Annotated in this window: 62 protein-coding genes (1 of these 62 only partly in view); 38 read left to right on the forward strand and 24 right to left on the reverse strand. The window is 75.1% G+C overall.

Annotation, left to right across the window (positions count from 1 at the left end):
- Positions 1-563 precede the first annotated feature (563 nt).
- Positions 564-1220 (forward strand): MarR family winged helix-turn-helix transcriptional regulator, encoded by a 657-nt coding sequence (locus BMZ33_RS14730; protein WP_169064357.1) that lies wholly within the window; start codon positions 564-566, stop codon positions 1218-1220.
- A gap of 7 nt (positions 1221-1227) precedes the next feature.
- Positions 1228-1479: a GNAT family N-acetyltransferase gene (locus tag BMZ33_RS23360; protein ID WP_169064358.1), complete on the forward strand. Its 252-nt coding sequence runs from the start codon at positions 1228-1230 to the stop codon at positions 1477-1479.
- A 157-nt stretch (positions 1480-1636) separates the two neighbouring features.
- Here the strand turns inward: BMZ33_RS23360 and BMZ33_RS23365 are convergent, their stop codons facing one another.
- Positions 1637-1777, reverse strand: a complete 141-nt coding sequence (locus BMZ33_RS23365) for a hypothetical protein (protein WP_169064359.1) — start codon at positions 1775-1777, stop codon at positions 1637-1639.
- Between the two features lie 437 nt (positions 1778-2214).
- Between BMZ33_RS23365 and BMZ33_RS14735 the strand changes: the two genes are divergently transcribed.
- From BMZ33_RS14735 to BMZ33_RS24150, 3 genes are all read left to right on the forward strand, one after another.
- Positions 2215-2448: a hypothetical protein gene (locus BMZ33_RS14735; RefSeq protein ID WP_136697304.1), complete on the forward strand. Its 234-nt coding sequence runs from the start codon at positions 2215-2217 to the stop codon at positions 2446-2448.
- A gap of 79 nt (positions 2449-2527) precedes the next feature.
- Complete coding sequence (locus BMZ33_RS14740; RefSeq protein WP_169064360.1) at positions 2528-3376, forward strand: sensor histidine kinase; 849 nt, start codon at positions 2528-2530, stop codon at positions 3374-3376.
- A gap of 36 nt (positions 3377-3412) precedes the next feature.
- Positions 3413-3508 carry an ATP-binding protein gene (locus tag BMZ33_RS24150; RefSeq protein WP_244524292.1) on the forward strand — a complete coding sequence of 32 codons (96 nt, stop codon included), beginning with the start codon at positions 3413-3415 and terminating at the stop codon, positions 3506-3508.
- Positions 3509-3523: 15 nt separating this feature from the next.
- Here BMZ33_RS24150 and BMZ33_RS14745 read toward each other — a convergent pair whose 3' ends face one another.
- From BMZ33_RS14745 to BMZ33_RS14755, 3 genes are all read right to left on the reverse strand, one after another.
- On the reverse strand, positions 3524-5656 hold the full coding sequence (locus BMZ33_RS14745) for a SpoIIE family protein phosphatase (protein WP_091111970.1): 2133 nt from the start codon (positions 5654-5656) through the stop codon (positions 3524-3526).
- 387 nt (positions 5657-6043) lie between these two features.
- Positions 6044-6721, reverse strand: coding sequence for a response regulator (locus BMZ33_RS14750; protein WP_169064361.1), 678 nt, complete (start codon positions 6719-6721; stop codon positions 6044-6046).
- Complete coding sequence (locus BMZ33_RS14755) at positions 6718-7905, reverse strand: sensor histidine kinase (RefSeq protein WP_091111973.1); 1188 nt, start codon at positions 7903-7905, stop codon at positions 6718-6720. Before BMZ33_RS14755 ends, BMZ33_RS14750 begins: the two co-directional genes overlap by 4 nt.
- A 195-nt stretch (positions 7906-8100) precedes the next feature.
- Here BMZ33_RS14755 and BMZ33_RS14760 point away from each other — a divergent pair, with 195 nt between their 5' ends.
- Together BMZ33_RS14760 and BMZ33_RS14765 are read left to right on the forward strand one after the other, a co-directional pair.
- On the forward strand, positions 8101-8763 hold the full coding sequence (locus BMZ33_RS14760; protein WP_091111975.1) for a hypothetical protein: 663 nt from the start codon (positions 8101-8103) through the stop codon (positions 8761-8763).
- Between the two features lie 191 nt (positions 8764-8954).
- Positions 8955-10190: a PP2C family protein-serine/threonine phosphatase gene (locus BMZ33_RS14765; RefSeq protein WP_091112661.1), complete on the forward strand. Its 1236-nt coding sequence runs from the start codon at positions 8955-8957 to the stop codon at positions 10188-10190.
- A 22-nt stretch (positions 10191-10212) separates the two neighbouring features.
- Here the strand turns inward: BMZ33_RS14765 and BMZ33_RS14770 are convergent, their stop codons facing one another.
- Entirely contained in the window at positions 10213-10644 is a 432-nt protein-coding gene (locus tag BMZ33_RS14770; RefSeq protein WP_091111978.1) for an ATP-binding protein, read from the reverse strand.
- A 174-nt stretch (positions 10645-10818) separates the two neighbouring features.
- Between BMZ33_RS14770 and BMZ33_RS14775 the strand changes: the two genes are divergently transcribed.
- A complete protein-coding gene (locus BMZ33_RS14775; protein ID WP_169064363.1) occupies positions 10819-12378 on the forward strand; it encodes a phospholipase D-like domain-containing protein in 1560 nt (519 codons plus the stop codon).
- Here the strand turns inward: BMZ33_RS14775 and BMZ33_RS14780 are convergent.
- Complete coding sequence (locus BMZ33_RS14780) at positions 12335-12631, reverse strand: hypothetical protein (protein WP_091111983.1); 297 nt, start codon at positions 12629-12631, stop codon at positions 12335-12337. The two genes, BMZ33_RS14775 and BMZ33_RS14780, sit on opposite strands and share 44 nt — an antisense overlap.
- Before the next feature lie 147 nt (positions 12632-12778).
- Between BMZ33_RS14780 and budC the strand changes: the two genes are divergently transcribed.
- From budC to BMZ33_RS14795, 3 genes are read left to right on the forward strand one after another with little or no spacing between them, the layout of a single operon-like run.
- Complete coding sequence (budC, locus tag BMZ33_RS14785; protein ID WP_091111986.1) at positions 12779-13552, forward strand: meso-2,3-butanediol dehydrogenase; 774 nt, start codon at positions 12779-12781, stop codon at positions 13550-13552.
- 2 nt (positions 13553-13554) lie between these two features.
- Complete coding sequence (locus BMZ33_RS14790; protein WP_169064364.1) at positions 13555-14091, forward strand: class I SAM-dependent methyltransferase; 537 nt, start codon at positions 13555-13557, stop codon at positions 14089-14091.
- 33 nt (positions 14092-14124) lie between these two features.
- Complete coding sequence (locus BMZ33_RS14795; protein ID WP_091111988.1) at positions 14125-15300, forward strand: acyl-CoA dehydrogenase family protein; 1176 nt, start codon at positions 14125-14127, stop codon at positions 15298-15300.
- Here the strand turns inward: BMZ33_RS14795 and BMZ33_RS23370 are convergent.
- The 4 genes from BMZ33_RS23370 to BMZ33_RS14810 all read right to left on the reverse strand — a co-directional run bounded on the left by BMZ33_RS23370 (position 15297) and on the right by BMZ33_RS14810 (position 17754).
- A complete protein-coding gene (locus BMZ33_RS23370; protein ID WP_169064365.1) occupies positions 15297-15464 on the reverse strand; it encodes a hypothetical protein in 168 nt (55 codons plus the stop codon). The two genes, BMZ33_RS14795 and BMZ33_RS23370, sit on opposite strands and share 4 nt — an antisense overlap.
- 83 nt (positions 15465-15547) lie before the next feature.
- Positions 15548-16252 carry a DUF3618 domain-containing protein gene (locus BMZ33_RS14800; RefSeq protein ID WP_091111990.1) on the reverse strand — a complete coding sequence of 235 codons (705 nt, stop codon included), beginning with the start codon at positions 16250-16252 and terminating at the stop codon, positions 15548-15550.
- Between the two features lie 39 nt (positions 16253-16291).
- A complete protein-coding gene (locus BMZ33_RS23375; RefSeq protein ID WP_169064366.1) occupies positions 16292-16906 on the reverse strand; it encodes a phage holin family protein in 615 nt (204 codons plus the stop codon).
- Positions 16907-16908: 2 nt separating this feature from the next.
- Complete coding sequence (locus BMZ33_RS14810) at positions 16909-17754, reverse strand: hypothetical protein (RefSeq protein ID WP_091111993.1); 846 nt, start codon at positions 17752-17754, stop codon at positions 16909-16911.
- Between the two features lie 301 nt (positions 17755-18055).
- Between BMZ33_RS14810 and BMZ33_RS14815 the strand changes: the two genes are divergently transcribed.
- Complete coding sequence (locus BMZ33_RS14815) at positions 18056-18898, forward strand: siderophore-interacting protein (RefSeq protein ID WP_091111996.1); 843 nt, start codon at positions 18056-18058, stop codon at positions 18896-18898.
- Positions 18899-18965: 67 nt separating this feature from the next.
- On the opposite strand, the gene BMZ33_RS14820 is transcribed toward BMZ33_RS14815, so the two are convergent.
- The 4 genes from BMZ33_RS14820 to BMZ33_RS14835 all read right to left on the reverse strand — a co-directional run bounded on the left by BMZ33_RS14820 (position 18966) and on the right by BMZ33_RS14835 (position 23218).
- Complete coding sequence (locus tag BMZ33_RS14820; protein ID WP_091111999.1) at positions 18966-19754, reverse strand: enoyl-CoA hydratase/isomerase family protein; 789 nt, start codon at positions 19752-19754, stop codon at positions 18966-18968.
- Between the two features lie 3 nt (positions 19755-19757).
- Positions 19758-20657, reverse strand: coding sequence for a KPN_02809 family neutral zinc metallopeptidase (ypfJ, locus tag BMZ33_RS14825; RefSeq protein ID WP_091112001.1), 900 nt, complete (start codon positions 20655-20657; stop codon positions 19758-19760).
- Between the two features lie 90 nt (positions 20658-20747).
- Positions 20748-22346, reverse strand: a complete 1599-nt coding sequence (locus BMZ33_RS14830) for a helicase HerA-like domain-containing protein (RefSeq protein ID WP_091112004.1) — start codon at positions 22344-22346, stop codon at positions 20748-20750.
- 26 nt (positions 22347-22372) lie between these two features.
- Positions 22373-23218, reverse strand: a complete 846-nt coding sequence (locus BMZ33_RS14835) for a formate/nitrite transporter family protein (RefSeq protein ID WP_091112007.1) — start codon at positions 23216-23218, stop codon at positions 22373-22375.
- A 127-nt stretch (positions 23219-23345) separates the two neighbouring features.
- Between BMZ33_RS14835 and BMZ33_RS14840 the strand changes: the two genes are divergently transcribed.
- Genes BMZ33_RS14840 through BMZ33_RS14850 form a run of 3 tightly spaced genes read left to right on the forward strand, consistent with a single transcriptional unit; the run spans position 23346 to position 25423 of the window.
- Positions 23346-23729, forward strand: a complete 384-nt coding sequence (locus BMZ33_RS14840) for a hypothetical protein (protein ID WP_091112010.1) — start codon at positions 23346-23348, stop codon at positions 23727-23729.
- Positions 23730-23732: 3 nt separating this feature from the next.
- Positions 23733-24962, forward strand: coding sequence for a glutathionylspermidine synthase family protein (locus tag BMZ33_RS14845; RefSeq protein WP_091112012.1), 1230 nt, complete (start codon positions 23733-23735; stop codon positions 24960-24962).
- 14 nt (positions 24963-24976) lie between these two features.
- Positions 24977-25423 carry a nitroreductase family deazaflavin-dependent oxidoreductase gene (locus BMZ33_RS14850; RefSeq protein ID WP_091112015.1) on the forward strand — a complete coding sequence of 149 codons (447 nt, stop codon included), beginning with the start codon at positions 24977-24979 and terminating at the stop codon, positions 25421-25423.
- A gap of 384 nt (positions 25424-25807) precedes the next feature.
- On the opposite strand, the gene BMZ33_RS14855 is transcribed toward BMZ33_RS14850, so the two are convergent.
- Positions 25808-26881: a winged helix DNA-binding domain-containing protein gene (locus tag BMZ33_RS14855; protein ID WP_091112018.1), complete on the reverse strand. Its 1074-nt coding sequence runs from the start codon at positions 26879-26881 to the stop codon at positions 25808-25810.
- 14 nt (positions 26882-26895) lie between these two features.
- Complete coding sequence (locus BMZ33_RS14860) at positions 26896-27450, reverse strand: GNAT family N-acetyltransferase (RefSeq protein ID WP_169064367.1); 555 nt, start codon at positions 27448-27450, stop codon at positions 26896-26898.
- A 63-nt stretch (positions 27451-27513) separates the two neighbouring features.
- Here BMZ33_RS14860 and BMZ33_RS14865 point away from each other — a divergent pair, with 63 nt between their 5' ends.
- The 5 genes from BMZ33_RS14865 to BMZ33_RS14880 all read left to right on the forward strand — a co-directional run bounded on the left by BMZ33_RS14865 (position 27514) and on the right by BMZ33_RS14880 (position 30655).
- Complete coding sequence (locus BMZ33_RS14865; RefSeq protein ID WP_091112675.1) at positions 27514-28113, forward strand: class I SAM-dependent methyltransferase; 600 nt, start codon at positions 27514-27516, stop codon at positions 28111-28113.
- Positions 28114-28123: 10 nt separating this feature from the next.
- The gene (locus tag BMZ33_RS24495; RefSeq protein WP_280139226.1) at positions 28124-28249 is read left to right on the forward strand and encodes a hypothetical protein; all 126 of its coding nucleotides are present in this window, start codon (positions 28124-28126) and stop codon (positions 28247-28249) included.
- Between the two features lie 10 nt (positions 28250-28259).
- Entirely contained in the window at positions 28260-28685 is a 426-nt protein-coding gene (locus BMZ33_RS14870) for a DUF1801 domain-containing protein (protein WP_091112021.1), read from the forward strand.
- A 101-nt stretch (positions 28686-28786) separates the two neighbouring features.
- Positions 28787-28993 carry a hypothetical protein gene (locus tag BMZ33_RS14875; protein WP_091112023.1) on the forward strand — a complete coding sequence of 69 codons (207 nt, stop codon included), beginning with the start codon at positions 28787-28789 and terminating at the stop codon, positions 28991-28993.
- A gap of 42 nt (positions 28994-29035) precedes the next feature.
- Positions 29036-30655, forward strand: coding sequence for an ABC-F family ATP-binding cassette domain-containing protein (locus BMZ33_RS14880; RefSeq protein ID WP_091112026.1), 1620 nt, complete (start codon positions 29036-29038; stop codon positions 30653-30655).
- Positions 30656-30667: 12 nt separating this feature from the next.
- Here BMZ33_RS14880 and BMZ33_RS14885 read toward each other — a convergent pair whose 3' ends face one another.
- The gene (locus BMZ33_RS14885; protein ID WP_091112678.1) at positions 30668-31624 is read right to left on the reverse strand and encodes a DUF808 domain-containing protein; all 957 of its coding nucleotides are present in this window, start codon (positions 31622-31624) and stop codon (positions 30668-30670) included.
- Positions 31625-31763: 139 nt separating this feature from the next.
- On the opposite strand from BMZ33_RS14885, the gene BMZ33_RS14890 reads away from it, so the two are divergent.
- Complete coding sequence (locus tag BMZ33_RS14890; RefSeq protein WP_091112028.1) at positions 31764-32159, forward strand: hypothetical protein; 396 nt, start codon at positions 31764-31766, stop codon at positions 32157-32159.
- Positions 32160-32288: 129 nt separating this feature from the next.
- On the opposite strand, the gene BMZ33_RS14895 is transcribed toward BMZ33_RS14890, so the two are convergent.
- The 3 genes from BMZ33_RS14895 to BMZ33_RS14905 form a co-directional block, all read right to left on the reverse strand.
- Positions 32289-33182: an aldo/keto reductase family oxidoreductase gene (locus tag BMZ33_RS14895; protein WP_091112030.1), complete on the reverse strand. Its 894-nt coding sequence runs from the start codon at positions 33180-33182 to the stop codon at positions 32289-32291.
- 37 nt (positions 33183-33219) lie between these two features.
- On the reverse strand, positions 33220-34434 hold the full coding sequence (locus tag BMZ33_RS14900; RefSeq protein WP_091112033.1) for an MFS transporter: 1215 nt from the start codon (positions 34432-34434) through the stop codon (positions 33220-33222).
- Positions 34435-34615: 181 nt separating this feature from the next.
- Positions 34616-35794 carry an alcohol dehydrogenase catalytic domain-containing protein gene (locus BMZ33_RS14905; RefSeq protein ID WP_091112036.1) on the reverse strand — a complete coding sequence of 393 codons (1179 nt, stop codon included), beginning with the start codon at positions 35792-35794 and terminating at the stop codon, positions 34616-34618.
- 545 nt (positions 35795-36339) lie between these two features.
- Here BMZ33_RS14905 and BMZ33_RS14910 point away from each other — a divergent pair.
- The 6 genes from BMZ33_RS14910 to BMZ33_RS14935 all read left to right on the forward strand — a co-directional run bounded on the left by BMZ33_RS14910 (position 36340) and on the right by BMZ33_RS14935 (position 42316).
- The gene (locus BMZ33_RS14910) at positions 36340-37338 is read left to right on the forward strand and encodes a M23 family metallopeptidase (protein WP_169064368.1); all 999 of its coding nucleotides are present in this window, start codon (positions 36340-36342) and stop codon (positions 37336-37338) included.
- A 209-nt stretch (positions 37339-37547) separates the two neighbouring features.
- On the forward strand, positions 37548-38465 hold the full coding sequence (locus tag BMZ33_RS14915) for a cation diffusion facilitator family transporter (RefSeq protein WP_091112039.1): 918 nt from the start codon (positions 37548-37550) through the stop codon (positions 38463-38465).
- Positions 38466-38584: 119 nt separating this feature from the next.
- Positions 38585-39592: a cytochrome c oxidase assembly protein gene (locus BMZ33_RS14920; protein WP_091112041.1), complete on the forward strand. Its 1008-nt coding sequence runs from the start codon at positions 38585-38587 to the stop codon at positions 39590-39592.
- 143 nt (positions 39593-39735) lie between these two features.
- Positions 39736-40239: a metallophosphoesterase family protein gene (locus tag BMZ33_RS14925; protein WP_169064369.1), complete on the forward strand. Its 504-nt coding sequence runs from the start codon at positions 39736-39738 to the stop codon at positions 40237-40239.
- Positions 40236-41465, forward strand: a complete 1230-nt coding sequence (locus BMZ33_RS14930; protein WP_091112043.1) for an MFS transporter — start codon at positions 40236-40238, stop codon at positions 41463-41465. The genes BMZ33_RS14925 and BMZ33_RS14930 overlap by 4 nt, the downstream gene beginning before the upstream one ends.
- Positions 41462-42316: a putative RNA methyltransferase gene (locus BMZ33_RS14935; RefSeq protein WP_091112046.1), complete on the forward strand. Its 855-nt coding sequence runs from the start codon at positions 41462-41464 to the stop codon at positions 42314-42316. The genes BMZ33_RS14930 and BMZ33_RS14935 overlap by 4 nt, the downstream gene beginning before the upstream one ends.
- 102 nt (positions 42317-42418) lie before the next feature.
- On the opposite strand, the gene BMZ33_RS14940 is transcribed toward BMZ33_RS14935, so the two are convergent.
- A complete protein-coding gene (locus BMZ33_RS14940) occupies positions 42419-42700 on the reverse strand; it encodes a GlsB/YeaQ/YmgE family stress response membrane protein (RefSeq protein WP_136697306.1) in 282 nt (93 codons plus the stop codon).
- A gap of 214 nt (positions 42701-42914) precedes the next feature.
- Here BMZ33_RS14940 and ctaD point away from each other — a divergent pair, with 214 nt between their 5' ends.
- Positions 42915-44672, forward strand: a complete 1758-nt coding sequence (gene ctaD, locus BMZ33_RS14945; RefSeq protein ID WP_091112048.1) for an aa3-type cytochrome oxidase subunit I — start codon at positions 42915-42917, stop codon at positions 44670-44672.
- Between the two features lie 187 nt (positions 44673-44859).
- Entirely contained in the window at positions 44860-46131 is a 1272-nt protein-coding gene (gene serB, locus BMZ33_RS14950) for a phosphoserine phosphatase SerB (RefSeq protein WP_091112050.1), read from the forward strand.
- A gap of 129 nt (positions 46132-46260) precedes the next feature.
- Here serB and BMZ33_RS14955 read toward each other — a convergent pair whose 3' ends face one another.
- Entirely contained in the window at positions 46261-46827 is a 567-nt protein-coding gene (locus BMZ33_RS14955; protein ID WP_091112054.1) for an isochorismatase family protein, read from the reverse strand.
- A 20-nt stretch (positions 46828-46847) separates the two neighbouring features.
- The gene (locus BMZ33_RS14960; RefSeq protein ID WP_091112056.1) at positions 46848-48131 is read right to left on the reverse strand and encodes a nicotinate phosphoribosyltransferase; all 1284 of its coding nucleotides are present in this window, start codon (positions 48129-48131) and stop codon (positions 46848-46850) included.
- Between the two features lie 73 nt (positions 48132-48204).
- Between BMZ33_RS14960 and clpS the strand changes: the two genes are divergently transcribed.
- A complete protein-coding gene (gene clpS / locus BMZ33_RS14965) occupies positions 48205-48501 on the forward strand; it encodes an ATP-dependent Clp protease adapter ClpS (RefSeq protein ID WP_091112057.1) in 297 nt (98 codons plus the stop codon).
- Entirely contained in the window at positions 48498-48995 is a 498-nt protein-coding gene (locus BMZ33_RS14970; RefSeq protein WP_091112059.1) for a DUF2017 family protein, read from the forward strand. Before clpS ends, BMZ33_RS14970 begins: the two co-directional genes overlap by 4 nt.
- Here BMZ33_RS14970 and BMZ33_RS14975 read toward each other — a convergent pair.
- Complete coding sequence (locus BMZ33_RS14975; RefSeq protein ID WP_091112062.1) at positions 48934-49290, reverse strand: hypothetical protein; 357 nt, start codon at positions 49288-49290, stop codon at positions 48934-48936. The genes BMZ33_RS14970 and BMZ33_RS14975 overlap by 62 nt on opposite strands.
- 86 nt (positions 49291-49376) lie before the next feature.
- Here BMZ33_RS14975 and BMZ33_RS14980 point away from each other — a divergent pair, with 86 nt between their 5' ends.
- The 7 genes from BMZ33_RS14980 to BMZ33_RS15010 all read left to right on the forward strand — a co-directional run.
- The gene (locus BMZ33_RS14980; RefSeq protein ID WP_091112065.1) at positions 49377-49850 is read left to right on the forward strand and encodes a M67 family metallopeptidase; all 474 of its coding nucleotides are present in this window, start codon (positions 49377-49379) and stop codon (positions 49848-49850) included.
- 169 nt (positions 49851-50019) lie between these two features.
- Positions 50020-50298 (forward strand): MoaD/ThiS family protein, encoded by a 279-nt coding sequence (locus BMZ33_RS14985; RefSeq protein ID WP_089406223.1) that lies wholly within the window; start codon positions 50020-50022, stop codon positions 50296-50298.
- 44 nt (positions 50299-50342) lie between these two features.
- Positions 50343-51293 carry a PLP-dependent cysteine synthase family protein gene (locus BMZ33_RS14990; protein ID WP_091112067.1) on the forward strand — a complete coding sequence of 317 codons (951 nt, stop codon included), beginning with the start codon at positions 50343-50345 and terminating at the stop codon, positions 51291-51293.
- Positions 51290-52012, forward strand: coding sequence for an HAD-IA family hydrolase (locus BMZ33_RS14995; protein ID WP_169064370.1), 723 nt, complete (start codon positions 51290-51292; stop codon positions 52010-52012). Before BMZ33_RS14990 ends, BMZ33_RS14995 begins: the two co-directional genes overlap by 4 nt.
- A 67-nt stretch (positions 52013-52079) precedes the next feature.
- Positions 52080-52817: an MBL fold metallo-hydrolase gene (locus tag BMZ33_RS15000; RefSeq protein WP_091112695.1), complete on the forward strand. Its 738-nt coding sequence runs from the start codon at positions 52080-52082 to the stop codon at positions 52815-52817.
- A gap of 52 nt (positions 52818-52869) precedes the next feature.
- Complete coding sequence (locus BMZ33_RS15005; protein WP_091112070.1) at positions 52870-53823, forward strand: DNA polymerase domain-containing protein; 954 nt, start codon at positions 52870-52872, stop codon at positions 53821-53823.
- 101 nt (positions 53824-53924) lie between these two features.
- Positions 53925-54297 carry the 5' portion of a DUF4262 domain-containing protein gene (locus BMZ33_RS15010; protein WP_091112699.1) on the forward strand. Its footprint extends 107 nt past the window's final position, so only the first 373 of its 480 coding nucleotides appear in the window; it begins with the start codon at positions 53925-53927; its stop codon lies beyond the right edge, outside the window.

Genomic DNA, 54297 nt, shown 5'->3' on the forward strand with positions numbered 1-54297 from the left:
GGCGGCGAGCGCGCTCAGGGCGGTGAAGCCGGCCGGGTCGTTGGGCAGCTGGCGGACGACCACCGCCCGGCCGCCGTCGTCGATCACCGCCACGGCCAGGGTGTCTTTGTGGCTGTCGATTCCTGCGAACATCCCTGCCTCCGCTGCGCCGTCGACCGCGGCCGGGCAGAGCGCGAGCACCTCAAGGGACCACGAGCCGCGTCCCCACGCCTCTATCGAGCGTCAGCTGCCCGGACTGGACCGCCGCCGGGAGACACCCACTCAACGAAGCCTCAACCGGTGGGTTGGGCAGCAAGACGTCGAGCCTTCCCGACGGCGGCGCGGACCCCGTCGATGGCGGGGCGAAAGCCATCCTGACCTGAGGTGCAAGACGTGTGCCGCCCCGTGATCTTGTTGATCTCCAGTGCTCGGGTAGGGCCGTCTCGCGCATCGACAGCCACCGAGCGTCGAGCGGTGTCTGTGCCGGGTGTGGGTGTTCGGGGTGTGTCTGAGGGCGGCTTCAGGGACATCCCGAGGGCGCTGCGTCTGTGCGGCCGGGTTCATCCTCTGACTGGGGTCAGAGGATGGAGGACGGCGCGGTGGCGCAGGTGCGGCAGTTCAACCGGGCGGTCACCCAGCGGGTCGGTGCGCTCTACGACAGCTTCCTCTCGCGGCGCCGCCCGCTGGGACACTCCCGTGTGCTGTGGGAGATCGGCACCGAAGGCAGCGACGTCCGAGCTCTGCGGTCCCGACTCGACCTGGACTCCGGCTACCTGAGTCGGATCCTGCGGACGCTGGAGGACGAGGGACTGGTCACGGTCGTCCCGAGTCCGGTCGATGCACGGGTGCGCGTGGCCCGACTGACCGCGGCCGGCCAGGACGAACGTGCTGAAGTGGACGCCCGGTCCGACGAAGCTGCTGCGGCGCTGCTGGCAGGGCTGACCAGCTCGCAGCAGCGCCGTCTGGTCGCCGCGATGGCGACGGTCGAGCGGTTGCTGCAGGCGTCGGTGATCGAGGTGCGGGTCGAGGACCCTCGCCATCGGGACGCCCGCTACTGCACCGCCGAGTACTTCGCTGAACTGACCCGACGTTTCGACGGCGGCTTCGACGCTGCCCGCAGCCTGCCGGCCGGCGATGAGGAACTGACCCTGCCGGCCGGGCTGCTGCTGGTCGCCCGCCTGCACTCGGCGCCGTGGGCTGCGCAGCACTCAAGCTCCACGGGGAGGAGCCGGCGGAGGTGAAGCGGATGTGGGTCGCCGGGTCCGTCCGGGGCCGGGCCTGGGTCGCCGCCTGCTCGCCGCGGTCGAGGACCAGGCCCTGGCTCACGGCGTACGCACGCTCCGACTGGAGACCAACCGTGCCCTCACCGAGGCGATCGCTCTCTACCGGTCGACCGGCTACCGCGAGGTGCCCGCCTTCAACGACGAGACCTTCGCCGACCACTGGTTCGAGAAGCAGCTGTCCCCGTCCAGCCGCGGCAGCTGTGCCTCGGGACGTTGAACCCACACGGGACCGCGGAGTTCGGGTCGGGGCTTCGAGGAGCGACTCAGGTCAGTGCTGACCGGTGCGAGCGGGGAGTTGGCCGCGATCCACGACGCCGAGGTCGTGGCGGTGGCTCGGCTAGGGGCCGTCCTGCGCAGGTGACGGCCCGTGCTCGTCAGGCGGAAGCGCCGCGCTCGAGCCGCAGGTCGGTGAAGGGCGTGCGGAGCTGCCGCACCGTGTCCTCGCCGGGACCCCGTTCGAGGTCGAGCAGCACCTCGTAGGCGTCCAGGGCGAGGGCCCGTCCCCGCGGGGTCACACAGCCAGCCGCCCGCCGCGGCGCTGGTGGTCGTCCTCGTGACGGTCCCCGCCGGCGTCGTCCATCGATGCGTCCCCATCTCCCACAGGCCCCTCGGCCCGTGGGCGACCGCCGGTCAGCGGTCGGGCGGGTCGGACGGTCGACCACGGGAAGTTCGCCCTCTGTGTCGTGGACGAGGGGCGCGACTCGCCGGTGACCTGTTCACCGTCCGTCAGCGGCGGGCCTACGGAGGAGCGCTCCTGACGCTCGTGGTCTTCCACTGAGTGTCGACCGGAGGACCTGCAGGACGGGACGGGTCCGCTCGTGTACCCGGCGGGACGGGGGGCGCCGGCGACGCGAGTTCCGTGGCGACCGCATCGGTCATCGCCTGCTGGAACGCCCGCATGGTGGGGACGGCGGTACTCAGTTCGACCTCGCCGGTGTCTATCGTGGCCCCGGTGAGTGAGAAGCCGCTCGCAGCCGCGCACCGACGTGTCGGCCACGCCGGGCACGCAGTCGAACGCCGGATGCTGGGGCTCGCGGACGAGGTGCCGGATCCTGAAGCGATGCGGATCCGGGCCCGTGAACCGTCCGCCCACGGTGACGGGCGCCTGGCGAAGGCCGACGCTCTCGAGGATGCCGACGACGTGAGCACTGCCGGCGCCCGGCTTGAGTGCCCGACCGTGGGGTAGACAGGAGAAGCCGGATCGGTACCACGCCGACCCGTATGCGTAGCCGGACGGCATCCCACGGGGGGCACCAGCCTTGCATGTGAGTGACCAGGCTCGTGCCGGCCGTGCACTCGGGACGGCCGCCGGACAGGCGTCGGTCTTCCGGCACGACGCCCTGGTCTACGACGACGTCGAGCAGCTCACCGCGCTCGCTGTTCCGTGGCTGCGCGAGGGCCTGGCCGAAGGGGACGCTGCGGTGATCGCCGTCGGCCCGCAGAGGACCGAGCCGCTGCGCGCGGCGCTCGACGACGATCCGCGCGTCGTCGTCGTCGAGCGCCACGACCTCTACCGGTCCCGCACGCCGACCGCCATCACCGCCTTCCGCCGCTATGCGCACGAGCACGCCTCCGCCGGCCGGCGGGTCCGGGTGGTCGGCGAGGTCGACTTCGGCGCCACCGCCGCCGACCGTCGCGAGTGGCAGGCGTACGAGGCGGTGATCAACGAGGCGTTCGCCCCCTACCCGCTCTGGGGGCTGTGCGTCTTCCGCGCCGACCTGCCCGAGCCCGTACTGGACTGCGCCCGACACACCCATCCGCACCTGATGACCGGCGACGGACGTGTCACGAACCCGGACTTCATCGCCCCGGCGAGCTACCTGCGTGAGCTGCCGGTGCCGGAGGAGCCGCTGGAGGGCACCGCGCCGGCATTGTCCGACGACGCCATCAGTGACTACACCGGCCTGCGCCACGCCGTTCGTGCCCTGCTGGCGACCGTCGACGGGCCACCCGACGTGCTCGAGGACTTCCTCATGGCCGTCGACGAGATGACCTCCAACGCCGTCCGGCACGGCACCCCACCCGCCGGACTGCGGATGTGGGCCGCGCCCGGCCGCCTGGTGGCGACCGTCCACGATTCCGGGCACGGCCTGGACGACCCGTTCGCCGGGTAGGGCCCAGCGCACGGGGCAGACCTCTCCCACGGGGGCATGGGCCTGTGGCTCGCCCGGCAGCTGTGCGACCACGTCGCCATCCGCCGCGACCAGGACGGCGTCAGCGTCCGGCTGACCACCAGCTGGCGCTGAGGGGCGCCAGCCGGATCAGTCCGCAGGCACGTTCGGCGGCACCCTGTTAGGGCCGGCCTGCGGCGGCCGCGGGCGGTCCTGCGGATGCAGCTGGAGGGCGATGAGAGCGACGTCGTCGCCAGGATTGGTCGGCAGCATCCGGGCCAGCACTTCGTCGCACAGGCTGTCGAGGTCACGGCCGGCCAGCTCGCCCAGCACGGTCTGCAGCCTGTCCAGACCGTGGTCGATGTCCTCGTGCCGGCTCTCGACCAGCCCGTCGGTGTAGAGCAGCACCACGCTGTCCCACGGGAGTGTCACCTCGGCCTCGCGCCGCGGCACGTCCGGCGAGACGCCGAGCAGCAGGTCGGGTCGGCCACCGTCGAGGACCCGGACCTGGTGCTCCGGGGTGATCACCATCGGGGGCGGGTGCCCGGCGTTCGACCAGCGCAGCCTCGCCAGCCGCGCTGCCCGCTCCTCGTCCGTCTGCTCGAGGCGAGCGACCACCGCAGTGGCGAGGATGGCCGACTGCAGCGTCTGCATGACCTGCTCGACCTCGGCCAGCACCTCGGCCGGTGCGGCGTGGTCGCGGGCGGCCAGCGCCCGCACGATCGTGCGGGCCTGCCCCATCGCGGCCGCAGCCTGGACGTCGTGGCCGACGACGTCGCCGATGACGAGCACCGTGGCACCGGATGGCTGCAGGAACGCGTCGTACCAGTCCCCGCCGACCTCGGCGGCCTCCGCGGCCGGCACGTACCGCACCACGATCTGCACGTGGTCGGGCTCCGGCGGTGCGGTCAGCAGCGACCGCTGGAAGCCCTCCGCCAGGCCGCGCTGCTGCCGGAAGAGGCGGGCGTTGTCCAGCACCACTCCGGCGCGGGCGGCGACGTGGCGGGCGGTCACCAGGTCCGCCGAGGTGAACCCGCCGCGATCCTGGCCGGTGCACAACGTCAGCATCCCGACCGGACCGTTCCGGCCGGGCAGCGGGAGGACGGCGATCGACTCGGGCGCCAGTTGCAGCAGCACATCACGCACCGGCCCGGTGGCGATCATGTCGCCCGCCAGTCGCATGGCGTCCCTCGGGAGCAGTTGCAGCTGCCCGGTCCGCATGGCGCGGACGACCAGCGCGTCGTCGCGCAGCACGCCCAGCCGCGCCCGGGCGTAGGCGTCGACCGCCTCGCGGAGCTCCGGATCGTTGTGCCAGGAGGTGACGTTGCGCAGGGCGCGACGGTCGCCGCTGGCCTCCTCGTCGTCGATCAGGGTGACGATGCACCAGTCGGCGATGCCGGGGACGACGAGGCGGGTCAGCCGGCGGGCGGCCTCGTCGGCGTTCAGCGTGGCCGACAGCTCCTCGGTGATCCGCGACAGTAGCCGCTCGCGGTCCGCGGCTCGCTCCAACAGCTCCTGGGCCTGCCGTCGGCCGGTGATGTCGAGGAAGTACAGCGCCATCCCGTCAGCGCTGGGCACGGCGCGGACCTCGACCCAGACGTTCAGCGGCTCGGGGTAGAAGGCCTCGAAGACCACCGGTTCACCGGTGTCAGCGGCGTGGCGGTAGTTGGCCTCGAACTCGGTGCCGACCGTGGCGGGGAACGCCTGCCACAACGTTCGGCCCAGCAGGTCCCTGCGCGGCGTCCCGGTGACCCGCTCGGCCTCGGCGTTGACGTGGGTCATCACCCAGTCGGTGTCCATCGCGATGAAGCCGACCGCCATCGACTCGACCAGCTGGGCCAGGCGGTCCTGCGCCTGGCGGCGGACGGAGATGTCCCAGGCGGCGCCGAGCAGCCGGACCGCCGTGCCCGACTCGTCAGCGAGAGCGCGTCCTCGGGCGGCCACCCACCGCTGTTCTCCGTCGGGGAGCACGACGCGGTACTCCGCGGCGTACTCACCCACCGTGTCGATCGCGCGCTGCAGCAGCGCCCCGACCCGGTCCACGTCCTCGTGGTGGAGTCGGGCGTTGAAGGCGTCGATGCTGCGGTCGAAGGTGGCGGAGTCGTAGCCGAACAGATCGATGAGCCGGGCATCCCAGTTCAGCGTCCCCGTGACGAGGTCCCAATCGAACGTGCCGATGCCCGCGGCGTCGATCGCCAGACTCAGCAGTTCCCACGCGGTGGCCGTCGAGCCGTCAACCAGGTCCGGCAGGCCGCTCGACGCTTCCTTGCCGTTGTCGCTCATGTCCCTCGTTCCACGCCCCGGCGGATGCCGGCGCAACCGGCAGCGTCCCATTGTGGACGATCACCGCCCGGCCCGGATCTGGTGGCAGTTCTGGTTGCAGTTGCCGTGATCCCGCGGTCGTTCGGGTCCGTCCGTTACCGTTTCTAGGACTCACGAGAGCGCTGCTCAGGACGCATGTTCCGGATGTTGGTGGACGACCGCGAACGCGATCACGACGGCCTGGCAGTGTGGGGGTCAGGGGTTCGAGTCCCCTCAGCTCCACCCAGAGACGACTCAGGCCGTTCCCCTTCGGGAGAACGGCCTGAGTCGTCTCCGGGTGCGGCGCACCGCGATCACGCTGCTGCGCCTGCAGCCCCGTTGTGCCGGAGTCGGTACCCGGTGGCGGGGTCAGCCCGGGGCGCCGTCTCGCGGCCGGACCAGGCCGGTCTCGTAGGCGACGACCACCGCCTGGACCCGGCCGCGGACGGCGAGCTTGGTCAGCACGCGGGTGACGTGCGTCTTGACCGTGCCGACGCCGAGGAACAGGGCGTCGGCGATCTCGACGTTGGAGGCGCCGCGGGCCATGAGGACGAGCACCTCCCGCTCACGGTCGGTGAGCGCGGCCAGCCGGGTGTCGGTGACGGTGTCGGGCGCGGCTCGGGAGCGGCGGACGAAGTCGGCCATCAGCCGGCGGGTGATCTCCGGTGCGAGCAGCGCCTCACCGGATGCCGCCGCCCGCACCGCGCTGACGAGTCGGTCGCGTGGCATCGACTTGAGCAGGAACCCGGCTGCCCCGGCCTCGATGGCCGCCAGCAGTGCGTCGTCGGAGTCGAAGGTCGTCAGCATGACCACCGCGGTGTCCAGCCCAGCCTCGGCCAGGATCCGGCGGGCGGCGTCCAGACCGTCGATCCCGGGCATCCGGACGTCGAGCAGGGCGACGTCGGGGCGGTGGGTGCGGCACTGCGCGACCGCCTCGGCGCCGTCGGCCGCCTCGGCGACGACGTCCAGCCCGGGCTCGGACTCCAGGATCATGCGGAGCCCGGCCCGGACGAGGGCCTCGTCGTCGGCGAGCAGCACCGTCGTCACGGGGACCCCACGGGGAGGGTCGCCCGCACCTGCCAGCCGGACCGGTCCGTGCGCGGCCCGGCGACGAGCTGCCCGCCGACGAGCGACACCCGCTCGCGCAGGCCCACGAGGCCGAAGCCGCCGGTGCCTGCCGGCGCACCAGGGGTACCGCCCTCGTCGGTCACCTCGACGTGGACGACGTCGTCGGCCGCTCTCAGACTCACCTGGACGAGGCCGCCCGGCGCATGGCGCAGCGCGTTGGTCAGCGCCTCCTGCACCACCCGGTAGCCGGTGGTGCTGACGGTCGCGGGCAGCCGGGACGGGACGTCGGCGAGGAGGCACTCGACCCGCGTCCCGGCGGCGCGGACCTGCTGTACGAGGTCGGGCACGTTCTCGAGGCCGCCGCCCACGGTCTCCTGGTCACCGTCAGCGCGCAGCACCTCGAGCACCTGCCGGACATCGGTGAGGGCGGTGCGACCGGCCGCCGTCACGACGTCGAGCGCCTCGGACACCGCGGGTTCCCGCTCGCCGAGCCGGGCCTGCGCACCCTCGGCGTACAGCAACATCAGCGTGATGCCGTGGCCGATCACGTCGTGGCACTCGCGGGCGATGCGCCGGCGTTCGGTGGCCACGGCCTCGGCCCGGCGGGTCCGTTCCTCCAGCGAGCGCAGCCGCTCCACTGCCACCTCCCGCTCGGCGCGTACCGCCCGGTCCAGTTGCTCGCACGCGACGCGGGCCAGGACCCACAGCGTGACCGGGACGCCGGCGTTGACCACGACGTCGGCGAGGACGCGGCCCTCCGGTTGGGTCAGCGGGTAGAGGACGGCGTCGGGCAGGACGAGCGCGGCCAACCCCAGCGCCGCCGCCCCCCGGGACGGCGCATACCACGCAACCGAACAGGTCATCAGCAGGTAGACCAGGTACACGACGGCCGACGGAGCGGTGCCCAGCGCGGCCGTGACGCCCATGCCCGCGCCGGCGACGGCGGCGGCGACCACCGGGTGGACCCGGCGGAGCGAGACAGCGGCGCAGATCACCGCCAGGGTCAGGTGCTGGAGGAGCGGTGGGCCCTCCAGCAGGCTGCGCCGAGCGACGAGCTCGACCTGGACGACGGCGCCGAGGACGACCGCGCAGACGAGGTCGCGGGTGCCGACCGGCAGCGCGCGCCACCGTGCCCCGAGTCCTCGCTGCCGGCCACCGGGCATGCCGGAGATGGTAGGGAGCACGCCCCGCCGGGGGCGTCTCCCGCGCGACGGAGCGGGGTCTGTCCCGGGACAGACCCCGGGTGCGCCTCCCGGCAACGAGGAAGGTCCCGACGGCGGACTCGCCGGGGCGGCCGCTGTTCCTAGCGTCGTCGCCGTGCCGGCACCGGGCCGGCCGCAGCGACGGAGGAGCGGGACATGGCGATGGAGTCGGCGATCGACACGGTGGGGCGCGAGGGCGTGCGGCGGGGACACGTCGGGGTCGCGGCGTGCGGCGTGGGGGCGCTGGCCCTCTACGTCGGGGCCGCGCTGTCCTTCGCCGATCCGCTGGGCGGGAGTGCCACGGCGGAGGAGGCCGGGGCGCGGCTGCAGGACTCCACGATCGAGCGCGCCGTGCTGCTCTTCGGCGGCTACCTGCTGCTCGCACTGGTCGTCGTCGCCGCGTTGGCCGAGGCGCTGCGCGGTGGGGGAGCGGCGCGGCGGGTCGTCCCGGCGCTGGGCGTCGCCCACCTCTTCCTCTTCGCGCTGGGCGTCGCCGCTCTCGGTGCCGCGCGTGGGGTCTCGGCGACGTTCGACGGCGAGGTCGGCCCGGCGTCGCTGACGGCGGGTCTCGTCGTGTCGAACGCGGCGTTCCCGCTGGCGCAGTGGGCCGGTGCCGGGTTCGGCGTCGCCGTGCTGCTGGCCTCGTGGGGGCTGGGTGGCCGGCTGCGGGGGCTCGGCGTCGCGGCCGCGGCGCTGGGCGTCGGTCTGCTCGTGCCGCCGATCGGCTGGGCCGTCCTCTACCTGACCCCGCTGTGGTTCGCAGCGGCCGGGGTCCTGCTGGCCGCCGGGACCCGGAGGTCCTCGGCAGCGGCTCGCTGACGTCCGCAGCTCCACCCTCCGGCCTCTCGCGGAGCGGAGGGTGGGCCCGCGTGCACGGCCGCGGCGGACCCGGAGCCCGCTGCTCGCGGACGCGCAGGCCATCCGCCTCCACGACGCACGAGGAGCCGTCAGGCTCGTCGCCCTAGAGTCAGCCCGTGCTGACCCCGCCGGCTCCGCGCTCGGATGTCGCCATGCTGCTGGACCAGGTCGAGGGAACGGCACCCATCGAGGCCGTGGGCGCCGCGGCCGACGCGCTCGCGGAGCGGCTGGGCGCACGCGAGCTGTCCTTCCTCATCGCCGACTTCAGCGGGCGGGCCGTCGTCCGTCTCACGACACGGGCCGCAGGCGTCGAGGGGGCGCGGACGCAGGCCGGCGCCCAGGCGGAGACGGTGCCCATGGCGGGCACCGTCTACGAGCGCGTGCTGCGGACCCAGGTGGTCGACGTGCGACCGCTCGACGACGGGGTCCGGGTCATCGCCCCGGTCACCGACCGCGGGGACGCCATCGGGTTGCTGGAGCTGGTCCTGCCCGGGCAGCCGCCTGCGGTGGTCGTCGCCGACGTCGCCGCTGCCGCACACGCGCTGGCCTACGTCGTCATCGCCGCCCGCCGCTACACCGACGTGTTCGAGTGGGGACAGCGCACCACGCCCTTCTCCCTGGCCGCGGAGATCCAGCGCCGGCTGCTCCCGGCCTCCTACACCTGCGAGGCCGGGCAGTTCACCCTCGCCGGCTGGCTGGAACCGGCCGCGTCGGTGGGCGGCGACACGTTCGACTACACGCTCAACGAGGACGCGCTGCACCTGTCGATCACCGACGCCGTCGGCCACGAGGTCCAGGCCGCCCTGCTGGCCACCCTGCTCGTCGGAGCGCTGCGCAACGCCCGCCGCCGGGGTCTGGACCTCGCCGCCCAGGCCCGCTACGCGAACGACGCGATCACCGGCCACGCGGCCGCCGGCCAGTTCGTCACCGGACAGCTCGTGCGCGTGGACCTGTCGGCCGGCACCGCAGCGATCGTGAACGCCGGTCACCCCCTCCCGCTGCTGTTGCGCGGGGGCCGGGTCCGGGAGCTCGACCTCGACGTCGCGCCGCCCTTCGGTGTCGTGCCCGGCCGGTCGTTCCCGGTGCAGCGCCTCCCGCTCGGGCCGGGGGACCGGGTCGTCTTCCTCACCGACGGCATGCAGGAGCGCAACGCCGCCGTCCTCGACGTCGCGACGGCCCTCCGCGACACGACGGACCTGCACCCCCGCGAGGTGGTGCAGGAGCTCGGCGCCGCGGTGCTGCGGGCGACCGGGGGAGACCTCCGCGACGACGCCACCCTGATGTGCCTGGACTGGTACGGGGGTCCTCCGCGGCCCAGCGACAGCGTGCACGGCGCGGACGCCGGCATCGCCTCCCCCGCGCGGTCCCTGCCGCACGAGCGCGGCTGACGGCGGCCCCGGAGCCCGTCCCTCAGCCGGTGGGGAACCGGGCCCAGACGTGCTTGCGGTCGCCGTCGACGGTCCAGCCGCGGTCGGTGGTCAGGCACGCGACCATGCGCAGGCCCATGCCGCCGAGCGCGGGGTCGCGGCCGACGGCGGGCTCGGGTCCGTGGTCCGGGTCGCCGTCGCTGACGTCGAGCAGCAGCCACCCGTCGGTCCGGACGGCGCGCACCCGCACCGGCGCCCGGCCGTGCCGCAGGCCGTTGGAGGCCAGTTCGTCGACGGCGACGACCAGGTCGTCGACGACCCCTCCGTCCGGGCCGGCCCCCTCGAGCCCGTCCGCCACCCAGGCCCGCAGGCGCGCTCGCACGGTCCGCAGCTCCGCCGGGCGGGAGACCTCCGACTCGTGGTGGGGGCCCGCGGTCTCCGGGCGCGGCCGTCGAGGCCAGAGCTCTGCGTCCATGTCCCCGTTCCGTTCGATCGTGTCCCGGAGGCGGTTCCCCGTCCTGGACCCCGCGAACCAACCGGTCACCACTCCCACCAGGGAGGCAGCCGGCCGCCTCGTCCCCGCCGCCGCGGGACACCCCAGAGGGGGATGGGCGCACCGGGTGCTTGCGCGGGTCGGCACACTCGCGGGGTGATCGAGAGCGCCGACGCCGCCGGGACGACGGCCCCCGTCCCCTCCGTGCCGGCGCTCCGCGGGGCGGGCGGAGGGCCGGTGCCCGCGCCGTCCGACGACGCCCTGCTGGTGCCCGGCGAGACCTGCTGGCGCATCGAGCGCGCCGACCGGCACGCCGTGTTCGTCGACGCCGCCGACTACTTCGCCACCCTGAAGCGGGCCGTGCTGCGGGCCGAGCGCCGGGTGCTGTTCATCGGCTGGGACTTCGACCCCCGCATCCGGCTGGACCCGCGCGCCCCCGGCCCGGCCCGCGAGGACCGCCTGGGGCGGGTCCTCGAGCGCGCGGTGGTCGCCAACCCGCGGCTGGAGATCGGCGTGCTGCAGTGGGACCTCGGGATGGTGGTCGCCCTGACCCGGCGGATGGCCCCGCTCGTGCTGCTCGACCGCCGCACGCCCGACCGGCTGCGCCTCACCGTCGACACCCACCACCCGATCGGCGGCGCGCACCACCAGAAGATCGTCGTCATCGACGACTGCCTGGCCTTCGCCGGGGGCATCGACGTCACCGCCGACCGCTGGGACACCTCCGAGCACCGCACCCGGCACCCGCTGCGCCACCGGCCGCACTCGACCCGGCTGCGCGGTCCCTGGCACGACGTCACCAGCCTGGTCTCCGGGCCGGCGGCCCGCGCGATCGGCGACCTGGCCCGGGAGCGGTGGGAGAGCGGCACCGGCGAGCACCTCGAGCCGGTGACCGACGTCGAGGCGTGCTGGCCCGACGACGTCGAGCCCTTCCTCACCGACGTCGACGTCGCCGTCTCCCGGACCCGCCCCGAGCACGGCGGCACCGAGCTCGTGCACGAGATCGAGCTGCTGTGGCTGGCCGTGATCGCCGCCGCCCGGCGCACCGTCTACATCGAGACCCAGTACTTCGCCAACCGCCGCATCGCCGAGGCCATCGCCGAGCGGCTGCAGGAGGAGGACGGGCCGGAGTTCGTCGTCCTCAACCCCCTGTCGGCCGACAGCTGGCTGGAGGTCAGGGCCATGGACACCGCCCGCGTCAAGCTGGTCGACCTCGTCCGCCGCGCCGACCGCCACGACCGCTTCCGGCTGCTGGTGCCCGTCACCGAGGAGCGCCGGTCGGTGTACGTGCACGCCAAGGTGACCTGCCTGGACGACCGGCTGCTGCGGATCGGCTCGTCCAACCTCAACAACCGGTCGATGGGCCTGGACACCGAGTGCGACGTGTCGATCGAGGCCCGCACCGGCCACCCGCGCGAGCAGGAGCTCCGGTCCGCGGTGCTGGCGCTGCGGCACCGGCTGCTGGGCGAGCACCTGGGCGTGGACGCCGACGAGGTGGCCGCGGCCGTCGAGCGCTGCGGCGGGTCGCTGGTCCGGGCCATCGACTCGCTGGTGCGGCCGACCGGCCGTTCGCTGGTGCCCTTCGAGCCCCCCGAGCTCGACCCGGTCGACCGCTTCCTCGCCGAGAGCGAGCTGCTCGACGCCGAGTACACGCCGAACCGCTGGCGCCGGGTCAAGCAGGCCTTCGCCGGCCGCCGTCGTCGCCAGCGGGGCTGAGCGGGATCCCGGCCCGCGCTTCCCGGAGGACGCCGCGGGAGCGCAGCACCACCGTGACGGTCGCGTGGCGCAGCCGGACCTCCGGCGGTGCCGAGCGCAGGCAGTCCGGCGCGCGACCCTGCACCCGGGACAGGACCTCGACGAGCAGGTCGTCGGCCAGGCGGGGCTCCGGCACGCAGCGGCGCAGCCACCCGTGCACGGTGGCGGCCCCGTCGGTCGGCTGCGGCACCGGCACCACCTCGTCGTGCGCCATGGGATTGGACGCCAGCGGCCTCGTGTCGCCGCGGCGCGGTGGACGACCGCGGTCCGGTGGCGGTCACCCGTCCGGGGCGCGGGCTCCACCGCCGCGGGTGGTGCCGGCCACGGGTTGGGCGTCGCCTCTCCGGGGGAGGAGCGGGGCATGGGCTCCACGACCTTCGACTTCACCGGCTCCGTCGTCCTCGTCACCGGCGGCGGCTCGGGCATCGGCCTGGCGATCACGCGCGCCTTCCTCGACGCCGGCGCGACCGTGGCGGTCACCGGCAGACGGCGGGACCGGCTCGAGGCCGCGCTCGCCGGCGTCCCCGCGGAGCGCACCGCGGCCCTGCCGGCCGACGTGTCCGACCGTGGGCAGGTGCAGCAGGTCGTCGCCGACGCCGTCGACCGGTTCGGCCGGCTCGACGTCGTCGTCAGCAACGCCGCCGGTTACGAGACCGGCGAGCTGACCGACCTGCCCGACGACGCCTGGGAGCGGCTGCGCGCCACCAACGTCGACGCGTTCTTCCACCTGGCCAAGGCCGCCCTGCCGCACCTGGCGGACTCCGGCGGCAACCTCGTGTCGGTCTCCTCGGTGTCGGGGCTGCGCGGCGACTGGGGCCAGGCGGCCTACAACGCCACCAAGGCCGCGGTCACCAACTTCGTGCGCTCGCTGGCGCTGGACTGGGGCAGCCGGGGCGTGCGGCTCAACGCCGTCGCGCCCGCCTTCACCCTCACCGAGCTCACCGAGGGCGTCGGCCGCGACGAGGCCTCGCTCGCGCCGTTCCGCGACCGGATCGCGCTCGGCCGGCCCGGCGAGCCGGACGACGTCGCCCCGGCCGTGCTGTTCCTCGCCAGCGACGCCGCCCGCTACGTGACCGGCGCGGTGCTGCCGATCGACGGCGGCACCAGCGCCTCCACCGGCCAGCCGCACGTCTGACCGTGCCCCGGCGCGAGGCGTCCGACCGGCTGGCCTGGGTCGCCGGGGTGGTGGCCGCCGCACCCGGCGAGCGGGTGCTGGAGGTCGGCTGCGGCCACGGTGTGCTGGTGACCCTGCTGGCCGCCGCCGTCGGGGACGAGGGCCGGGTGGTCGCCGTCGACCGCTCGCCGCGGATGGGGGCGGCCGCCACCCGGCGCAACCGGGCGGCGGTCGACGCGGGACGGGTCCGGGTGGTCGTGGCGCCGCTGGCCGACGCCGAGCTGGGCGGGGAGCCCGTCGACGTGGTGGTCGCCGCGGACGTGCGGGCGCTGTGGACGCCCGGCCCCGAGTGGGACGTCGTCGACCGCGTGCTCGCGCCCGACGGCCGGGTGGTGGTCGCCGCCTCGCTGATGGACCCCGGCGGGGGCCCGCGGCTGGTGGCGGGGCTCACCGACCTCGCCCGCGCCCGCGGCCTGGCCGTGTCCACGACGGCGTCGACGACGGCCACCCGGCCGTACCCGACGGCCGCGGTCGAGTTGCGCCGCGCCGCCGGCGGGTAGGGCACGTCCCACCCACCGACGGGAGGACCTGCGATGACCGACGAGCTGCCCGGCGACCTCTACGACTACGAGTCCCTGCTCAGCGAGGACGAGCGCAAGGAGCTGCTGGGCATCCGGCGCTTCCTGCACGAGGAGGTCCGGCCACGGGTGAACCAGTCCTGGGAGACGGCCACCTTCCCGATGGACCTCATCCCGCGCTTCGCCGAGGAGGGGATGGTCGGGCGCAGCTACGACCTGGAGCACCGGCCGCGGGCCTCCCGCCTGTTCACCGGCTTCATCTCCCTGGAGGCCTCCCGCGTCGACCCGTCGATGGCGACCTTCCTCGGGGTGCACAACGGCCTGTCGATGGGGTCGATCGTGCTGCTGGGCTCCGACGAGCAGCGGGCGCGCTGGGTGCCGGACATGGTGTCGCTGCAGAGGATCGGCGCCTTCGCGCTGACCGAGCCGCACGGCGGGTCCGACGTCGCCCAGGGCCTGGAGACCACCTGCCGCCGCGACGGCGACGAGTGGGTCATCGACGGCGCCAAGCGGTGGATCGGCAACGGCACCTTCGCCGACGTCGTCGTCGTGTTCGCCCGCGACGTGGCCGACGACCAGGTCAAGACCCTCGTCGTGGAGAAGGGCACCCCCGGCTTCACCGCGACCAAGATGGAGGGCAAGTACGCCCTGCGCACGGTGCAGAACGCCGACATCGTGTTCGAGGACTGCCGGGTGCCGGCGGAGAACAAGCTCGCGGAGGGCAACTCGTTCCGCGACGTGAACCGGGTGCTCAAGCTGACCCGCGGCGGCGTCGCGTGGAACGCCGTCGGCTGCCAGATGGGCGCCTTCGAGGCGGCGATCGCCTACGCCAAGGACCGGCGGCAGTTCGGCCGGCAGATCGCCGGCTTCCAGCTGATCCAGGACCTGCTCGCCCGCATGGCCGGCAACGTGACCGCCAGCCTCGGCATGGCGGTGCGCGTGTCGCAGCTGCAGGAGGAAGGCGTCTTCCGCGACGAGCAGGCGGCGCTGGCCAAGGCCTTCGTCACCGGCCGCGCCCGCGAGACCGTGGCGCTGGCCCGCGAGCTCTTCGGCGGCAACGGGATCCTGCTGGAGAACGACGTCGTGCGGTACTTCGCCGACGCGGAGGCGCTGTACTCCTACGAGGGCACCCGCGAGATCAACAGCCTGATCGTGGGTCGCGCGCTCACCGGGGTGAGCGCCTTCGTCTAGCCGCCGGCCCGCAGCGGCCGGTCGGGGACGGCGGGCGGCTCCGCGTCCGGGGTGCCCGGCGCCGGCGGCTGCCCGGAGAGGAGGAAGGCCAGCAGCCGGGCGGGCAGGTCGCCCTCGGGCGCGGGGGCGGCCGGCCGGGCGGGGGTGACGTCGTCCTCGGTCACGGCACGAGCCTGCCACCGCACACGGCACCGCGCCCCGCCGGGTGACCCGGCGGGGCGCGGTGCGTGCTGCGGTCGGTGGAGCCTCAGCTGGAGCTGGTCTGGCTCTGCACGGTCTCGCGGGACTGCTGGGCCTGGCCCTGCACGTCCTGCGCGGCCGACTGGCCCTCCTGCTTGACCGTCTGGGCGGCGTCCTGGGCGGTGCCCTTGACCTCCTGGACGGCCTGCTCGGCGGCCGGCCGGAGCTGCTCGCCGACCTCCTGCGCGGCCTGCTTGGCGGGGGCGAGGAGCTCGTCCTTGTGCTCCCGCACGGCGGCCTCGGCCTGCTGGGCCAGCTGCCGCTCCTTCTCGGAGGCGGGCAGCAGGCTGGAGACCAGCCAGCCGACGCCGAAGGCGATCAGCCCGGCCGCCAGGGGGTTGCCCTGCGTCTGGCGGACCACCGCGTCGGGAGCCTGCTGGACGGCGTGGGCGGCCTGCGAGGCGGCGTCCTGCACGGTGCCGGCCGCGTTGCTCGCCGCGCCCTGCACCGAGCCGACCGCGTTCTGCGCGGTGCCCTGCACCGAGCTCATCGCGCTCTGCGTGGTGCCGCGGGCCGAGGAGTGCGTGTCGTGGGCCGAGCCCATGACGCGGTCCTTGACGTTGGCGAAGCGGCCCTTGGCCGAGGCCATGCGCCGGTCGACGACGCGGGCGGGGTTGACCTTCTCGTTGAGGGCGTCGACGTCGTAGCTGAGCTCGCGCCGGGTGTCCTCGATCTGTCGCCGGATGACGTCCGGGTCACTGCTGCTGGTCATGTCTGCTCCAGGGAGGGGAGGCGGCCGCAGCCGCGGGGGTCAGTGGGGCTTGAGGGCGCCGGGGACCTGCTGGAGGGTGTCCACGGTCCGTTCGGGCTTGGGGTTGACCTGCCGGAACTTCTTGCGCCCCATCACGAAGGCGATGGCGCCGATGACGCCCCAGATGATCGCCACGATGAGGGCGGCCAGGCCGGTGTCCATGACGTTCGCCAGCGCCCACCACAGGGCGAAGGAGAGGAACAGCAGCACCATGTAGCCGGCGAAGCCCGCGGCGCCGAACATGCCCGCGCCCTGGCCGGCCTTCTTGGCCTCGACCGTGATCTCGGCCTTGGCCAGCGCGAGCTCCTGGCGCATCAGCACGGAGAGGTCGGTGGTGACCTCGCTGATGAGCTGCCCGACCGAGGTGCCCTCGACGTCGGGGCGACCGGTCTCGGTCATCGGGGTCCCGCGCTCACCGGAGTGGGCGCCGTAGCCCTGGTCGTAGGCGGATCCCTGCTCGTAGCCTGGCGTCTGCTCGTAGCCGGTGGGCTGCTCGTAGCCGGCGTAGCCCTGCTCGGCGGTCGGCGGCACGGCGTAGTTGGCCTGCGGCGGCTCGGGCGGGTAGCCGGAGCCGGAGCCGCCCACCGGCGTGGCGCCGGAGTAGGGGGAGCTCACGGTCAGACCCCCGTCCCCGGGCGACGGGCCGGGTCGTCCCAGCCGGCGGGTGCGGCCGGCGGCACGACGCTGCCCTCGGGCGGCGTCGTCCCGTAGGGCGGCGGGGGCAGCGGGGCGCCGGTGGTGGCCGCCGACTGGCCGTAGCCGCTGGTCGTCGTCTCGTACCCGGTGGTGGTGGTCTCGTAGCCGGAGTAGGTCGGCGCCGGTTCCACGTAGTTGCCCTGCGGGTAGGTGTTCTGCGCCTGCGCCAGGTGGGCCTCGGTGCGCCGCGACGAGCCGTTGTCGCTGGTGTGCGCGGCCTTGACGCCACTGGTCAGCCGGCCGGCGAGCACGCCGGCGAGGGCGGCGCCGAGCAGGAAGGTGCCCGGCTTGCGGCGGGCGAAGGAGCGGACCTCGTCGAGCAGGTCGGCCGGCTCCCGGTTCTGCAGGAAGGTCGCGAACTCCTCGACCCTGCCGGCGCCCTGCTCGATCAGGTCGCGGGCCGGGCCGGGGGCCGGGGCGTTGCCGGCGACCATGCCGCGCAGCTGCTCGGCCAGGCTCGACAGGCTCTGGCCGGCCTTCTGCTGCTGCGTGACGGCCTGCTGGCGGACCTGCGTGCGGCCCTGCTGGACCAGGCTCTGGGCCTGGTGCCGGGTCTCGGCGACCACGTTCTTCGCCTGGTCCGCGGCGGTCGAGGCGACCTGGCTGCCGGCCTCCTTGGCCGTCTGGCCGACGTTGCGGGCCTCGTCCCGGGCCACGTCGGTGGTCGAGGGCGAGCCGGTGCTGGTCGAGGTCGTACTCGTGTCCCCGTAGCCGGTCGCGCCCGAGGAGGGCGGCGGCGGGAGGGGGGCGTCGATGGAGTGGGTCATCGTTCCTCCTGAGTGGATCTCGGTCGGGGCTGGCGCTACCCAGTTCGCGATCACCCACACATCCCGGCGACGGTCGTCACCGGTTCGTGTGCAGGTCAGCGCGTGGCCGGGGGTGCGGGTGCAGCCGGTCGGGAGCGGTGCGGAGAGGTGGCCGGGCGAGCGGTCGAGGGACCGTCCGCGGCGCCGGCCACGCTGCCGTTCCCGCTGGCCAGCGCCTACCCGGACGGTCGGGTCCGGAAACGGCGCCGGGCCCGCGTGTCGCCGGGAGTAAGGTCAGCCTTCCCTGACCTGAGGAGCACGCATGGCCGACGAGCGCCCCCGCCGCAGGCGGACGCCCCGCACCGGGACCGTCCTGCGCACCACGCGCGTGACGCCGCACACCGTCCGCGTCGTCCTCGGGGGCGACGGGCTGGCCGGGTTCGCGCCCGAGCACGCCGACTCCTACGTCAAGCTGCTCTTCCCGCCGGCCGGTGCCCCCTACGGCGCGCCCTTCGACGTCGACGACGTCCAGGCGCGGCTGCCGCGGGAGCAGTGGCCGGTCACGCGCACCTACACCGTGCGTGCCTGGGACGCCGATGCCGGCGAGCTCACCGTCGACGTCGTCCTGCACGGCGACCAGGGCGTCGCCGGCCCGTGGGCCGCCGCGGCCCGGCCGGGGGAGACCCTGCAGCTGTTCGGCCCCGGCGGCGCCTACACGCCGGCCGCCGACGCCGGCTGGCACCTGCTCGCCGGCGACGAGACGGCGCTGCCGGCGATCGCCGCCGCGCTGGAGGCGCTGCCCGCCGGCGCGCGGGCCGAGGTGTTCGTCGAGGTCGACGGCCCGGAGGAGGAGCAGGACCTCACCGCCGGTCCCGGAGTGCGGCTCACCTGGGTGCACCGCGGCGCGGCGCCGGGCGTGGCGCTGGTCGCCGCCGTCTGCGGCGCGGACCTGCCCGCGGGCGACGTCCACGCGTTCGTGCACGGCGAGGCCGGCGCGGTCCGCGAGCTGCGGCGCTTCCTGCGCAGCGGCCTGGGGGTGCCGCCGGAGCGGATGTCGGTCTCGGGCTACTGGCGGCTGGGCCGCACCGAGGACCGGTGGCAGGCCGAGAAGCGCGAGTGGAACGCCGCGGTCGAGGCCGAGGAGCGGGGCCTGGCCCTCGCCTGACCCTCGCCCGGCCCTCGCCCGGCCCTCGCCCGGCCCCGCCCGACGGAGGACCCGCGGGAGGTCCGGGTCAGGGGCGCCAGGGGAACCGCGGCGGGCGGCGCTCGGTGAAGGCGGCCACGCCCTCGGCCAGCTCGCCGCTGGCGGCCGTCTCCCGGTACCAGCGCGCCGCCAGCGCCTGGACCGCCTCGTCGTCCCGGCCGTCGGCCAGCGCCGCGACGACCTCCTTGGCCGCCCGCTGGGTCAGCGCGGAGCGCGAGGCGAGCACCTCGGCGAACCGGCGCACCTCCCCGGCGAGGTCGCCGGCGGGCAGCAGCCGGTCGACCAGCCCGGTGCGCAGCGCGTTCTCCGCGTCGAGCAGCTCGCCGGAGTACAGCAGGTAGCGCGCCGTCGCGGGGCCCACGAGCTGCACCAGCTGCCGGACCGACGTCGGGGTGAAGACGATGCCGACCCGGGCCGGGGTGACGCCGAAGACGCCGGTCGGGTCGGTGAACCGCAGGTCGCAGCACGTGGCCAGCTCGACGCCGCCGCCGATGCAGTGCCCGCGCACCATGGCGATCGTCGGGCGGGGGAAGTCGCGCAGCGCGGCCTGGGCGGCGAGGTTGTCCCGCCGCAGCTGGGCCATGGGGTCTCCGCTGTCGGGGCCGCCGAGCAGGTCGCCGATGTCGGCGCCGGCGCAGAAGCTCGGCCCGGCGCCGGTCACCACCAGCACCCGCACCGCCGGGTCGTCGGCCAGCCCGGCCAGCACGCCGGGCAGCGCGGCCCACATGCCGGCGGTGAGCGCGTTGCGCTTCTCCGAGCGGTCGATCGTGAGGACGGCGACCGCGTCGTCGCGGGTGACCTTCAGGTTCTCCGGCACGGCTCAGCCCAGGTCGTCGGTGGCGAAGGTGTCGCACTGCGCCGGGTCACCGGTCTCGTACCCGGTGAGGAACCAGCGCTGGCGCTGCTCCGACGAGCCGTGCGTGAAGGTGTCCTGGTCCACGGTGCCCCCGCCGAGGTTCTCCTGGATGAAGTCGTCGCCGATCCGGCCGGCGGTGTCCAGCGCGCGGTCGACGTCGTCCTGGGTGATCTCCTCGATCAGCGGCGCGCCGGAGGCGTCGGGCACCGTCTCGGCGTGGTTCGCCCAGGCGCCGGCGTAGCAGTCGGCCTGCAGCTCCAGCCGCACGGTGCCGCTGGTCGGGCCGGTCTCGCCGGGCGTCACCAGCCGGTTGGCGCCGAGCAGGTTCTGCACGTGGTGGCCGTACTCGTGGGCCAGCACGTAGGCGTTGGGGAACGCCCCGCCCTCGGCGCCGAACTGCGAGCGCAGCGTGTCGAAGAACGACAGGTCGATGTACACCAGCTGGTCGGCCGGGCAGTAGAACGGGCCCGAGCCGCTGGTGGCGCCGCCGCAGCCGGTCGGCGTCCGGCCGGAGAAGTAGACGGTGTCGGTGGGCACGTACTGCGCGCCGAGCTCCTGCGACCAGTAGTCCTGGATCGAGTCGATGTCGGCGAGGACCGCGCACTCCACCGAGTCGTTCGCGTCACCGGTCTCGTCGCAGGACTGCTCGAGCACGCTGTTGTCGGCCGTCTCGCCCTCGCCCAGCCCGGCCAGCGCCCCGAGGGCCGCGCTGCTGTCACCGCCGCCGAGGACCTGGAACAGCACGACGACGAGGACGCCGACCAGCCCGAGCCCGCCGCCGCCGACGGCCAGCCCCCGGCCGCCCCCGCGCCGCCGGTCCTGGACGTGCGAGGTGTCGAGCCGGCCGCCCTCCCTGTACCGCATGCTGTGGCTGCCCTCCGCTCCGGTGTGCGGACCCGACCGTGCCACCGGCTCCCCGGCGCCGCGACCCGGGCCGGCCGGGACGCGGGTCGCTCAGCGACGGCGGCGGCGGGTGCCGAACAGGCCGCGGGTGAGCTCGCGGCCCAGCGCCGAGGCCGCCGAGCGCGCGAAGGAGCGGAACACCGGGGAGGCCATGACGTCGGACAGCACGCCGCCGTCGCCGGGCTCCTCGGGTCGCCCGCCTCGACGCCGGGGCGCCGGCTCCTCCCGCGGGACCGGCTCCGCCCGGGGCGCCGCCGGCGCCGGCGCGAGCCGGGCGGCGAGCAGCTCGCGCGCCGACTCGCGGTCGACGGGGGTGCCGTAGCGCGGCTGCAGCGGTGAGGCGGCCACGGCCGCGGCCATCTCCCCGGGCGGCACGGTGCCCATGCCGGCCCGCGGCGCGCGGAGCACCGTCCACGCCAGCGGGGTGGGTGCGCCGCGCTCGGACAGCACGGTGACCGCCGCCTCGCCGGTGCCCAGCGACGTCAGCAGGCCGGCCACGTCGTCGTAGACGTCGCTGCGGGGGAACGTCCGGACCGTCTTCCTGAGCGCGTCGGCGTCCTCGGGGGTGAAGGCGCGCAGCGCGTGCTGCACCCGGTTGCCCAGCTGGCCGAGCACGTCGGAGGGGACGTCGGTGGGCTGCTGGGTGACGAGGAAGACGCCGACGCCCTTGGACCGGATCAGCCGCACGGTCTGGGTGACCGCGGTGAGGAACGCCTTGCTCGCGCCGCGGAAGAGCAGGTGCGCCTCGTCGAGGAAGAAGACCACCTTCGGCTTCTCCAGGTCGCCCACCTCGGGCAGCTGCTCGAACAGCTCGGCGAGCAGCCACACCAGGAACGTGGAGAACAGCGCCGGCCGGTCGGCGACGGCGGGCAGCTCCACGGCGCTGATGACGCCGCGGCCGTCGGACGCGGTGCGGATGAGGTCGTCGGGGTCGAAGGCGGGCTCGCCGAAGAAGACGTCGCCGCCGAGGTCCTCCAGCGCCACGAGCTCGCGCAGGATCACCCCCGCCGTGGCCCTGGACAGCCCGCCCAGGCCGGCCAGCTCCTCCTTGCCCTCCGTGCCGGTCAGCCAGGTGAGCAGCGCGCGCAGGTCGGCCAGGTCGAGCAGCGGCAGGCCGGCGGCGTCGGCGTGGTGGAACACCAGCCCCAGGGAGCTCTCCTGGGTGGCGTTGAGGTCGAGCACCTTGGCCAGCAGCACGGGGCCGAAGTCGCTGACCGTCGCCCGCACCGGCACGCCGGTGCCCAGGCCGCCGAGGGCCAGGTACTCGACGGGGAACCCGGTGGGCTGCCACGGGTCGCCGGTGTCGGCCGCGCGCCGGGTGACCCGCTCGGTGGCCTCCCCGGGCCGGGCCAGGCCCGCCAGGTCGCCCTTGAGGTCGGCCAGCACGACCGGCACCCCGGCCGCCGACAGCTGCTCGGCCATCAGCTGCAGCGTCCGGGTCTTGCCGGTGCCGGTGGCGCCGGCGATCAGGCCGTGCCGGTTGAGCGCCGCCAGCGGCAGCCGCACCTGCTCGTCCGGGTGGGTCCGCCCGCCGGCGTGCACGGCACCGAGGTCGAGGGCCGGGCCCCCGACGGCGTACCCGGCCGCGATCCGGGCCGCGGCCGCCGCGGCGTCGTCGTCGGGCGTGGGGGTGGCGCTGGGCTGGCTCACGCCGGCGACCGTAGCGACGGCGGCTCTCAGGCGCGCTCCGCCGGCTCGGCGGCGGTCTGCGGGGCGGCGTCGGGCTGGTCGCGCAGGAACAGGTACCAGTACGACGTCCCGACGAACACGACCGCGCCGACCAGGTTGCCCACGCCGGCCAGCGACCAGTTGAGCAGGGTGTCGCCCCAGTTGGCGCCCTCGACGCCGGCGAACACCGCGGCCGGCAGGAAGAACATGTTGGCGACGACGTGGTCGAAGCCCATCGCGACGAAGGCCATGACCGGGAAGAAGACCGCCAGGATCTTGCCCGAGACGCTCGAGGACGCCAGCGACATCCACACCGCCAGGCAGACCAGCCAGTTGCACCCGAGGCCCCGCAGGAACGTCTCCCACGCGGTGTGGTGGGTCTTGCCGTCGGCGATCTCCGCCAGCCGGGCGAAGGTCAGCCCCGCACTGCCGGTGCTCTCCGGGTCGCCGATGACACCGGTGGACACCGCGAGGAAGTAGGCGACGAACAGCGCCCCCAGCAGGTTGCCGAGCAGCACCAGGGTGAGGTTCCGGACGACGTCCCCGACCGCGATCTTGCCGTTCATGGCGCCCAGCGGGACCAGCATCATGTTGCCGGTGGCCAGGTCGGAGCCGGCGATCAGCACGAGCACCAGGCCGAGGGTGAAGGCCGCCCCCATGAACAGCGTGGGCAGCGTGCCCCAGGTCTCCGCGGCCAGCCCCGAGGACACGGTGATCGCGACCAGCGCCCCGAAGGAGATGTAGGCGCCGGCGAGGAAGGCGCTCACCAGCACCCGGTCCCAGGTGCGGTGCACCTTCTTCGCGCCGGTCGAGCTGGCGACCCGTGCGATCTCGGCGGGCTCCTTGGCGGTCATCGCGCCTCCCCGGGGACTGGGCGTCGCCCCGGACGCTAGCGGTACGGGATCGTCCGCGCCGCCCGGGGACGGTCCCGGTGCGGGGATGGCCCTAGGGTCGGGGCGTCCACCGAGCCGGGAGGGGTCCATGGCGTTCTCGAACCGGGTGCGCGGCGCCCTGACCACGACGGTCCTGGCGACCGCCGCCACCGGCTTCCTCGCCGGCTGCGGCACCGAGGACGAGGAGGAGCAGGTCGCCTACTGCACCAACGAGGACGGCGAGATCGTCGACGACGACTACTGCGACGACGACTACCGCGGCGGCGGCGGGCTGTTCTTCCTCTACCTCGGCGCCTTCCGCCCCGGCCTGCCGGTCGGCACGGTGCTGCCCGCCGGCGGCACCCGCGTGAACCCCGCGGACAGCGCCGCCCGCCAGCGCTACGGGCTGCCCGGCACCGGCAAGGTCACCGGGGGGCAGCGGGTGACCGGCGGCATCGGCTCGGGCGCCGGCGGCTCGGGCTCCGGCTCCTGAGCCGTGCGGCGCGTCGAGGGCGGCGTCGTCCGGCCCGGGTGGGAGGCCGAGGTCGAGGCCCAGGGACTGGTCTACAACAAGACCCACCTGCCCGGCGGTGAGGTGCGCAGCTACTGGCGCGAGGGCCCCTTCTACGACTTCACCGCCGCCGAGGTGGCGCGGCTGGAGGGCTGGGTGGCCCAGCTCTTCGAGATGTGCGTGGCCGCGGGCGACCACGTCGTCGAGCACGACCTGTTCGACCGGATGGGCATCCCGCTCATCGCCCGCTCGGGCATCCGCACCACCTGGGAGACCGAGCCGCCCAGCGTCTACGGCCGCTTCGACCTGCGCTACGACGGCTCCGGCCCGCCGAGGCTGCTGGAGTTCAACGCCGACACCCCGACCGGGCTGGTCGAGTCGGCGGTCACGCAGTGGAACTGGCACCTGTTCACCGGGCAGGGCCGCGACCAGTGGAACGCGCTGCACGAGAAGCTCGTCGCCGCCTGGCAGCGCAACCTGACGCGGTGGGAGCGGCGCACCGGCGTCCGCCCGCGGGTGCACCTGGCGTGGACCAGCGAGGAGTCCTCCGGCGAGGACCGGATGACCGTCGCCTACCTCATGGACACCGTCGTGCAGGCCGGGTACGAGGCGGTCGAGCTGGTGGTCGAGGACATCGCGCTCGACCCGGGCGACGGCCGCTTCTACGACCCGCAGGGCCGCCACCTCGACGTCGTCTTCAAGCTCTACCCCTGGGAGTGGCTGATCGAGGACGAGTTCGGCGCCGCCGTCCTCGCCGACGCCGCCCGCCCCGGCGGCACCACCTGGGTCGAGCCGGTCTACAAGATGCTGTGGAGCACCAAGGCGCTGCTGCCGGTGTTGTGGCGGCTCTTCGGCGGCGACCCGGTGCTCTCCCGGCTGCTGCTGCCGGCCTACTTCGCCGACGAGGTGCCCTCCAGCTGGCGGGACTACGTGCGCAAGCCGCTGTGGGGCCGCGAGGGCGCCAACGTCGAGATCGTCCGCGACGGGCAGGTGGTCACCGCGATGCCCGGCCGGTACGGCACCGAGGGGTTCGTCGTGCAGGAGTTCGCGCCGCTGCCGGACTTCCCCGGCGTCGACGGCCCGCACCACCCGGTGCTGGGCGCCTGGGTGGTCGACGGCGAGCCGGCCGGTCTCGGGATCCGCGAGAGCGACGGGCTGATCACCGACAACCTCAGCTTCTTCGTGCCGCACGCCATCGACCACTCGGCGCGCTGACTACGGTCGGGCGCATGCCACTCGAAGGGGAGTACGAGCCCAGCTCGCAGCAGTGGGTGCGTGAGCAGGTGGAGCGCTACGAGGCCACCGGCGGCCGGGAGGCCAACACGCTGCTCGACACCGGCCTGCCGGTGGTGGTCTTCTCCACGCGCGGGGCGCGGACCGGCAAGGTCCGCAAGCAGCCGCTGATGCGGGTGGAGCACGACGGCGTCTACGCGATGGTCGGCTCGCAGGGCGGGGCGCCGAAGGACCCCGCCTGGGTGGCCAACCTGCGGGCGCACCCCGACCAGGTGACGGTCCAGGACGGCCCGGAGCCGTGGGACGGCGTCGCCCGGGAGGTCACCGGCGAGGAGAAGGCGCAGTGGTGGGGGCGCGCGGTGGCCGCCTACCCGCCCTACGCCGAGTACCAGCGCAGGACCGACCGGGTCATCCCGGTGTTCCTCGTCGAGCGCAGGTCGTGACCCCGGCACGTCGACCCGGGCAAGGCAGCCCTTGAGTTCGTCTCCGGTCGCCGGACGGCCCGGCGACCGGAGGGAGGGCGATGGTGCTCCGGAGACGACGGGGACCCGCCACGGTGACGGGTGCGGTGCTCGGCGCGCTGGCGCTGAGCGGCTGCGGGGGCACCGGCGAGGCGGCCGAGGCGGCGCCCGCGGAGGAGACCCGCACGGTCGAGCACGCGGTGGGGGAGAGCGAGGTCACCGGCACCCCCGAGCGGGTCGTCGTCCTCGGCTGCCGACATCACGACCGTGGGCACCATCGCCGAGCCCGACCTGGAGGCGATCGCGGCGCCCGAGCCCGACCTGGTCCTGTCCGACCAGGTGCGCCACGACCCCCGGGAGGCAGCCTCAGGGCAGGGCGGCGGCCAGCTCCGGGACGCGGTCGGCGACGCCGTCGGGGAACGCGGCGAACGGCTCGGTCTCGACCCGGCGGCGGGCGCCCGTGCCGGTCCACCGCCAGGTGCCCACCGCCCGGCCCCCGACGACCACCGTGGGCCGGAAGACCCCGTTGCCGCCGGGGACGATGCGGTCGGCGTGCTCCGGCGGCACCGTGCAGGAGCGGTCGGCGTAGCCCAGGACGACCTCGTCGAAGCCGGGCAGCAGGTGCAGGCCCTCGGCCTCCGCGCGGCAGGCGGCCAGCCGCTCGGGCACCTCCGGGTCCAGGAAGGCCTCGGTGCCCTCGACGTCGACGGCTCCCAGCCGGTCGCGCACGAGCGCCAGGCCGGCCCGGGCGTCGCGCACCGTCGTCCCGGCCCAGCGCACCAGGTCGGCCACGGTGGCCGGGCCGTGCCCGGTGAAGAAGCGCAGGGCGAGCTCGGCGAGCGCCTCCTCGCCGGCGAGCCTGCGGGGCGCGCGCACCCACTCGTCGAGCAGCACGAAGGCCTGGTCGGTGCCCTCGGGAGGGCCGAGGACCAGCGTGCCGGTCTGGGCGAGGAACCACAGTGAGTGGTAGCCCTTCTGCCCGGCGACGTCGCAGCCGCCGTCGGCCAGCGCGGCCAGCAGCTCGCGGCGGCCCAGCCGGCGGCCGCCGGACAGCGCGGCGACCGCCACCCCGCGCGCCCGCTCCAGGTCCTCGGGCGTCAGCCCGACGACGGCCCGCCGCCGCGCCGCCCCGGCCAGCACGCGGCCGCCGAGCAGGTCGAGCAGCCAGGGCAGGTCCTCGGCGGCGGTCAGGTGCAGCGTGCCGCGCATCGGCCACGAGCGGACGACGTCCCCGGCGTCCAGCGCCGCGGCGACCCCGGCCCTCGACCGGCCGGCGGTCCGCAGCGCCACCGACGTCAGCGCGCCCGGCAGGTCCTGCCCCTGGACGGCGAGCAGCCCGCGGACGGCGGCCGCGGCGTCGGGGAACGGCGGGCCGGCCACCCGCTGGGCCACCAGCCGCAGCAGTGCGACCTCCCGGGGCGACACGCGGGGCACCGTCATGCCCGCAGCCTGCCTCAGGCGGACGGCGGCCGGCGCTCGCGGCGCACGTAGACCATGTCCTCGGCGTCGGGCTCGGTGGTCAGCGGGGTGAAGCCGGCGGCCGCGGCGGCGCCCAGGCTGGCGGCGTTGTCCGGCTCGATGCCCAGCACGAACAGCTCGACGTCGGCGGTCTCCGGCGCGTCCACCAGCGCCCGCAGCGTCGCGCTGCCGTACCCGCGGCCGCGGCAGCCCGGCGCGACGACGTAGGCGGCGCCCATGCTGCGCCGGGGGTCGGTCGTGACCACCCGCTCGGCCGCCGGGTCCCAGACGGTCCACCGGTCGTAGACGTCGCCGCCGACCTGCGCGACGAGGCGGCCGTCGTCGTCGAGCGCGACGAAGGTGTGCGAGCGCAGCACCCGGCGGCCGCGGAACTCCTCGTCGCGCGCGGCGTCGCGCAGCACCAGCTCCCGCTCCGGCCACTCCGGCCCGCCCAGCCGGCGCCGGGTGTCGGGGTCGTCGAACCAGGGGAGGACGGCGAGGAGGTGCTCGGGCTCGAACGGCACCAGCCGGACCGACGCGTCGGCGCTCACCGGCCCAGCCTGGCCCGCCCGCCCGGCGGGTGCACGGGCTCGGGCGCTGCCACACTCGCCGGCGTGCGCGCCGAGGACTGGGACGCCCGCTACGCCGAGCGCCAGCAGTGGTCGGCCGAGCCGAACGCGCTGGTCGCCGAGCTGCTGCGGGACCTGCCGCCGGGGACCGCGGTCGACCTCGCGGCGGGGGAGGGGCGGCACGCGCTGTGGCTGGCCGGCCGCGGCTGGCGGGTCACCGCCGTCGACTTCTCCGCCACCGGCCTGGCCCGCGGGGAGGCGCAGCCCGGCGCCGACCGGGTCACCTGGGTGACCGCCGACGTCACCGCCTGGGACGCCGCTCCCGCGTCCGCCGACCTGGTGCTCGTCGCCTACCTGCACCTGCCGGACCCGCCGATGACCGACGTGCTGCGGCGCGCGGTCGGCTGGCTGCGCCCGGGCGGCCGGCTCCTGCTGCTCGGCCACGACCTCGGCAACCTCACCGCCGGCGTCGGCGGGCCGCAGGACCCGGGGATCCTGCACAGCACCGGCCGGCTCGCGCCGGTGGCCGGGCTGCTCGACGTCGACCGGCTCGAGCAGGTGACCCGCGAGACGCCGGCCGGCGCCGCGCTGGACACCCTGCTCTGGGGACGGCGGCCGGCCGGTCCCGTCGGTGCCCGGCGGTAGCGTGCCGCCCGTGCTGGGGATGGGCGGGGCCGGCGGACCGGGGGCGCGACGCCGGCGGCGGCTGGTGGCCGCGGTGGTCGTGCTGGCGATGGTGCTGGCCACGGCCGCGACCGTGCTGTCCCTCCTGCTCGGGTGAGGAGGCTGCCGTGACCGACGCGGTGGAGGAGTGGTTCGCCGCGGCCGGCCCGCGCGAGGCGGAGCTGCGCCGGGTCGACGCGCTGGTGCGCGAGGCCGCACCCGGCCTGGACCGCGAGCTCGTCCCGGCCGGGTCGGGGACCGTGCTCGGCTACGGGCTGCTGCCCTACCGGCCGCGGTCGGCGAGGGAGGCCACGCGGTGGCCGCTGGTGTCGCTGGCCGCGCAGAAGCGGCACCTGTCGCTCTACGTCTGCGCGGTCGTCGACGGCGCGTACCTGCCGGAGGCGCGCGCGGAGCGGCTCGGGCGGGTGTCGTGCGGGCGCAGCTGCGTCCGGTTCACCTCCCTCGACCGGGTCGACGCCGGCGAGCTGGCGGCGCTGGTGCGGGACGCGGCCGCCCTGACGGCCGGCGGGGGGAACGCGTTCTTCGCCCCCTGAGCCGCGGGTGGGCCGTGACCTTGGTCCCTGGTCCCGAGCGGTCCGGTCCGCCACGCTGTCCCCGGTAACGAAACGGGATCGGACGAGGGGGACCCCGCCGCATGACGCTGACCGACGACATCGCCCACGACACCGCCGTGGAGCTCGCGGTGGCCCGTCTCGTGGACGAGTTCCGCCCGCGGGTGCGCCCGCAGGTGGTCGGCACCGTCGTCCGGTCCTGCCGGCGCGACCTCAGCGGCGTCCCGGCCACCGCGCTGCCCGAGCTGGTCGAGCGGCTGGCCCGCACCCGCCTGGAGACCGTGGCCTGAGGCGGGTCGGAACCCGCTTGCCCCGTCCCGGACGATGACCGGGTGGGATCGGTCGACGTGAGCGGGGTGCGGCACACGCTGCCGGACGGCCGCGTGCTGCTGGACGACGTCTCCTTCCGCGTCGGCGACGGCGCCCGCGCGGCGCTGGTCGGCGAGAACGGCGCCGGCAAGACCACGCTCCTGCGGATCGTCGCCGGCGACCTCGTCCCCGAGGCCGGGACCGTCTCGCGCAGCGGCGGCCTCGGCGTCATGCGGCAGTTCATCGGCTCGGTGCGCGACGACACCACCGTGCAGCGCTTCCTCGTCGACCTCGCCGCCCCCGCGGTGCGGGCCGCCTGGGACGCCGTCGAGGCCGCCGAGCTCGCCCTCATGGAGACCGACGACGAGCCCGCGCAGCTCGCCTACGCCGACGCGCTCGCGCAGTGGGGCGACGTCGGCGGGTACGACACCGAGGTCACCTGGGACACCGTGACCGTCGCCGCGCTGGGCGTGCCCTACGACCGGTGCAAGTACCGCGAGCTGTCGACGCTGTCGGGCGGCGAGCAGAAGCGGCTGGCGCTCGAGGCGCTGCTGCGCGGGCCCGAGCAGGTGCTCCTGCTCGACGAGCCGGACAACTACCTCGACGTGCCGGGCAAGCGCTGGCTGGAGCAGCGGCTGCGCGAGACCCGCAAGACGGTGCTGTTCGTCAGCCACGACCGCGAGCTGCTCGCGACCGTCGCCGACCGGGTGGTCACCGTCGAGGGCGGGACGGCGTGGGTGCACGGCGGCGGGTTCGCCGGCTACGCCGAGGCCCGCAGCGCGCGGCACGAGCGGATGGCCGAGCTGCGCCGCCGCTGGGAGGAGGAGCACCAGCGGCTGGTCGACCTGGTGCGCACGCTGCAGCAGCAGGCGGCCAACTCCCCGGACATGGCCAGCCGGTACCGCGCGATGCAGACCCGGCTGGCGAAGTTCGAGGCCGACGGTCCGCCGCCGGAGAAGCCGCCGGAGCAGGAGGTCAGCATGCGGCTGCGCGGGGGGCGCACCGGCGTCCGGGCGGTCGTGGCCGAGCAGCTGGAGCTGTCCGGGCTGATGCGCCCCTTCGACCTGGAGGTCTGGTACGGCGACCGGGTCGGCGTCCTGGGCGCCAACGGTGCGGGCAAGTCGCACTTCCTGCGGCTGCTGGCCGGCCAGGACGTCGCGCACTCGGGCGCGTGGCGGCTGGGTGCGCGCGTCGTCCCTGGGTTCTTCGCCCAGACCCACGCGCACCCGGAGTGGCTGGACCGGACGCCGGTGGACCTCCTCTGGCACGGCGAGCCGGGCCGGCCGGGCGTCGACCGCGGCCGCGCCATGGCGGTGCTGCGCCGCTACGGGCTCACCGCCGTCGCCGACCAGCCGTTCCGGACCCTGTCCGGCGGGCAGCAGGCGCGGCTGCAGGTGGTGATGCTGGAGCTCTCCGGTGCGACGCTGCTGCTGCTCGACGAGCCCACCGACAACCTCGACGTGCTCTCCGCCGAGGCGCTGGAGGAGGCCCTGGCCGCCTTCGACGGCACGGTGCTCGCGGTGACCCACGACCGCTGGTTCGCCCGCTCGTTCGACCGGTTCCTCGTCTTCGGCGCCGACGGCCGGGTGTACGAGTCGGTCGAGCCGGTGTTCGACGAGGCGCGGGTCGCCCGGGCCCGCTGACGCCGCGTCGGGTCAGTGCGCCCCGGTCGCCTCCGCGCCGTGCCCCTTGCGCCGGTGCAGCGTGAGGCTCACGACCAGCACGACCAGGGCGCCGACGACGAGGCCCACCAGCGCGCTGGCCAGCGTGTCGACGACCCACGCGAGGACCCCGCCCAGGGCCCCGGTGGCCTCGTGCACGACCTCCTCCACGTGGTGCAGGGCGCCGTAGAGGGCGTGGAAGCCGAGCTCGTCGCTGCCCACGAGCAGGATGTGGCCGCCCACCCACAGCATCGCGGCGGTGCCGACCACGGTGAGGGCGGTGAGCAGCTTCGGCATGCCCTTGACCAGGCCGCGGCCGAGCCCGGCGACGCCCTTCTTCGACGACTGGGACAGCCGCAGGCCGGCGTCGTCCATCTTCACGATCAGCCCGACGACGCCGTACACCAGGACGGTGATGGCGACGGCGACGACCGCGAGGATGATCGTCCGGGACCAGAACGCCTCGCTGGCCACCTCGTTCAGCGAGATGACCATGATCTCCGCCGACAGGATGAAGTCGGTGCGCACGGCCCCGGACACGATGGTCTTCTCGTCCGGCAGCGCCTCCTCGACGGACCCGTGCTCGTCGTGGCCGCCCTTGATCCGGTGCCACACCTTCTCGGCGCCCTCGTAGCAGAGGTAGGCGCCGCCGAGCATGAGGATCGGGGTGAGCGCCCAGGGCAGGAACTGGCTGAGCAGCAGGATCGCCGGGAGGATGATCAGCAGCTTGTTGCGCAGCGACCCGAGGGCGATCTTCCGGATGATCGGGATCTCGCGGTCGGCGGACAGGCCGCGGACGTACTGCGGGGTGACCGCGGTGTCGTCGACGACGACACCGGCGGCCTTCACGCCGGCCCGCCCGGCAGCGGCCCCGACGTCGTCGATGGAGGCGGCGGCGGCGCGCGCCAGCAGCGCCACGTCGTCGAACAGGGCCACGAGTCCACCGGCCACGGGAGGTTCCTTCCGCTCGGGCAGCACCTGCGTGCTGCGCACCGTCATGGTGGTGGGTCGGGCCGTGCCCCGCGCGGGCAGGCGTCACACCTGTGTCAGGACACCTTGACTGTCAGGGTGTCCTGACGGACGCTGGGTCGTGGACGTCGACGACCTGGAACGCGCGCACACCCTGGGCAGCGCGGTCCTCCGGTACGAGGAGCTGCGCACCCGGGAGTCGCTGGCCGACCCCGAGGACCCGGCCGGGCCGCGGCCGCTGTCGCGCGAGGAGTCCTTGGAGCTGCTGGCGCTCGGCGAGGTGATCGCGCGGCGCGCCACGCAGGGGCGTCAGCTCACCGTCCGCACCGCGCGCACCACCGGCGCCTCCTGGGCGCAGATCGGCCGGGCGCTGGGTGCCACCCGCCAGTCGGCGTGGGAGGCACACCGCCGGTGGATCGACGCCCAGGTCGCCCAGCGCGGCACCAGCGGCGCCGTCGGCTTCGACGACGACGAGGCCGCCGAGGCCCGCGCCCTGCTGGCGAACGACGCGGACTGAGAACGGTCCCCGTGCCCCCCTGGAAGGACCTCCCTGCCCCCCACCGCTCGCACGCTCGCGGCGGGACCCTGCAGGGAGGCCGCTGACCGCTCGGGGCGGGACCCTGCACGGGGGCCGTTCCAGTACGGCCTACAAGTCGGTGTCGGGCTCGCCGGTACCGCCGATGCGGTCGAGCTCCTGCAGCTCCACCGGACCGAGCACCCGCGCCGCGGCCTGCAGGTTCTCCTCCAGGTGGGTCACCGACGAGGTGCCCGGGATGAGCAGCAGGTTCGGTGAGCGGGCCAGCAGCCAGGCCAGCGCCACCTGCATCGGCGTCGTCTCCAGCCGCCGGGCCACGGTCTCCAGCGCCGCCGACTGCAGCGGCGTGAAGCCGCCGAGCGGGAAGTACGGCACGTAGGCGATGCCCTCGCGGGCCAGCGCGTCGACCATCGCGTCGTCGTCGCGGTGCACGAGGTTGTAGTGGTTCTGCACGCACACCACCGGGGCGATCGACCGCGCCTCGGCGAACTGCTGCGTCGTCACGTTGGAGACGCCGAGGTGGCGGATGAGCCCCTGCTGCTGCAGCTCGGCGAGGGTCTCGAACGGCTCGGCGAGCGAGCGCTCCACCGGTGCGTCGAAGCCGGGCATCCGCAGGTTGACCACGTCGAGCACGTCGAGACCGAGGTGGTCGAGGTTGTCCTGCACCGCGGAGCGCAGCTCGTCGGGGGTGAGCGCCTCGGGCCACCCGCCGTCGGGCGTCCGCCGGGCGCCGACCTTGGTGACGATGGTCAGCTGCTCCGGATAGGGGTGCAGCGCCTCGCGGATCACCTCGTTGGTCACGTGCGGGCCGTAGTAGTCGCTGGTGTCGAGGTGGTCTACGCCCAGCTCGACGGCCCGGCGCAGCACGGCGAGGGCGGCCCCGCGGTCGGCCGGCGGGCCCATGATGTCGGGCCCGGACAGCCGCATCGCCCCGTAGCCGATCCGGTTGACCGTGCGGTCCCCGAGCGTGAACTGTCCTGACCGTTCGGCGGTCGTCGTCGTCATGCCCGGCTCCTACCCGCGCCCGCCGCTCCACGCGCGCTCAGGCGGCGCGGCCCAGCGGCTCGCCGACGGCCTCCTCCCACTGCCGGACGTCGGCCTCGACCCGCGCGGTCTCGCGGCGGTCGGCGCGGCGGGCCACCACGGCCAGCCCGGCCCCGGCCAGCGCCAGCGCGGCACCCACCCACATCGGCGCGGTGTAGCCCAGGCCCGCGGAGATGACGGCCGCCCCGAGGGCGGCGCCCACCGCGTTGGCCACGTTGAACGCGGCCTGGTTGGCCGCCGAGACCAGGCTGCCCCCCGGCACGCGCGCCGCCTCGATGACGCCGTTCTGCACGACCGGGCCCAGGGAGAAGGCCAGCGTGCCGAAGAGCACCAGCAGGACGACGGCGGCCGCGGGCGTGCGGGCGGTGAAGGCGAAGGTGACCAGCAGCGCGGCGGTGCCCAGCAGGCCGACCGCCACGAAGGAGAAGCCGTACCGGTCGCCGAGCCGCCCGCCGGCCAGGGTGCCCACGGTCGTCCCGACGCCGAAGAGCGCCAGCACCGGCGTCACCCAGCCCTCGGGGATCCCGCCGAGCTCGGTGAGGATCGGGCTGACGTAGCTGTAGACGGCGAACAGCGCGGCGAAGCCGACCATCGTCAGGCCGAGCACCAGCCACACCTGGCCGCGCCGGAAGGCCGCGACCTCCGAGCGCAGGTCGCCGCGCTCGCCCGCGCCGGCCGGCAGCCACGCGAGCAGGCCGGCGATGGTGGCCAGGCCGATGAGGGCGATCCCGCCGAGCACCAGCCGCCAGCTGGTCTGCTGCGCGACGAAGGTGCCCAGCGGGACGCCGACCACGTTGGCCAGCGTCAGGCCGGCGATCATCAGCGAGATCGCGCGGGTGGCCCGCTCGGGGGTGACCAGCCGGCGGGCGGCGACCGCGCCGACGCCGAAGAAGGAGCCGTGCGCGAGCGCGGTGAGCACGCGGGCGGCGGCGAGGGTCTCGTAGGTCGGTGCCAGCGCCGACAGCGCGTTGCCGACGGTGAACACGACCATGAGCGCCACGAGCGTCTGCCGCGGCGAGAACCGGACGCCGAGCGCGGTGAGCGTGGGGGCGCCGAGCACGACGCCGATGGCGTAGGCGGAGATCAGCAGCCCGACCGCCGACACGGAGACGCCGAGGCCCTCGGCGATCTCGGGCAGCATGCCCATCACCACGAACTCGGTGGTGCCGAGGCCGAAGGCGCCGATGGCCAGGGCGAGCAGTGCACGGGGCACGGGGGGACTCCAGGGGACGACGGTGGTCGGGTGCTGCGGACGTCGTCGTCCGGCCGGGGCACGCAGGGTGCCTCCCCGTGCATCGTCACGGGACGTGTCGGTCATGCCCCCGGCGTGACGTGTGTCTGCTCACAGCCGGGCCCCGGCGCCCGCAGGGGACGCCGGGGCCCGGCCGCGCGGGTCAGGGCTGCAGGAGCACCTTGACCGCACCGTCCTTCTTCTCGCGGAAGTCGGCGTAGGCCCGCGGCGCCTGCTCCAGGGGGACCCGGTGGGTGGCGAAGTCGTCGACGCCGAGCGGGTCGCCTTCGACCAGCAGCGGCAGGATGTCGGGCACCCAGCGCCACACGTTGGCCTGGCCCATGCGCAGCTGGATCTGCTTGTCGAACATGCGCATGAGCGGCACGGGGTCCGTGGCGCCGCCGTAGACGCCCGAGAGCGACACGGTCCCGCCGCGCCGGACGGCCTCGATGGCGGTGTTGAAGGCGGCGAGACGGTCGATGCCGGCCACCTTCATCACCTGCGCCATGAGGGCGTCGGGGAGGATCGCCGTCGCCTTCTGGGCGAGCTGTGCGCCGGGGGAGCCGTGTGCCTCCATGCCGACGGCGTCGATGACCGCGTCCGCGCCCCGGCCGTCGGTCTTCTCGCAGAGCTCGCCGACCACGTCGTCCTGGTCGGTGGAGGCGATGACCTCGGTGCCGCGGGCGGTGGCCCGGGCCAGCCGCTCGGGGACGACGTCAGAGGCGACCACGCGCAGGCCCAAGTGCGAGGCGATGCGGGTGCACATGTCACCGATCGGGCCCAGGCCCAGCACCAGCAGCGTGCCGCCGGGCGGCGTCGCCGCGTACTGCACCGCCTGCCACGAGGTGGGCAGCACGTCGGAGAGGTACACGAACCGGTCGTCGGGCAGGTCGTCGGGGACCTTGATCGGCAGCGTGTTGCCGAAAGGCACGCGCAGGTACTCCGCCTGGCCACCGGGCACCTGGCCGTAGAGCTTGGTGTAGCCGAACAGCGAGGCGCCGAAGCCCTGCTCGCGGTTCTGGGTGGTCTCGCACTGCGACTGCAGGCCCTGCGAGCACATCCAGCAGGTGCCGCAGGAGATGTTGAACGGGACGACCACCCGGTCACCGGGCCTGACGGCGGTCACCGCGGAGCCGACCTCGCGCACCACACCCATCGGCTCGTGGCCCATGACGTCGCCCTTGGTCATGAACGGCGCCATGACCTCGATCAGGTGCAGGTCCGACCCGCAGATCCCGCTCGAGGTGATCTCGACGATGACGTCGGTGTCCTCCTGCAGCGTCGGGTCGGGGACGGTGTCGACCTGTACGTCGGCACGTCCGTGCCAGGTGACTGCGCGCACGAGTCTTCTCCTCAGCTCCGTGTCAAGGGGGTCCGCCACGGGCTCCTGCCCCACGTGAGCCTCGTCGCGCCTGGTCGCGGAGTGGTGCGGCGCGTCAGTAACGCTGTGTAGTCAGGCTTTGACGTGCCGTGGAACGACGTCCGTGTAGTCCTGTGGCGGATACCACACATCTGGGCCGCACTACCCCTCCGCTCAGATCACGAAACCATCACGACGTGTTTACATGGGCCCCGGCCCGCTCCCCCGGGCACCGCACGAGATCCCTGTCCCCGACGGAAGTCAGGTGCATGTCCGAGCTCGACCCCGACCGCCGCCACGACGGAGGGGACCCCCGCACTCCCGCGGGCCGGCCCCCCCGGCAGGCCACGAAGACGTCGCCCTCCCGGCGGCGTCCCACGGCCCGGGAGGCGGCCCAGCGGAAGGCCCCGGAGCGACGTCAGGGGGAGACGTCGTCGTCCGGGGAGACCACCGCTGCACGCCCCGCCCGCCGTCCCGGCCCGCGACCGCGGCCGACACCGCACCCGCGCCCGACCCCGGCGCTCGAGGTGCACGCCGTCCTCGAGCTGCCCACCGCCGTCGACGACGCGGACACCGCCCGTCCCGTGGACGTCGCCGACGGGATCCGCGCGGCCGAACCGGTCACCGACGTCACCGGACTCGTCGAGGCAGCCGACGCCCAGGCGCTGGCCGCCGTCGCCCCCGCGGCCACCGCGCCGTCCGCCGCCGAGCCGCCCGCCGTCGGCACCGATCCCCACGCCGCGCCCGCCGGGGACGACCGGCAGCGCCCGGGCCGGCGGCTGCAGCTCCGGGTGCCGCGCCGCCGGGCGGCCTGCTACCTCGCCGCGGCCCTCGTCGGGGCCATGGGCCTGGGCGCCTCCACGGCGGGGGACGGCGTCGCGCAGGCCGACGGTCCCGAGCCGGTCAGCCACTCGGTGAGCGTGGCCGAGGAGCTCGGCATCGCCGGCGGCGACCCGTCGGCCGACGCGCGCGCCGCGACGATCCGGTCCGACGCCGCGGTGCTGCTCGGCGAGGTCACCGCCAGCCGCAACGCCCGCGAGGCCGAGGAGGCCGCCGCCGCGGAGGCGCAGGCGGAGGCCGACCGGGTCGCGGCGGAGGCCGCCGCGGCCGCCGCCGCGGAGGCGGCGCGGCCGAGGACCGTGCTGCCGGTGGACGGGGCGCGGCTCACCAGCGGCTTCGGCGCGCGGTGGGGCAGCGTGCACGCCGGCATCGACCTGGCCGCCCCCATGCTCACCCCGGAGTACGCCGCCGCCGACGGCGTCGTCCTGGAGGCCGGCCCGGCCAGCGGCTACGGCAACGTCGTGTACATCCAGCACGACAACGGCGACGTCACCGTCTACGGGCACATGGAGGAGATCCTCGTGCAGCCCGGCCAGCTGGTCCGGGCCGGCGACACGATCGCGCTGCTCGGCAACCGGGGCCAGTCCACCGGACCGCACCTGCACTTCGAGGTGGTCCTCGGCGGGCTCGGCGGCGAGAAGGTCGACCCCGTCCCGTGGCTGCGCGACCGCGGCGTCTCCATCTAGAGAAAGGACCCCGCTGCCCCCCACCCCTCGCAGGCTCGGGGCGGGCCCCTGCAGCGGGGCCGCGCAAGGGACCGCCCACCCCTCGCAGGCTCGGGGCGGGCCCCTGCAGCGCGGCCGCTCCGGTACGTCACCAGACGCAGCGCCCCCTCCCGGCAGGTCCGGGCAGGGGGCGCCGCCGTCCGGGGGACACTGCTCGGGGAGGTGGGCCGATGGGAGCCGGGCACGACCACGGGCACGGCACCGCCGCGGGGGCGTCCCGCGGGCGGCTGGCCGTCGTCCTGGCGCTGACGATGGCCGTCCTGGTCGCCGAGGTGGTCGGGTCGCTGGTGTCGGGCTCGCTGGCGCTGCTCGCCGACGCCGGGCACATGGCCACCGACGCGCTCGGCGTGGGGCTCGCCCTCGGCGCGGTCACCCTCGCCCAGCGCCCGGCCCGCGGGCGGCGGACGTTCGGCTGGCAGCGGGTGGAGATCCTCGCCGCGGTCGCCAACGGGCTGCTGCTGGCCGGGGTGGCGGTGGTCGTGGTGGTCGAGGCGGTCCGCCGGGTCGGCGACCCACCCGAGATCGACGCCGGGGTGGTGCTCGCCGTCGCCGCGGCGGGCCTGGCCGCCAACCTGGCCGGGCTGGCGCTGCTGCACCGCGGCCGCCGCGACTCGCTCGCCGTCCGCGGCGCGCACCTCGAGCTCCTCGGCGACGCGCTCGGCTCGGTCGCGGTGCTGGCGGCCGGCGGCGTCGTCGCCGTCACGGGGTGGACGCCGGCGGACACGATCGGCGCGCTGCTGGTGGGCTGCCTGGTGCTGCCGCGGGCGTGGTCGCTGCTGCGCGAGTCGCTCGACGTCCTGCTGGAGGCCGCGCCCCGCGACGTCGACCTCGACGAGGTGCGCGCGCACGTGCTCAGCGTCGAGGGCGTGGTCGGCGTGCACGACCTGCACGCCTGGACGATCACCTCCGGCCTGCCGGTGCTCTCCGCGCACGTCGTCGTCACCGACGAGGCGCTGGCCGCCGGGCACGGCGGCCGGGTGCTCGACGCGCTCGGCAGCTGCCTGGGCGCCCACTTCGACGTCGCCCACTGCACCTTCCAGATCGAGGCCGAGGCGCACGCCGGCCACGAGGCCCCCGTCCACGACTGAAGAAGGACTCCGCCCCCCACCCCTCGCTCCGCTCGGGGTGGGCCCCTGCGGAGGGGCCGTTCCAGTACGTCGCCAGGTGGGACAGTGGGGGGCGAACACCGACGGGAGCGGAGGTACAGGTGGAGCAGGGGCACCACTCGGGCATGTGGGTGCCCGGCGAGCCACCCACCTGGGGGCGGCTGTTCCTGCCCCACCTGGACGCCTGGTCGGTGCTCCCGGTGCTCGCCCTCGTCGGCCTGGTGGTCTACCTGGTCGGCGTGGTGCGGCTGCGCCGCTCGGGCGTGGCCTGGCCCTGGTGGCGGACGGCGTCGTTCGCGGCCGGCTGCCTCTCGCTGGTCGCCGTCACCGGGACCTGGCTGAACGGCTACAGCATGGTGCTGTTCGGCCTGCACATGGCCCAGCACATGGTGCTCTCGATGGTCACGCCGCTGCTGGTCCTGCTCGGCCGGCCGGTGACGCTGGCGCTGCGCACGCTGCCGCGGGGCAGGGGAGTGGCCGGCGTCCCCCGGGCGCTGCTGCTCGACGCGCTGCACAGCCGGATCGCGCGGTTCGTCGCGCACCCGCTGTTCACCGTGCCGCTGTTCCTGGTCAGCCTCTACGGCGTCTACTTCACGCCCGTCTTCGACGCCCTCATGGCCGACCTCGTCGGGCACCAGTTCATGCTCGCCCACTTCACCGTGACCGGGCTGCTGTTCTTCGGGCCGATCCTCGCCCAGGACCCGTGGCCGCGGCAGGCGGGCCACGGCAGCCGGATGCTCGAGCTGCTCATCCCGATGCCGTTCCACGCCTTCTTCGGCGTGGCGATCATGATGTCGTCGTCGCTGGTCGTGCAGAGCTTCGCCGACCCGCCGGCCGGCTGGGGCGTCGACCCGCTGGCCGACCAGGCCACCGCGGGCAGCATCGCCTGGTCCTTCGGTGAGCTGCCGACGGTGCTGGTCCTCGCCATGGTGCTGTTCTCCTGGATGGGCTCGGAGGAGCGCCGCGGCCGCCAGCAGGCCCGGGTCGCCGAGCGCACCGACGACGCGGAGCTCGAGGCCTACAACGCCCGCCTGCGCGCGATGGCCGCCGCGACGTCGCCGACCTCCCGGCCGGCGCCGCGACCGGGGACCGTCCCCGGCCCGCGCTGAGCCCTCCGGCCCCGGGGGACCCGACCCGGCGGGCAGGTCCTCCTCCACGGCCCTGACGTCAGGACGCCGGCGGCGAGCGTGCGGGGGAGTGGCCGGGTGCCTCGGCCGCACCTGCGGAGGTGACCCCCTGCGACCATGGCCCCGTGCCCGTCTCGCTGGTGGTGATGGCCGACACGCACCTGCCGAAGCGGGCGCGTGACCTCCCTCCCGCGCTGTGGGCTGCGGTCGACGCCGCCGACCTCGTGGTGCACGCCGGTGACTGGGTCGACGTCGCGCTGCTCGACGCCCTCGAGCAGCGGTCCCGCCGGCTGCTCGCCGTCCACGGCAACAACGACCACGGCCCGCTGCGCGAGCGGCTGCCGGAGGTGGCACGGGCCGAGGTCGAGGGGCTGCGGATGGCCGTCGTCCACGAGACCGGCGACGCCCAGGGCCGCGAGCGGCGGTGCGCCGCCCGGTTCCCCGACACCGACGTCCTCTTCTTCGGCCACAGCCACATCCCGTGGGACACGACGACCGGGACCGGGCTGCGGCTGCTCAACCCCGGCTCGCCGACCGACCGCCGACGCCAGCCGCACGGCACCTTCGTGACCGCCGTCGCCGCCGACGGCGTCCTGTCCGAGGTGACCTTCCACCCGGTCGTCCGGTGAGCGCCCCGACGGCACCCCCGCGCGCCCGCTGGCGCCACCTCGGTGTCGGCCTCGTCGGGCTGGTCGCCGCCTGCGCGGCGCAGAACGGTCTGCCCTTCCTCACCGTGGCACTGCGCGCCGACGGACTCACGCTGCCGCAGGCCGGCCTGCTGGTCAGCGCGCCGACGGCGGGCCTGGTGCTCACCCTGCTGGCCTGGGGGGCGCTGGCCGACCGGTACGGCGAGCGGCTCGTGCTCTCCTGCGGCCTGGCCCTGGCCGCGGGGGCGCTGGCCGGCGCCGCGCTGGCCGATGCCGCGCTGACCACCGGTCTGTGGCTGCTGCTCGCCGGCGCCGGCAGCGCGTCGGTCCACGCGGCCAGCGGCCGGCTGGTGCTGGGCTGGTTCCCGCCCGCGCAGCGCGGGCTGGCCATGGGCATCCGGCAGGCCGGTCAGCCGATCGGCGTGGGCCTGGCCGCGCTGCTCCTCCCGCGCCTGGCCACCGGCGGTACCGGCGGCGCCTTCGCGTTCCTCGCGACCGGGTGCGCGGTCGCGGCCGTCCTGGTGGCGCTGCTGGTCCGCGACCCGGCCCGCCCGCCGCGGGCCGAGGGCGCGCCGCGGCCGGCCTCGCCCTACCGCAGCCCCGTGCTGTGGCGGGTGCACGCGGCCAGCACGCTGCTGGTGGTACCGCAGTTCGCCGTCGCCGGGCTGGCCTTCGACTGGCTGGTCCGCGAGGCGGGCTGGACCGCCGCGGCCGCCGGGACGCTCCTGGCGGTCACCCAGGTCGGCGGCGTGGCCGCGCGGTTGGGCGCGGGCGCGTGGTCCGACCGGGTGGGCAGCCGGCTGGGCCCGCTGCGGCGGGTGGCGGGCACGGTGGGCGCCGTCGTCGGGCTGCTGGCGCTCGTCGCCGTCCTGACGCCGGACGTGCTCGGCCCCGCCGTCGCGGCCGCCGCGGTGGTGCTGGCCGCGGTCGCCACGGTCAGCCCGAACGGCGTGGCCTTCACCTCGGTGGCCGAGCAGGCCGGCAGCGCCTGGGCCGGGCGGGCGCTGGGCGCCCACAACACGGTGCAGAACCTGGCCGCCGCCCTGACCGTGCCGGTGGCCGCGCTCCTGGCCGACGGCGGCCCCGGCTACCCGGCGGCGTTCGCCCTCGGCGCCGTCGCGGCACTGCTGGCCGTCGGGGTCGTCCCCGGCCGGGCGGCCGAGGCGCCGCCCCCGCCCGCGCAGCCGGTGGCGGCGGCGACCCGGTGAGCCGGCGGCCCTGGCCGCCCCGGGCGGTGGCGCTGCTGGCCTGCCCGGTCTGCGGGCAGCGGCTGACGGCGCTGCCGGGCGACGCCGGCCTGCGCTGCCCGGCCGGGCACGCCTTCGACCGCGCCCGACAGGGGCACGTGACGCTCCTGCCGCCGGGCCACACGCCGCCGTCGGGCGACACCGCCGCGATGGTGGCCGACCGGGCCGAGGTCCTCGCGGCGGGCACCTTCGCGGGGCTGACCCGGGTGCTGGCCGACGCCGTCGCCGCGGGTGACGGTCCCGTCGACGCCGTCCTCGACCTCGGCGGCGGCACCGGCCACCACCTCGCCGGTGTCCTCGACCGGCTGCCGTCGGCCGTCGGCGTGGTGCTCGACTCCTCGCGCTACGCGGCGCGCCGGGCGGCCGGGGTCTCGCCACGGGTCCTCGCGGTCGTGGCCGACACGTGGGCGCGGCTGCCGGTCGGTGACGCCGCCGTCGACCGGGTCACGGTGGTCTTCGCCCCGCGCAACGGCCCGGAGACCGCGCGGGTGCTGCGCCCCGGGGGTCGGCTGGTGGTGGCCACCCCCGCGCCCGACCACCTCGCCGAGCTGGTCGGCCCGCTGGGACTGCTGCGCGTCGACCCGGACAAGGCAGCACGGCTGTCGGCGTCGCTGGAGCCGCACCTGGCCCCCACCGGGGGGGTGGCGCACCGGGAGGTGCTCGAGCTGGACCACCCGACGGTGACGACCGTCGTCGGCATGGGTCCGCACGCCCGGCACCTGTCCCGGGAGCGGCTCGCCGCGGCCGTGGTCGGGCTCCCGGAGCGGGTGCGGGTGACGCTCGCCGTCGACGTCACCACCTGGACGGCCTGACCCCGGGGACGCAGGAGGGGCCCGGCCGATCGGCCGGGCCCCTCCTGGACCTGCTGCCGGGCTCCCGTCGTCCCCCGAGGCGTCGGGAGGGCCCGGTGTGCGTCAGACGCGGGTGCCGCGTGCGCGTCCCCGCGTGGAGAAGACGTAGACGAGCAGCACGACGATCGCGCCGATGATCGAGCCGATGATCCCGGCGGTGCCGAGTTCGAAGCCGCGGCCGCTGATGAGGCTGCCGAGCAGGTTCCCGACGAAGGAGCCGATGATGCCGAGCACGATGGTCATGCCGACGCTCATGGACTGCTTGCCGGGGACGACGGCGCGCGCGATGAAGCCGGCGATCGCGCCGACCACGATCAGCACGATGATGTTCCAGAGAAGCTCCACAGTGGACCTCCTGAGGGGGACGACCGGTCAGGGCCGAGCCCCGGGATCTCCGGGGTCGGACGGGATCGTTCCCCGTCTGAGCAGGGCGGAAACCCCGGATGATCTCCACGCCGCACGATCACCCGACCGGGGCACACGGCCGGGACCCCGGGCCCCCGGCGCGCCTGGCCGATCGGCACGGACGGGCGTCCCCACCACGGTCTAAGCTGCGTGCGTGACGATCGCGCCTGCACCGATCGTGAGCCGGCCGAGCCCGGCTCGCGAGGTCCAGCGGGGTGCGCGGCTCTCGAACCTGCTGCGGACCACGGACCACAAGACCATCGGCCTGATGTACATGGCCACCTCTTTCATGTGGTTCATCGTGGCCGGTTTCATGGCCATGCTGATCCGCGGTGAGCTGGGCCAGCCGGGCCTGCAGTTCCTGTCGCCCGAGCAGTACAACCAGCTGGTCACGATGCACGGCACGGTCATGCTGCTGATGTTCGCGACGCCGCTGTTCTTCGCGTTCTCGAACCTGATCATGCCGCTGCAGATCGGTGCGCCCGACGTGGCGTTCCCGCGGCTGAACGCCTTCTCCTACTGGCTGTTCCTCTTCGGCAGCCTCATGCTGATCGGCGGGTTCTTCACGCCGGGCGGCGCGGCCGACTTCGGCTGGTACGCCTACGCGCCGCTGTCCAACGTGGTGCACAGCCCCGGCATGGGCGCCAACCTGTGGTTCGCGGGGCTCGCCGTCAGCGGTCTGGGCACGATCCTCGGCGCGGTCAACTTCATCACCACGGTCGCCTGCCTGCGGGCGCCGGGCATGACCATGTTCCGGATGCCGATCTTCACCTGGAACACCCTGGTCACCAGCCTGCTGGTGCTCTTCGCGTTCCCGATCCTCACCGCGGCGCTGCTCGCGATGCTGGCCGACCGCAACCTCGGCGCCCTCGTCTTCTCCGACGAGAACGGCGGCCCGATGCTGTGGCAGCACCTGTTCTGGTTCTTCGGTCACCCCGAGGTCTACATCATCGCGCTGCCGTTCTTCGGCATCATCACCGAGGTCATCCCGGTGTTCTCGCGCAAGCCGCTGTTCGGCTACAAGGGCATGGTCGCCGCCACCCTGCTCATCGCGGGTCTGTCCCTCGCGGTGTGGGCGCACCACATGTTCGCGACCGGCGCCATCCTGCTGCCGTTCTTCTCGTTCATGACCTACCTGATCGCCGTGCCGACCGGCATCAAGTTCTTCAACTGGATCGGCACCATGTGGCGCGGCCAGCTCACCTTCGAGACGCCGATGCTCTTCGCGATCGGCTTCCTGGTGACCTTCCTCCTGGGCGGCCTCACCGGCGTCCTGCTCGGCAGCCCGCCGCTGGACTGGCACGTCAACGACAGCTACTTCGTCGTCGCCCACTTCCACTACGTCGTCTTCGGCACCGTCGTGTTCGCCGCCTACGCCGGCATCTACTTCTGGTTCCCGAAGATGGCCGGCCGGATGATGGACGAGCGGCTGGGCAAGCTGCACTTCTGGCTGACGTTCCTCGGCTTCCACGCGACGTTCCTGGTCCAGCACTGGCTGGGCACCCAGGGCATGCCGCGCCGCTACGTCGACTACCTGCCCACCGACAACTTCACGACGCTGCACGTGATCTCCACGATCGGGTCGTTCGTCCTCGGCGCCTCGACCATCCCGTTCCTCTACAACGTGGCCAAGTCGTGGAAGTACGGCCGGCTCGCGCTGCGCGACGACCCGTGGGGCCACGGGAACTCGCTGGAGTGGGCGACGTCGTCCCCGCCGCCGCGGCACAACTTCACCGAGATCCCGCGGATCCGGTCGGAGCGCCCCGCCTTCGAGGCGCACTACCCGCACCTCATCGAGCGGCTCCAGCGCGAGGCGCACGTCGGCAAGCGGCACGAGCCCTACGCCGGTGTCAGCGAGCTGGCCGGCGACTCCGGTCCCCGTCAGGGTCCCAACGACCCCGACCCGTTCTAAAACGAAGGACCCCCTCGCACCCCGACCCTCGCTCCGCTCGGGCCGGGAGCCTGCGAGGGGCCGGTTCCAGGACGTCACCTGCGACGCCCCGTCGGCTCCGGCCGGCGGGGCGTCGCGGTGTCCGGGGCCGACCGGACGCCCTGCACCGCCCGGCGGCCGGTACCGGGCGGTGCGGCACGATGGCGCCGTGTCGCTCGACCCCGCACCCCGCACCCCGCCGGCGACCGCCGCACCCGGCCCTCGCGCGCTGCTGACGGTCACCGGGGCGGACCGGCCCGGGGTCACCGCCCGGCTGTTCGCCGCGCTCGCCGAGGGTGCCGACGGGGTCCCGCCGGTCGAGGTGCTCGACGTCGAGCAGGTCGTCGTGCACGGGCAGCTGGTCCTCGGCGTGGTCCTGGGCAGCGCGCCGGTCGAGGGGCCGGTCGGCGCAGCAGCCGAGGAGGCCGCCTTCCTCGAGGGGCTCGGCCGCCTCGCTGCCGGGGTCGGCGCGGCCACCGGCGTCCGGGTGGAGGTCGAGTCGGCGTCCGGCGGCGGTCCCGACACCGCCCGCGCGGGGCGCCCGCACCACGTGACCCTGCTCGGCCGGCCGGTGCCGCCCGGCGCGGTCGCCGGTGCGGCCACCGCGATCGCCGGCGTGGGCGGCAACATCGACGCCATCCGCCGGCTCTCGGACTACCCGGTCACCAGCTTCGAGCTCACCGTCTCCGGCGCCGAGGCCACCGCACTGCGCACTGCGCTCGGCGCCGTCGCCGCGAGCACCGGCGCCGACATCGCCGTCGAGCAGGTGGGCCTGACCCGGCGCAGCAAGCGGCTCATCGTGCTCGACGTCGACTCCACGCTGGTCCGCGGCGAGGTCATCGACGAGCTCGCCGCCCGCGCCGGTCGCGCCGCCGAGGTCGCCCGCATCACCGCCGCGGCGATGAACGGCGAGCTGGACTTCGCCGAGTCGCTGCGCGCCCGCGTGGGCGCGCTGGCCGGACTGCCGGTGGAGGTGCTCGACGAGGTCCGCGAGCACCTCGAGCTCACCCCCGGCGCCCGCACGCTCATCCGGACCCTGCAGCGACTGGGCTTCCGCTGCGGCATCGTCAGCGGCGGCTTCACCCAGATCACCGACCCGCTGGCCGCCTCCCTGGGCCTGGACTTCGCCGCGGCCAACACCCTCGAGGTGGCCGGCGGGGAGCTCACCGGCGGGCTGGTCGGCGAGATCGTCGACCGCGCCGGCAAGGCCCGGGCCCTGGCCCGCTTCGCCGCCGAGCACGGCATCCCGCTGGACCAGACGGTGGCCGTCGGGGACGGCGCCAACGACCTCGACATGCTCAACGCCGCGGGTCTGGGCATCGCCTTCAACGCCAAGCCGGTGGTGCGCGAGCAGGCGCACACCGCGCTGAACCAGCCCTACCTGGACGCCGTCCTGCAGGTCCTCGGCTTCACGAGGGACGAGGTCCTCGACGCGATGTGACCGGTCGGCCTACCGGCCTCCACCGCGATCACGCGCCGTGCCCCTGGTGCACGGAGCCCTGCCACGGCGTCCCGAGCGGGAGCCTCCGGCCCCGCGCTCGGTCCGTCGTCCTTCGCGGGGCGGCTCACCTCAGGTCCGGTGGACCGAGCCCTCCAGCTCCACCCCGGCGGTGCGCAGTTGGTCGAGCGCGGCCTCGGTCGAGGCCTCGGAGACGCCCGCGGTGAGGTGCAGCAGCACCCGCGTGGCGAACCCCGCGGCGACGGCGTCGAGGGCGGTGGCCCGCACGCAGTGGTCGGTGGCGATGCCGACGACGTCGACGGCGTCCACGCCCTGCCCGCGCAGCCAGTCGGCCAGCGGCGTCCCGCCGGCCTGCCCCTCGAAGCCGGAGTAGGCCGCCGCGTACTCGCCCTTGTCGAACACCGCCTCGATCGGGTCGCGGTCCAGCGCCGGGTGCAGCTCCTCGCCGCCGGTGCCGACGACGCAGTGCGCCGGCCAGGTCTCCAGGAAGTCCGGCCGCTCGGCGAAGTGGCCGCCGGGGTCGACGTGGTGGTCCCGGGTGGCGACGACGTGCGCGTACCCGGCCGACCGCACGTGCTCGCTGATCGCCCCGGCCACGGCCGCCCCGCCGGCCACCGCCAGGCTGCCGCCCTCGCAGAAGTCGTTCTGCACGTCGACCACCACCAGCGCGCGGGTCATCGCGGCTCCTCCGTCCGGGCTCAGGCCGTCACCGTCTCCAGCACCGGTTCCCCGCGGGAGAGCGCCCATGCCTCGGCCGGCAGTGCCTCCCGCACGCGGCGGTGGTGGGCGGCCGCCGCGGCCAGCGCCTCGGGCGGCGACGCCGGGGCCACGACCTCCCCGGCGCGCACCAGGTCGAGGACCAGCGGGCGGTCGCCCTCCCGCGGCTCCACCGGTCCGCTGCTCACCACCTCCGCGGTCGCCGTGCCGTCGGAGTCGTGCCGGCGCAGGGCGGTCTTGCGGCCGCCGACGGAGTTCTTGCCCTCCGACCGCTTGGCCACCGGCACCCCGTCGCGCTCGACGAGCTTGTAGACCATGCCGGCCGTCGGGGCGCCCGAGCCGGTCACCAGCGAGGTGCCGACGCCGTAGCCGTCGACCGGGGCGGCCATCAGCCCGGAGATGGCGAACTCGTCGAGGTCGCTGGTCACGATGACCCGCGTCGAGGTGGCGCCGAGCTCGTCGAGCTGCCGGCGGGCCGCGGTGGCCAGCGTCGGGAGGTCGCCGGAGTCCAGCCGGATCGCGCCGAGCTGCGGGCCGGCCACCTCGACGGCGTTGCGGATCCCCTGGACGACGTCGTAGGTGTCGACCAGCAGCGTGGTGCCCACCCCGAGGGCGTCGACCTGCGCGGCGAAGGCGGCCTTCTCGTCGTCGTGCAGCAGCGTGAAGGCGTGCGCGCTGGTGCCCGTCGTCGGCACGCCGTAGCGCCGCCCGGCCTCCAGGTTGGAGGTGGACACGAAGCCGACCAGGTGCGCGGCCCGCGCGGCGGCGACGGCGGCCTGCTCGTGGGTGCGGCGCGAGCCCATCTCGATGCACGGCCGCTCGCAGGCCGCGGCCACCATGCGCGCGGCGGCCGAGGCGATCGCGCTGTCGTGGTTGAGCACCGAGAGCACCAGCGTCTCCAGCAGCACGCCCTCGGCGAAGGGCGCCCGCACGGTGAGCACGGGGGAGCCGGGGAAGAACAGCTCCCCCTCGGCGTAGCCGCACACGTCCCCGCCGAAGCGGAAGTCGGCCAGCCAGTCGAGCAGCCGGGCGTCGTCGAGGCCCTGGTCGCGCAGCGCGGCCAGCTCGTCGTCGCCGAACCGGAAGTGCGGCAGCGCCTCGAGCAGCCGCCCGGTGCCGGCGACCACGCCGTAGCGGCGGCCGTGCGGCAGGCGCCGCGCGAACACCTCGAAGACGCAGTCGCGGTCGGCGGTGCCGTCGGCGAGGGCGGCGGCGACCATGGTCAGCTCGTACCGGTCGGTGAGGAGGGCGGGACCCGTCGGCATGGGACCGGAGCCTAGGTCGGCCGCGGCGGGCGGACCCGGTGAGCCCGGGGAGGCGTCGTCCTATGGTGGTCGGATGGCCGGACCGCTCGCGCCGACACGGACGCCCGAGACCACGGTCGAGGAGACCGCCGACCTCGACCGGCCCTGGGTCACGATCGTCTGGAACGACCCGGTGAACCTGATGACCTACGTGACCCACGTGCTGCGGGAGCTGTTCGGCTACGACGAGCCGACGGCGACCACGCTGATGCTGCAGGTGCACGAGGAGGGGAGGGCCGTGGTCAGCTCCGGCCCGCGGGAGCGGATGGAGCACGACACCAGCCGGCTGCACGCCTACGGCCTGTGGGCCACCTACCAGCAGGACGCATGAGGCCCTTCCGCCGCAAGCGGGACGACGTCGTCGCCCGCCTCGAACCGGCCGAGGCCGGCGTCCTCGGGCTGCTCCTCGACCAGCTCGAGCAGCTGCTCACCGCCGACGCCGACGACGTCGACGGCGACCCGGTCATGGCGCGGCTGCTGCCGGCCGGGCACCGCACCGACCCGGAGATCGCCGCCGACTACCGCGACCTGACCGAGTCGGCGCTGCGCGCGGGCAAGACCGACGACCTGGCCGCCGTCCGGGCCTCCCTGCCCGCCGGGGGTGGCGAGGTGCGCCTGGACCCCGACCAGGCCGGGGCCTGGCTGCGCACCACCAACGACCTGCGGCTGGCCCTGGGCGAGCGGATCGGCGTCACCGAGGAGACCGAGCCGCCCGAGGACCCCACCGGCGAGGAGGGCCAGCAGCTGGCCGTCTACTACTGGCTCACCGCGCTGCAGGGGTCGCTCGTCGACGCGGTCGCCGCCGGTCGCGCCGGCCGAAGGTGAGCAGGACCAGCACCGCGAGCAGCAGGTCGAGGACGAAGAACACCGACACCAGGCTGGGCATCTCCAGGTCGCGGACCCACGCCCCGACGGCGCAGACGAGCACGACCACCGACAGCATCAGCAGGAGCAGCCAGGTGAGCGCGCGCGAGGTCACCAGCAGCACGAGTGAGACGCGGTCGGCGGTGACGTCGCTGCTGTAGTGCCCGGCCCGCCGGGTCAGTCCGCCGGCGCCGAGCCACAGCGCGGGCAGGGCGAGCAGCGTCACGCCCACGACCATGACCAGCTCGAGCACCACGGGTCCGCACCGTATCGGTGGACGGCGGGCCCCGGCCGGGCCACCGCCCGGGACCGGGGTCCGGGCCGCCGCCTAGACTGGACGTCGTGCTGCGCATCGACCGCGCGACCTACGACGCCATCGTGGCCCACGCCCGGGAGGACCACCCGGACGAGGCCTGTGGCGTCGTCGCCGGCCCCGAGGGCAGCGACCGGCCCGAGCGGTTCATCCCGATGCTCAACGCCGCGCGGTCACCCACGTTCTACGAGTTCGACTCGGCGGACCTGCTGCGGCTGTACCGGGACATGGACGACCGGGACGAGGAGGCGGTGGTCGTCTACCACTCGCACACCGCCACCGAGGCGTACCCCTCGCGGACCGACGTCAGCTACGCGTCCGAGCCGAACGCGCACTACGTGCTCGTCTCCACGCGCCACCACGGCGAGCGGACCGGGCTCGAGGGCGACGACGTCGAGTTCCGCAGCTTCCGGATCGTCGACGGCCAGGTGTCCGAGGAGGACGTCGAGGTCGTCGAGTCCTACCTGTTCGGCCACTCGCCGACCACCGTCGTCTACGACTGAGCAAGGACCCCGTCCTCCCCACCCCTCGCACGCTCGGGGCAGGGCCCTGGACGGGGCCGGCCGCGGGGCGCGGAATCCCCGGCGGCCGGCGGGCGTTGCCCGCACCGAGAAGCGCCGCACCGACGGCGTCCCCGCACGTCCCGACCCCACCCGAGGAGAACCGCACACCATGGCCATCGAGGTCCGGATCCCGACCATCCTGCGCACCCACACCGGCGGCAACAAGACCGTCGAGGGCAGCGGGGACACCCTGGCCGCGCTCGTCGACGACCTCGACGCCAAGCACCCGGGCCTCAAGGGCCGGCTGGTGACCGAGGAGGGCAAGCTGCACCGCTTCGTCAACGTCTACGTCAACGACGAGGACGTGCGGTTCACCGGCGCGCTCGACACCCAGGTCAAGGACGGCGACTCCGTCACCATCCTCCCGGCGGTCGCCGGCGGCTGCTGACGCCGTCCCGCCGTCCCCTCCCTCGCACTCCCGGAAGAGCACCCATGGCCCGCTTCGCCTCCCTCGTCGACTCCCTCGGCGGCACGCCGCTGGTCGGGCTGCCCTCGCTGTCGCCGACCCCCGACGTGCGGCTGTGGGCCAAGCTCGAGGACCACAACCCCACCGGGTCCATCAAGGACCGTGCCGCCATCTCGATGATCGAGGCGGCGGAGAAGGAGGGGACGCTCTCACCCGGGGACACCATCCTGGAGCCGACCAGCGGCAACACCGGCATCTCACTGGCGATGGTCGCCCGGCAGCGGGGCTACCGGCTGATCTGCGTCATGCCGGAGAACACCTCCGTCGAGCGCCGCCAGCTCCTGCAGATGTACGGCGCGCAGATCATCAGCTCGCCGGCGGCCGGGGGCTCGAACCAGGCCGTGGCGATGGCCAAGGAGCTCGCCGCTGAGCACGACGACTGGGTGATGCTCTACCAGTACGGCAACCCGGCCAACGCCGAGGCGCACTACACCGGCACCGGCCCGGAGATCCTCGCCGACCTGCCCTCGATCACCCACTTCGTCGCGGGCCTGGGCACCACCGGCACGCTCATGGGCTGCTCGCGCTACTTCCGCGAGCACAAGCCCGACGTCCAGGTGATCGCCGCCGAGCCGCGCTACGGCGAGCTGGTCTACGGCCTGCGCAACATCGACGAGGGCTTCATCCCCGAGCTCTACGACGCCTCGCTGCTGGACTCGCGCTTCTCCGTGGGCCCCGAGGACGCCATCCACCGCACCCGGCAGCTGGTCGAGCGCGAGGGCATCTTCGCCGGCATCTCGACCGGCGCGATCCTGCACGCGGCGCTCGGCATCGCCGACAGGGAGGTCGCGGCGGGGCGCCGGGCCGACATCGTGTTCATCGTCTGCGACGGCGGCTGGAAGTACCTGTCCACCGGCGCCTACGCCGGCACGCTCGACGAGGCCACCGCGGCCCTCGAGGGCCAGCTCTGGGCGTGAGGGAGGACCCTGCTGCTCCCCACCGCTCGCAGGCTCGCGGCGGGCCCCTGCAGCAGGGCCGTCCCCGTGACCTCATCCTCCCGGCGCGCGGGCTGCTGTTCGACAACGACGGCGTGCTCGTCGACTCCGACGCCGCGGTGACGACGTCCTGGTCACGCTGGGCGCTCGAGCAGGACCTCGACCCTGCCGGGGTCATGGCCGTGGTGCACGGGCGGCGGTCGGCCGACACGGTCGCCGACCTCGTGCCCGGGGAGCGGCGGGTCGCAGCGACCGCGCTCATCGACCGCTACGAGCTCGAGGACGCGCAGACCGTGCCCGCCGTCGCCGGCGCCGCCGACCTGCTGGCCTCCCTCCCGGCCGCGGTGTGGGCCGTGGTCACCTCCGGCACCCCGGCCCTGGCGACCGCCCGGCTGACCGCCGCCGGCCTCCCGCTGCCGGAGACGATGGTGACCGGTCCCGACGTGCGCGCGGGCAAGCCGGACCCCGAGTGCTACCGCCTCGGCGCGCGGGCCCTCGGCCTGCGGCCGGAGGACACCGTGGTGCTCGAGGACAGCCCCGCCGGGGTCGCCTCGGGGCGGGCGGCCGGGGCCCGGGTCCTCGGGATCGGCGAGCGGGCCCTCGGGTGCGGTGCCGACGTCGTCGTCCGGGACCTCACCGGACTGCGCTGGGCCGACGGGCTCCTGCTGGTGCCCGCGGCGGCTGTGCTGCAGCCCACCTGAGCCCGGCCGCTAGCCTGGCGCCCGCCATGGGGAGCGAGCGCGGGGACGGCCGGCAGGGGTGCGCGGCGTGAGGCTGACCGTCGTCGGGTGCTCGGGCAGCGGGCCGGGGCCGACGTCCGCCGCCTCCTGCTACCTGGTCGAGCACGACGGCTTCCGCGTGCTGCTGGACCTGGGCAACGGGGCGTTCGGGCCGCTGCAGGCGCTGGCCGACCCCGACACCGTCGACGCGGTCTACCTCTCCCACCTGCACGCCGACCACTGCCTCGACGTCGCCCCGCTGGTGGTCTGGCACCGCTACTCCGGCCGCGCGTCGGGCCGCCGGTTGCCGCTGATCGCCCCGGCCGGTGCCGACCGGCGGCTGGCCCGCGCCTACGACGCCGACGGCGCCCCGCTCACCGACGTCTTCGACTTCGCCGTCACCCCGGTCTCGGCGGTGCTGGGGCCCTTCCAGGTGCAGACCGCCCGCACCGCGCACCCGGTCGAGTGCCACGCCATCCGGCTGACGGCGCACGGCAGCTCGCTGGTCTACACGGGTGACACCGGGCCCAGCCAGGCCGTCGTCGACCTGGCGTGGGGCGCCGACGTGCTGCTGGCCGAGGCCGCCCACCCCGAGCGCGACGACCTGCCGCCGGACCTGCACCTCACCGGCCGCCAGGCGGGCGAGGCCGCCGCGGCCGCCCGGGTGCGGCGGCTGCTGGTCACCCACGTGCCGGCCTGGGTCGACCCGGCCGCCCAGCTGGCCGGGGCGCGGGCGGTGTTCCCGGCGGCCGAGCTGGTCCGCCCGGGCGCCACCTACCAGATCTGAGGCCCGCGGCGCCGCCCTTGCCGCGCCCGCGGGGAGGCGGCACGGTGGGCCGGTGGTCGACGACGAACGGGACGGCGTCCGGCTGACCAGCCTCGACGCGCCGCTGGGCGACGGTCTCGGGGTGACCAAGGGCGACCTGGTCGACCACCTCGACGCGTTCGCGGACCGCCTGGTGCCGCAGCTGGCGGGCCGGCCGCTGTCGGTCAAGCGGGTGCGGCCGGGCCAGGAGCCGTTCATGCAGCGCAACGTCGCCAAGGGCGCGCCGGACTGGGTGCGGACCGTGCCCGTGTGGTCCTCCGGTGCGCACCGCGAGGTGCACCAGGTGCTCTGCGACGACCGCCGCACGCTGCTGTGGCTGGCCAACCAGCGGGCCGTGGAGTTCCACGTCCCGTTCTTCCGCGCGGGTGCGGAGACCGCGCCGACCGGCATCGTGCTCGACCTCGACCCGCCCGAGGGCGCGGACTTCGACGTCGTCGTGCGGGCCGCGGAGCTGGTGCGGCGGGCGCTGGCCGACGCCGGGCTGGCCGGTGCGGTGAAGACCAGCGGGTCCAAGGGCGTGCACGTCGTCGTCCCGGTGCGCGGCGTCGGCCCCGAGGACGCCGCGGCCGCCACCCGGGCGCTGGCCGCCCGCGCGGCCGCGCTCGACCCCGACCTGGCCACGACGGCCTACATCCGCGAGGACCGGCACGGCCGGGTGTTCCTCGACTCCACCCGCTCGGGCTCCTCGACGATCGTCGCCGCCTACAGCCCCCGCATCCGCCCCGGACTGCCGGTGTCGGCGCCGGTCGCGTGGGCGGACCTGCCCGGGCTGCGGCCCGGCGACGTCACCGTGGCCACGGCACCCGGGCGGCTGGGGGACGGCGACCCGTGGACGGCGCTGCTGCCGGACCCGCAGGAGCTGCCCGCCGACCTGGTCGCCCAGGGGCACACGATCCCGGTCGCGCGGGTGGCCGCGATGCACGAGGGCAAGCGGCGGGCGCGGGCCAGGCGGGCCGCCGAGGGCTGAGCACCGACGATCCGCCCTCCGCCGTCCACAGGAGGTGCGCCCGTCCACCACCGGTCGTGCGCGGGCGCGTCCTGTCGGTGCCGGCCCGCAGGCTCCCGGCCATGAGCACGGACCCGCACACCACCGCCTGGCTCGACCAGGAGGACGCCCACCTCGCCGCCGTCATCCGCCGCGCCCGCTTCGCCGTGCAGTACGTCGGCCCGGGGGAGGGCCCGGGCGAGCCGGCCTTCGGCTACACGATCGGCCTGTTCGGCCTCGGCCACCCCGAGCTCGTCGTGGTCGGCCGGGGCGCCTCGGCCACGCACATGCTGCTCGACGCGGCGGCCGGGCAGGTCCTCGCCGGCCGGTCGCTGGTGCCCGGTGAGCTGGTCGAGGCCGCCGGTGAGGCGCTCCTCGTCGAGGAGTGCCCCAACCCCGGGGACGTCCTGCTCGGCGCCAACCGCTGGTACCAGCGGCCGGCCGAGTACTCCGTGC

Source organism: Geodermatophilus dictyosporus (assembly GCF_900115505.1).
Taxonomy (GTDB): domain Bacteria; phylum Actinomycetota; class Actinomycetes; order Mycobacteriales; family Geodermatophilaceae; genus Geodermatophilus; species Geodermatophilus dictyosporus.

What these genes read in the sequence shown, in the direction of transcription:
- BMZ33_RS14730 (WP_169064357.1), top strand. Translation starts at nt 564, where the DNA reads ATGGAGGACGGCGCGGTGGCGCAGGTGCGGCAGTTCAACCGGGCGGTC.
- BMZ33_RS24150 (WP_244524292.1), top strand. Translation starts at nt 3,413, where the DNA reads ATGGGCCTGTGGCTCGCCCGGCAGCTGTGCGACCACGTCGCCATCCGC.
- BMZ33_RS14745 (WP_091111970.1), bottom strand. Translation starts at nt 5,656, where the DNA reads ATGAGCGACAACGGCAAGGAAGCGTCGAGCGGCCTGCCGGACCTGGTT.
- BMZ33_RS14755 (WP_091111973.1), bottom strand. Translation starts at nt 7,905, where the DNA reads ATGCCCGGTGGCCGGCAGCGAGGACTCGGGGCACGGTGGCGCGCGCTG.
- BMZ33_RS14760 (WP_091111975.1), top strand. Translation starts at nt 8,101, where the DNA reads ATGGCGATGGAGTCGGCGATCGACACGGTGGGGCGCGAGGGCGTGCGG.
- BMZ33_RS14765 (WP_091112661.1), top strand. Translation starts at nt 8,955, where the DNA reads ATGCTGCTGGACCAGGTCGAGGGAACGGCACCCATCGAGGCCGTGGGC.
- BMZ33_RS14770 (WP_091111978.1), bottom strand. Translation starts at nt 10,644, where the DNA reads ATGGACGCAGAGCTCTGGCCTCGACGGCCGCGCCCGGAGACCGCGGGC.
- BMZ33_RS14780 (WP_091111983.1), bottom strand. Translation starts at nt 12,631, where the DNA reads ATGGCGCACGACGAGGTGGTGCCGGTGCCGCAGCCGACCGACGGGGCC.
- budC (WP_091111986.1), top strand. Translation starts at nt 12,779, where the DNA reads ATGGGCTCCACGACCTTCGACTTCACCGGCTCCGTCGTCCTCGTCACC.
- BMZ33_RS14795 (WP_091111988.1), top strand. Translation starts at nt 14,125, where the DNA reads ATGACCGACGAGCTGCCCGGCGACCTCTACGACTACGAGTCCCTGCTC.
- BMZ33_RS14800 (WP_091111990.1), bottom strand. Translation starts at nt 16,252, where the DNA reads ATGACCAGCAGCAGTGACCCGGACGTCATCCGGCGACAGATCGAGGAC.
- BMZ33_RS14810 (WP_091111993.1), bottom strand. Translation starts at nt 17,754, where the DNA reads ATGACCCACTCCATCGACGCCCCCCTCCCGCCGCCGCCCTCCTCGGGC.
- BMZ33_RS14815 (WP_091111996.1), top strand. Translation starts at nt 18,056, where the DNA reads ATGGCCGACGAGCGCCCCCGCCGCAGGCGGACGCCCCGCACCGGGACC.
- ypfJ (WP_091112001.1), bottom strand. Translation starts at nt 20,657, where the DNA reads ATGCGGTACAGGGAGGGCGGCCGGCTCGACACCTCGCACGTCCAGGAC.
- BMZ33_RS14835 (WP_091112007.1), bottom strand. Translation starts at nt 23,218, where the DNA reads ATGACCGCCAAGGAGCCCGCCGAGATCGCACGGGTCGCCAGCTCGACC.
- BMZ33_RS14840 (WP_091112010.1), top strand. Translation starts at nt 23,346, where the DNA reads ATGGCGTTCTCGAACCGGGTGCGCGGCGCCCTGACCACGACGGTCCTG.
- BMZ33_RS14850 (WP_091112015.1), top strand. Translation starts at nt 24,977, where the DNA reads ATGCCACTCGAAGGGGAGTACGAGCCCAGCTCGCAGCAGTGGGTGCGT.
- BMZ33_RS14855 (WP_091112018.1), bottom strand. Translation starts at nt 26,881, where the DNA reads ATGACGGTGCCCCGCGTGTCGCCCCGGGAGGTCGCACTGCTGCGGCTG.
- BMZ33_RS14875 (WP_091112023.1), top strand. Translation starts at nt 28,787, where the DNA reads ATGACGCTGACCGACGACATCGCCCACGACACCGCCGTGGAGCTCGCG.
- BMZ33_RS14895 (WP_091112030.1), bottom strand. Translation starts at nt 33,182, where the DNA reads ATGACGACGACGACCGCCGAACGGTCAGGACAGTTCACGCTCGGGGAC.
- BMZ33_RS14915 (WP_091112039.1), top strand. Translation starts at nt 37,548, where the DNA reads ATGGGAGCCGGGCACGACCACGGGCACGGCACCGCCGCGGGGGCGTCC.
- BMZ33_RS14955 (WP_091112054.1), bottom strand. Translation starts at nt 46,827, where the DNA reads ATGACCCGCGCGCTGGTGGTGGTCGACGTGCAGAACGACTTCTGCGAG.
- BMZ33_RS14960 (WP_091112056.1), bottom strand. Translation starts at nt 48,131, where the DNA reads ATGCCGACGGGTCCCGCCCTCCTCACCGACCGGTACGAGCTGACCATG.
- clpS (WP_091112057.1), top strand. Translation starts at nt 48,205, where the DNA reads ATGGCCGGACCGCTCGCGCCGACACGGACGCCCGAGACCACGGTCGAG.
- BMZ33_RS14970 (WP_091112059.1), top strand. Translation starts at nt 48,498, where the DNA reads ATGAGGCCCTTCCGCCGCAAGCGGGACGACGTCGTCGCCCGCCTCGAA.
- BMZ33_RS14985 (WP_089406223.1), top strand. Translation starts at nt 50,020, where the DNA reads ATGGCCATCGAGGTCCGGATCCCGACCATCCTGCGCACCCACACCGGC.
- BMZ33_RS14990 (WP_091112067.1), top strand. Translation starts at nt 50,343, where the DNA reads ATGGCCCGCTTCGCCTCCCTCGTCGACTCCCTCGGCGGCACGCCGCTG.